Genomic DNA, 57,671 nt, shown 5'->3' with positions numbered 1-57,671 from the left:
GCGACTTCGGCGGGAGTGCCGGCGCGGCCCATGGGAATGCCTTCGACCCACTCGGCCATCAATTCGCCCGGACCGTACTCGCCCAGCATCTGGCCCCAGACGCGATCATTGTAGTCCCACATTTCGGTATGGATGATGCCGGGGCAGATGGCGTTGGCGGTGATGCCCTCACGGGCAAGCTCCTTGGCCAGGCTCTGCGTCAGGCCGACGACGCCGAATTTCGAGGCGGCGTAGTGCGGCGTGTAGATGAAGCCTTGCCGGGCCTGCCCGGACGCTGTGTTGACGAGCCGCCCCTTGGTGCCGCTGGCGCGGAAGCGCCGGATCGCCTCCTGGCAGCAGAGAAAGACACCCTTGGTATTGACGTCGAGATTGAGATCCCATTCGCGTTCGGTCAGGTCTTCCACCTTCGCGATGGTAATGACGCCGGCATTCTGGACGGAGACCGAGACCGCACCCAGTTTCGCTTCGGCCTCGCCATAAGCATCTTGCACGGCCTTGGCGTCGGTCACATCCAGTGCAAGGCCGATGACCTCCGCGCCGGTTTCCTGCGCCAGCGCTTGCGCCGCAGCGGCCGTATCATTCTCGATCGCGGCGATGGCGACCTTTGCGCCTTCTTCTGCAAAGCGCTTGGCGATGCCGCGACCGATGCCCTTGTTGCCCCCGGTAACGAAAACCGTCTGGCCTTCAAAACGTCTCATGGTCTTTCCTTTTCATAAGCGCAGCAGGTTGAGGCTTGATCTCAATGGATCAGGCCGTAAGCCGAGCCGCAGTGAATTTATCGGTTACAAAGACATCAATGATGCCCATTTTCAGGGCGCCCGCGATAGCCTGGGTTTTCGATTCGCCGCCGGCCAAGGCCATGACGCGGTCGGCTTTCCGGAGGTCTTCCAGCGAGATGCCGATCACACGCTCGTTGAGCGGGGTTTCCACCGGCTTTCCGTCCTTGTCGTAGAACCGGAAGGATATCTCGCCAACGGCGCCGGCGTCGTGCAGCATGCCCATTTCCTGGCGAGAGAAGACATTGCCGGACCGGGCGAGGAGTTCCGAGGGTTCCACCGCGCCGATGCCGATGATCGCAAGGCTGAGGCGACCGAACAGGTCCATCGTGCCTCGCACGACCGGATCGGCCAGCATGACCAGTTTCGCTTCGCGCGATGAGGTGATCCCCTGCACCAGAAGCAGGCGCGGTTCTCCGCCCGTCAATTTGGCGAGACGCGCCGTCAGTTGTGTGGCGTGCGTCTGGACCGAGGCGTCGCCCATGCCGCCGAGAATCTGGACGATATATTTTGCCTTCGCGTTCTTGAATGGGTGGATATTGTCCGCCATGCGCAGGAGTGTCTGGCTCCAGCTTGAAACGCCAATGATTTCGTCGGGCCGGAGGGTAACTTCCAGGAAATGAGCCGCTGCTTCGCCGATGCGGGCCATGATCGCACCGTCGCGATCTTCGGAGCAATCGATGACGATAGCCTCCGTCAGCCCGTAGCGATCACGCAACGCGGTCTCGAGATCGGCAAAGGTTCCTGGCGGTGGTATCACCGTCGTGCGCACAATGTCTTCCTGCTCCGCCCGCTTCAGCATGCGCGACACGGTCGCCTGCGACATATGCATGGTTTCGGCGATCTCCGACTGCCGCTTGCCCTCGACATGATACATCTGGGCAATGCGGGCAATCAGGCGCAGCTCGTTAATTCGTCCCATTGGCCCCTCCATGTGTGAATTTTTATTCACCATTAAATGAAGGAGTTTGAATGGTCGAGCGGTAGATTGCATCCTGCCAGACCGCAAGCCGCGCGGGGGTGTCCGTCGCGCGCGGCGGCAGAGGGTTTCCAGGGCGCCGCAGGGCGGCAATGGTCGCGATATCCGGCCACACACCCAGCGAAAGACCGGCCAGATAGGCCGCGCCCAGCGCCGACGCTTCCGGGGCGTCGCATTGGATGATCGTGTGGTTTAACGTATTTGCGACGCATTGCATCAGGAACGCGTTCCTGCTTGGGCCCCCATCGGCAAAAAGACGGCCAAGCGGCGTTGGCGATTGCGCCGACATGGCCTTGAACACATCATGGATCTGGAAGGCGATCGAATCCGTCACGGCCCGGGCCATCTGGGCGCGGTTGGTGTTAAACGTGATGCCGGAGAAGAGGGCGCGCGCGTCGGCCTGCCAATGGGGAGCGCCCAAGCCGACGAAGGCCGGCACGAAACCTGGGCCGCCGGGCTCCGCCGTCGCGGCCAGATCGGTCAAGGCCTGAACATCCGGCAGCCCAAGCATATCTGCCATCCACGGCAGCGCTGCAGCCGAAACAAGGATATTGCCCTCAAAGGCATAAGTCGGCTGGCCATTGATCGACCATGCGATGGTGGTCGTGATGCCCTTTTGTGGTGCGATGAAGCGGGGCAGTGTCGTCATGACCGATGAACCGGTTCCGAAAGTCACTTTGCCGTCGCCCGGATTGAAGGCGCCATGTCCGAAGAGCGCCGCATGGCTGTCTCCGATGGCCGAGGCGATCGGCAGCCCGTCTTTGAGCGCCGGTACATTCCTGGTCTTTCCGAAGTGGGATGCGCTCTCGCGCACTTCGGGCAGGGCGGATTTCGGCACACCGAACAGGTCGCAAAGCTCGTCGCTCCAGACCTGACGGTTCAAATCATAAAGCTGGCTGCGGGCAGCATTGGCAGCATCGCAGGCATGCACCGCGCCATCTGTGAGGCAGTGAATCAGCCAGGCGTCAATCGTGCCCAGGCGGACATCGCGCCCTGCGGGAACGCGGTCCAGAAGCCATTTCATCTTAGGCCCTGGAAACATCGGATCGATCGGCAGACCGGTGAGCGCCTGGACCCGCGTTGCATGGCCGGCAGAGATCAGCTGCGCGCAGGCCGGCGCACTGCGGCGGCACTGCCAGCTGACAACGGGGCCGAGCGGCTGGCCTGTGATGGCATCCCAGATCGTGACGGATTCGCGCTGATTGGAAATCGCAATGCCTAGAATGTCGACCTCGGGTCCTGCTTTCAAGCAGGCGGAAATCGCCTCCAGCACCGATTCCCATATGCGAAGCGGGCTTTGTTCCACCCAGCCCGGCTGCGGCAGCTCGATGCCGACGGGACATGATCCACGCGACACAATCTCGCCTGTCGTCGAGACGAGCACCGCTTTGGAATTCGTGGTGCCCTGATCAATAGCGAGAATGGCGGTTCTCATGACAGCTCCGACAGGTGGGAATTAAGGGGGGGCGCGGCTAAGGGGGGTGCCGCGCCCGGCACGTCATCTAACCCGCGCCATCAGGCGCGGGAAGACTTCCGTGCTATCAGGGTGATGGCCGCATCGGCGATTGCCGTGGGCGACATGCCGAATTCGTCCAGCAGGAATTCGGCCGATCCGGTGGGAGCGAAGATGCCCGGCACGCCCAGGATTTTCATCGGCACAGGCGCTTCCGCCACCACGACTTCGGCTATCGCTGAGCCAAGCCCGCCGAAAATGGAATGTTCTTCCGCGCTCAGGATGGCGCCGGTTTCTTGCGCTGCGGCGACAATTGCTTCCACATCGATCGGGCGGACCGTCGCCATGTTGAGCACGCGGGCTTCGATGCCTTTCGCAGCCAGAAGCTCAGCCGCCTTCATCAGGCGGTGCGTCAACGTGCCGTTGGCGATCAGCGTAATCGCATCGCCGTCACGCAGCAGATTGGCTTTGCCCAGCTCGAATTTGTGTCCCGCCGGCAGCAGGTCCGGTACGCCCACGCGCGACAAGCGCAGGAACACCGGTCCCTCGTAGGCTGCAGCCCATTCGACGGCTGCGGCGGTCTCGATCGAATCGCACGGCGCGATCACGGGCAAATTCGGCAGTACGCGCATCCAGGCAAAATCTTCGATGGAATGGTGCGTAGGCCCAAGTTCGCCGTAGGCCATGCCGGACGAAATGCCAACCAGCTTCACATTGGCATTGGAATAGGCGATATCGGCCTTGATCTGCTCCAGCGACCGCCCCGTCAGGAAGCAGGCCGCGCCGCAAACGAAGGGCAGGAGCCCCCCATTGGCCAGCCCCGCGCCGACGCCAACCATGTTTTGCTCGGCAATGCCCACATTGACGAGGCGTTCTGGCCATTTTGCCTTGAAGCCGTCCAGCTTGGAGGAGCCGACCGAGTCATTGCAGACCGCTACAATCCTGGGGTTGTCCGCACCAAGGCGCTCCAGCACGGAGACGAATGCATCGCGGCAGTCGTGAAGCTTGGGTGTGTGTGTCACGGCATTCATTACAGGGCCTCCGAAAGCTCAGCCAGGGCGATTTTGTATTGTTCGGCATTCGGCACCTTGTGGTGCCAATCGACCGTGTCCTGCATAAACGAGATGCCGTGCCCCTTGTTGGTATGGGCGACGATGCAATGCGGACGCTCGCCGCGCCGCTCAAGCGCTGGGACGATCTGCGCCATTTCATTGCCGTTGATCTCCGTCACATCCCAGCCAAACGCTTCGAGCTTGGCAGGGAAGGGCGCCAGATTGTTGGTGTCCTTCAGCGCGGCGCCTTGCTGAAAACGGTTGTGATCGATGATCAGCGTCAGATTGTCGAGGCCGAACTGGGCTGCAGATGAGATTGCCTCCCAGTTGGACCCTTCCTGCATCTCGCCATCGCCGGTCAGGACATACGTGTGGTAACCGGCGCCGGTCAGCTTGGCCGCCTTCGCCGTTCCCACAGCAAAAGGCAGGCCGTGGCCCAGCGGACCGGTGTTGGTCTCAACGCCTGGAACCTTGTTGCAATTGGGGTGCCCGTTCAGCCGCGAATGCGGCTTCAGAAATGTGGAAATCTCTTCCTCCGGCAGGAAGCCGCGCTTGGCCAATGTCACGTAGAAAGCAAGTGCGACATGGCCCTTCGAGAGGATGAACCTGTCGCGGTCGGGATGTTTCGGCTGATCGGGCCAGACGCGGAGCACCCGAAAATACAGCGCTGTCAGAATATCGATGGCGGACATCTCGCCCCCGATGTGGCCGGCGCCGGCTTCGAAAACCGCCTGCAGGTCGCGCAGACGAATCTGGCGGGCGATGTTGTCGAGATCATTCGGTTGCATGAATTCCTCTCAGTGAATAAATATACAGTGATCTATATATTTGCACCATGCTGCATCAAGTCAAGCGGGAATCGACAATCTTGCTGAAAAATCCATCGACAAAGAATGTTGACAGCCAAGGGAATGGTCATATACGAATTTAAAGCCGATCTTGAATATTTATGCTGATTGATAGCGAGGCGGCATCGGGTGTCGGGAAAAGGAGGAAGCCATGGCTACGACAATTCAGGAAGAAAAAGGGTTCGCGGGCGGGGTTTTCGGATCGATGCGAGGGGCTACGGGCCCGTTGATCGGCCTCATTCTGTTGTGCCTGTTCCTCACCTTTGCCACCGACAAATTCTTTTCGGTCCGCAATTTCCTGAACATCATGGATCAGATCACCGTTTTGGGTGTGATGGCTGTCGGTATGACCATGGTCATCTTGATCGGCGGTATCGATCTTGCCGTGGGCTCGGTCATGGCGCTGTCCATGATGGTGCTGGGCTATCTGCATGTCACGGCCGGTGTGCCGATGATGTTCGCCATACCCCTGGCCTTGCTTGCGGCTTCCCTGAACGGCTTGATTGCGGGTCTCATTATCACTCGTTTCAACGTGCCCGCATTCATCGCGACACTGGCCATGATGTCGATCTCACGCGGTCTGGCCAATATGATTACCGACGGCCAGCAGATCATTGGCTTTCCAGCTTGGTTCAACACCATGGCGATTGTGCGGTTTGGCGGCTTCCTGACGCCGACGGTCGCCGTGATGCTGGTCGTATTCGCTCTCGGGTTGCTCTATCAGCGCTATCGTAAGGGCGGGCGCATTCTTTACGCCATCGGGGGTAATCCTGAAGTGGCGCGACTGGCGGGCATCAACGTTCAACGGGCGACGGTTCTCGTCTATGTCGTATGCAGCTTTCTTGCCGGACTGGCCGGGATGGTTCTGGCGGCGCGTCTGGACTCCGTCCAGCCTTCGTCAGGCGTTTCTTATGAACTCGACGCCATTGCGGCAGTCGTGATCGGGGGCACCTCGCTTTCCGGCGGCACGGGCGGCATTGGCGGCACCATTATCGGCGTGCTGATCATTGGGGTTTTGCGCAACGGGCTCAACCTGCTCAGCGTCTCTCCGTTCATGCAGCAGGTGATCATCGGCGCGGTCATTGTCCTGGCTGTCACGGCCGAAACCTACCGCAAGCGGAGATAATTATTCCATCCGGAGGCTACGCGCCCGGGTGCTGAAAACGGTCGGCAATGGTGCTGACCGGCAAGGGAGAGGGAGCCTGCCTGGCAGGAACCCCAGATGGTAACTCGGAGGAGAAACTATGAAACTGTCCAAATTGCTGTTGGTGGCGACCGCCGCGACGTTTCTGATGTCGCCGCTCGGCGCTTCTGCGGCGGAAGTGAAGAAGATCGGTCTCGCCGTTCCAAACCTTCAGGCTGACTTCTTTAACCAGATCAAGCTCGGCGTTGAGAAATACGCCAAGGAAAAGGGTCTCGAAGTCATCGTCGTCGATGCGAAAGGTGACACCGCGACGCAGGTCAGCCAGGTTCAGGACCTGATGACCCAGGGCATCGACGCCTTCATCTACATCCCCGCAGGCGCCGCCGCCGCGGCTGTTCCGACACGGCTTGCCCGCGCTGCCGGCATTCCGGTGATCAACGTCGATCGCGTTCCGGAAGGTGCGCCGGGCGATACCTTCATCGCCGGAGAGAGCGTCAACTCCGCCTATGAAGTGTGCAAGCACATCATCGAAAAGGCCGGCGGCAAGGGCAAGATGGCGATCATCCATGGCCAGAAGGGCACGACGCCCGAAGTTGATCGCTTCGCCGGCTGCAAGCGCGCCATCGATGAGGCCAAGGGCGTCGAACTGGTCGACCAGCAGTGGAGCGCCATGTGGTCGGCGGACGAAGGCTTCTCGATCGCGCAGAACATGCTGCAGGCAAATCCGGATATCACCATCATCTTCGGCCAGGCCGATGGTCTGGCGATGGGTGCAGCCAAGGCCGTCGATGTCGCCAATCTTTCGGACAAGGTGATCATCGGCGGTTATGACGGCGACGTCTCGGCCCTCGAATATCTCGCCAGGTGCAAAGGACCGTTCATCGCCACCGCGACGCAGAGCACCCAGAAAATGGGCGTTCTCGCCGTTGAGTCCGCGCTTGCTGTCGCCGCCGGCCAGAAGGTCGAAGCGCGCCAGACCCCGAATGCCGTTCTGACGACCTGCGAAAATGCTCCGGAGTTCGTCAAGAACCACCCGTAACCGGTCCTGAACTTGAAAGGCAGCAGCGTCATGACGAACCGCTCCTCCATCCTGTCGCTCCGTGGCATTCAGAAGTCCTACGGTCCGATCAAGGTGTTGCATGGTGTCGATCTCGACATCTACCCCGGTGAGGTCGTGGCGCTGCTCGGTGAAAACGGTGCCGGAAAGTCGACCTTGTCGAACATCATTTCCGGCACGGTGAAGCCTTCCGCCGGTGAGATGATCTGGCTTGGGGCGGCTTACGCCCCTGCCAATCCGCGTGCCGCGATGGATCTTGGCGTCGGCATGATCCATCAGGAACTGAAACTGCTGCCGAAACTGTCGATTGCGGAAAATGTCTTTCTCGGACGCTATCCTATGCGCGCCGGGCGGATCGACAGGAAGACGATGGAGGAGCGCGCACGTGCAGGCTTGCAGCGACTTGGCCTCGATGTTTCTCCCGACCGTCTTGTTGAAGGGCTGTCCACCGGAAAGCAGCAACTGATTGAAATCGCCAAGGCACTCACCCTCAATGCCCGTTTGCTGATTCTCGATGAGCCGACAGCCGCACTTGGCGGCGAGGAGACCCAACTCCTCTTCCAGCAGATCGAGCGTCTGAAGGCAGACGGGGTGGGCATCATATACATTTCCCACCGCCTTGAAGAAATCCGGCAGATTAGCGACCGCATTGTCGTGATGCGCGACGGCGCCAAGGTGAAGGAATTCGACAGTGGTAATGTGCCGGTCCGCAGCATCGTCGAGGCTATGGTCGGGCGCTCACTGGACCGGATGTTTCCTGCACTGCCCACGCCTTCGGAGGAGGTGACGCTCGAGGTTCGCAAGCTGGCGTCCCCGACCAACGCCTTTCGCGATATCAATTTTTCGGTCCGGAAGGGTGAGATTTTCGGTATCGCCGGCCTTATGGGGGCAGGCCGCACCGAGCTTGTCCGGGCCATCACCGGCGCCGACCCCATTTCCGGCGGCGAGGTTCTTCTGAACGGAAAAGCCATCACACCGGGTTCGCCTATCGAGGCGATCCGAAATGGCATTGTTCTCGTGCCTGAAGACCGCAAGCTTCAGGGCGTCGTGCTCGATCATTCGATCGCGGAGAACATCGGTTACGCCAATCTCGATGAAATTGCCCGCAATGGCTGGATTTCATCCAGCCGCCTGCATCGGTTCGCCGATGACTACATAAAGCGGTTTGGCGTCAAGGGCCGTGGCCGGCAGAAGGCCGGCGAGCTCTCCGGCGGTAACCAGCAAAAAGTCGTGCTGGCCAAGTGGCTGGCCCGAAAGCCGCAGGTCGTGGTGCTGGATGAACCAACGCGCGGCATCGATGTGGGCGCCCGCTCGTCGATTTACGATCTTATCGTGGATCTGGCCCGCGGAGGGGTCGCGGTGATCGTGGTCAGTTCGGATCTCGAGGAAGTTCTCGGCGTGTCCAGCCGCATCATGGTCATGGCACAGGGTAAACAGGCTGGTATTCTCGACCGCAAAGACGCAAACGACGTCTCGGTCATGGAACTGGCGACAATCTGAACGGGAACAAGTTCGTTATGTCTGACATCACTCTCAATACGCCCAAAATGTTTGATCTTTCCGGGAACGTCGCATTGGTGACCGGGGCCGGCAGTGGTATCGGCCAGCACATCGCCATGGGACTGGCACAATGCGGCGCGGACGTGGCGCTCCTTGATCGCCGTACCGATGACGGTCTGGCAAAAACCGCCGATTTCATTGCAAGCACGGGACGCCGCAGCATTCAGATTGCCGCAGATGTGACCAGCGCCACCGCCCTCAATGACGCTGTCGCCCGCACGCAGGCAGAGCTTGGCCCCCTGACCTTGGCGGTCAATGCTGCCGGTATCGCCAATGCCAGCCCGGCGGAGGATATGGAAGAAAGCCAGTTCCAGACGATGATTGACATCAACCTCAAGGGCGTCTTCCTCTCCTGTCAGGCCGAATCCCGCGCCATGCTCAAGAACGGGCGCGGATCGATCATCAACATTGCTTCCATGTCCGGCGTCATCGTCAATCGCGGTCTGCGCCAATGCCATTACAACGCCTCCAAGGCAGGTGTCATCCACATGTCGAAGTCGATGGCGATGGAATGGGTCGGTCGCGGCATTCGCGTCAACACGATCAGCCCTGGCTATACCGCGACACCGATGAATATGCGCCCTGAAATGGTGCACCAGACCAAGCAGTTCGAGGAGCAAACGCCGATGCAACGCATGGCTCGCGTCGACGAGATGGTCGGGCCCGCCATATTCCTCCTTTCGGACGCGGCAAGCTATGTGACCGGCATAGACCTTCTGGTCGATGGCGGTTTTTGTTGCTGGTAGAGACCGACGGGCTTGGGCCCACTTTTTTGTCATGCGCTGGCCTCTTGTGTTTCACTGCAAGAATCTCTTAATTAGGTTTGTTCTCAGGGCGGGGTGTAATTCCCCACCGGCGGTATCTGGCGTGATCCAGGAGCCCGCGAGCGCTTCCATAGATTGTGATGGAAGGTCAGCAGATCCGGTGAAATGCCGGAGCCGACGGTTAAAGTCCGGATGGAAGAGGACAATGTTTGTGAAACTGCTCGTGTGCGAGCAGTCCGGACTTGTACGCCCAAGGGATAAATAGCGGCCGCATTTGCCGCAGTTTGCGCCGAAATTGGCTACCCTTGAAAGGCATTGCAATGGAACTCTCGAAAATTGAAGATGCAGTCTCCGCACTGGCGGGTGGCGGTATGATTTTGGTCGTCGATGACGAGGATCGCGAAAATGAGGGCGACGTTATCGTTGCATCGGAAATGATAACGCCAGAAGCGATTGCCTTCATGATGAAGCATGCCAGGGGACTTATCTGCGTGGCGATGGAAGGGAATCGCCTCGATCAACTCGATATCCCGCTGATGTTGCCGCAGAATACCGAATTTCACAAAACGGCGTTCACCGTGTCTGTTGATTATCTTCCGGGAACCACGACTGGAATCTCGGCATCGGACAGAGCCGCGACAGTCCGGGCATTGTTGGACCCTCGCGCACGTCCAGAAGATTTCGCGCGGCCAGGGCACATCTTTCCCTTGCGTGCCCACCCTGACGGCGTTCGCGGTCGCCGGGGGCACACGGAGGCAGCGGTGGACCTCACACGTCTAGCCGGAAAATCAGCATCAGGGGTTATTTGTGAAGTTGCCAATGATGACGGTTCTATGGCACGGCTTCCGGAACTCATGGTTTTTGCCGAACTGCACCATCTTCCACTGATAACAATCAAAGACCTTAACCACTATCTCGAAGAGCGACAGGTGGTCAGCGCGGTGCAGGCTGCTTAGTGTCCGTCAAAAGAGTTGAGTGATTTTCAGGGCCGCCCGTCAAGGCGGTGTAATTTCGGCCGTCATGATCAGGCAGCCTGTTCCAAGTCTTTGTTTTAGCCACGATCTTCCTAAAAGCCAGCAGCTTTTAGGGATCATGCTCCCGCGCCCGGTTCGTCCGCAGGGGTTCGTCCCGTCAAAACGGGAAGTGTCGCACGGACATTTCATTGCAATTGACTGATAATCCTAAGAAAATCAGGCGTCGCTTCAGGCTGTCCAGCTACGCTCCAGAACGCCGATCCAGTTTTCATGCGCTATCTTGGCGACTTCCTGCTGATTGAAGCCATGAGCGCGCAGGGCCTCGATCAGCTTCGGCAGGCCCGCAGCATCTCCGAGTGCCTGTGGGATAGTGGTTCCGTCGAAATCGGACCCGAACGCCACATGGTCGACGCCGACCCGCTCCGCAACATAGACGATATGGCGAACAAGCAAATCGAGGCCGGTGTCGGGGTTCCGCACCCCGTCGTCGCGCAGGAACAGAACGCCGAAATTGATGCCAACGAGCCCACCCGTATCGCGGATCGCGTCGAGCTGCCGATCTATGAGGTTGCGGCTATGGGGGCACAGCGCGTGGACGTTGGAATGGGATGCGACGAGCGGCGCCTTCGATAATTTGGCGATATCCCAGAAGCCTTGCTCGTTCATGTGCGAAAGATCGACCATGACGCCCAGCTCATTGCAAGCGCGGATCAGATCCTTGCCCGCTTCGCTGAGCCCTCCGCCAATATCCGGCGTTGAAGGAAAACGGAAAGGCACGCCATAGGCGAAGACGTTCGGACGGCTCCAGACCGGTCCAAGTGTCCGTAATCCGGCTTGATGCAGGATATAGAGCGCATCCAGATCAGCGGAGATCGCCTCTGCGCCTTCGATATGGAAAACAGCTGCGAAACGCCCATTCTCGATCGAGCTACGGATATCGTCTGCTGTGCGGCATATTTTGACCGCGCCATCGGATTGCGCCTCAATGTCGAAGAGAATGCGCGCCATCGCTAGCGTTTCGTTGAGCGCATCCTGCTGACCCGGCGTCGGAAAATCGCCGTTTGCGTCTTTCTCCCTTGATGGCGAAGGCACGAAGATGGCGCAAAGGCCACCTGCAAGACCACCTTTGCGCGCCCGTGGAAGATCAATATGCCCGGAAGCTTCACCCTCAATAAAGGACTTGACCGGTGCGCCCGCACCCTGCCGAAGCCGCAGAAGAATGTCATTATGGCCGTCGAACACGGGAACCAGAGAGGCATCGGTCATAGCAAAATCCTTGTAGAGACTTGGCGTGAGGCTATCTCATCCACCGGTAGGCATGGACGGATCGGGACGCAAATGCAAACCGCGCATAACCCAAGCGAAAATTGGAATTGGGCGTATGCCGGGCTCGCTGTTAAAACCAGCTCGAAAATACAATTGCGATAAAACGCGACCGGCTTCGCATCTTGCGGACCCGGACATATCGCCGGCAGAGCGAAAGGGGAATATACATGGTATCCAGACGTCAGTTTCTCATTGGCGGGGCAACGCTGCCCTTCCTGTCCTATCTCGATCTCGCGACGACGGCATTCGCCGGCACGCCGAAGGATATCCTCGTCGTTGGCCAGCAGCTTGATAATATGACGAGCCTCGATCCGCATGAGAGCTTCGAGGCCGTGGGCAGCGAAGTCTGCAACAATATGTATCAGCGCCTGGTTCATCCAAGCCTCGCCAATCCGGATCAGGTGGAAGGCGGGGTCGCGGTGTCATGGGAGGCCGATGCTGGCGGCAAGATTTTCACCTTCAAGATCAATCCGGATGCAAAATTCGCCAGCGGCGCGCCGGTCACCGCGCAAGACGCTGCCTTCTCGTTGCAGCGCGCGATCCGGATGAACAAGGGACCGGCTTTCATCATCGGGCAGTTTGGTCTCACACCGGAAAATGTCGAGAAGGCTGTCTTGGCCACCGACCCCTCCACCCTGACCATTACGCTGGACAAGGTGACTTCGCTTCCCTTCCTGCTCTACTGCCTGTCCGCCAGCGTGGCCAGCATCGTGGAAAAGAAAATTGTTCTGGAAAACGCTTCGGGCGACGATCTCGGCAATGGATGGCTGCAGAAGAACAGCGCCGGTTCGGGCGAATGGGTTCTGGTATCCTGGAAGCCGAGCGAAAGTATCATCCTGAACGTCAATCCGAATGGCGCCTACAAGGGCAATGTGAAGCGTATTCTGTTGCGTCACATGGCTGATCCATCCTCGCAGCTTCTCATGCTTCAGAAGGGCGATATTGATATTGCCCGCAATCTCACGACCGAGCAGCTCCGCGTGCTGGACGGTGACGAAAATTACAATCTGGTGCGCAAGGGCGTCGGCGGTCTCATGCTGGTGTCGCTGAACCAGAGCGTCGAAGTCCTGGCGAAGCCAAAAGTCTGGGAAGCCATCAAATGGGCCATCGATTATGAGGGTATCCAGAAGAACATCGTTCCGTTGAATTACAAGGTTCATCAGACGCTCGTTCCCGAAGGCTTCCCCGCGGCCCTGAACGAGAATCCGTTCAAGAGGGACCCTGCCAAAGCCAAGGCTCTGCTTGCGGAAGCCGGTGTGCCTGAGGGCTTCACCATCAAGATGGACCACTATTCGGCTCAGCCGAGCCCTGATATAGCGCAGGCTATCCAGGCCAACCTTGCCGAGATCGGCATAAAGGTCGAGCTGCTTGCCGCGGAAAACCGCCAGGTTCTCACCAAGATGCGCGCACGCCAGCACCAGATGGCGTTGACCGTCTGGGGCTCCGATTATTTTGATCCGAACACCAATGTCGATGTTTTCTGTAACAACGCTGACAATTCAGACGATGCCAAAACGAAGCCGTTTGCATGGCGCTCGCATTTCCAGAACGAGGAGTTCGCCCGCCAGTCAGTTGCTGCCCGTGACGAGCAGGATCCGGCGAAGCGCGTGAAGCTGTATGAGGATTTGCAGCGCGAATTCATGAACAACAGCCCGTTCGCCATCATGATGCAGAAGTTCGAAACTGCGGCCTGCCGTAAGGATGTGACGGGTATGCGGATTGGCGTTCTGTCGGACTCCCATTCCTATGCCGGGATCGCCAAGGCGTGAACGCTAAACTCAAGAATCTGACCGGCGTACTGAGCAGCGTGGTGATCACGCTGCTCGGGCTTATGGTCATCACCTTCATGATCGGTCGTGTCATGCCGGTCGATCCGGTCATTGCTGCCGTGGGTGACAATGCGCCTGAAGCCGTCATCCAGCGCGTGCGCGCTGAGATGGGGCTGGATCAGCCGCTTGTCATGCAATTCCTGCATTATATCTGGCAGGTGTTGCACGGCGATTTCGGCAATTCGATCCTGACCCGCAATCCGGTGACGCAAGACATCGCGCGCTATTTTCCTGCGACGCTCGAACTGGCGACGGCGGCGTTGATCATCGCCGCAGTCATCGGCATTCCGCTCGGCGTTTGGGCGGCTGTCCGGCAAGGCACGGCGACCGATCAGACGATCCGCGTCATCTGCCTTGCGGGCCATTCCGTTCCCATCTTCATGCTGTCGCTGGTCTCGCTTCTGGTCTTCTATGCAACACTCGGCATTGCGCCGGGGCCGGGGCGTCAGGACATTATTTATGAAGGCATGATCCCGCATGTGACCGGGCTTCTCACCATCGACTCTCTCATCGAGGGCGACTGGGGCGCTTTCCGGGACGCGGTCTATCATATGATCCAGCCGGTGCTGATCCTCGCTTATTTCAGCATGGCCTATATCACCCGCATGACACGCGCCTTCATGCTCGATGCGCTGAAAGGCGAGTTCGTGATTACCGCCCGAGCCAAGGGCCTGTCGATTACCTCCGTCATCTGGAAGCACGCTTTTCCGACCGTCGCCGTTCAACTCGTCACGGTGCTGGCGCTTACTTATGCCGGTCTGCTCGAAGGTGCGGTGGTGACGGAAACGGTCTTCAGCTGGCCGGGCCTTGGCCAATATCTGACGGTGTCACTGATGAATGCCGACATGAACCCGGTCGTAGGCGCGACGCTGCTCATCGGCGTCATCTATGTCGGGCTCAACCTGCTCGCCGATATTCTCTATAAAATCCTGGATCCGCGTGTGCGATGATTTCTGCTCGCTTTCATAACTGGGCGCTCGACGAAGCTCCCGCATCGCGCAGGCAGGCTGCGTGGGGCAACCGTTACCGCATCTGGTTGAGCCTCAAGGGCAATCCGCTCGGCATGATCGGCCTGTCGATCATCCTCATGTTTATCCTGCTCTCCCTGCTTGCCCCCTGGCTGTCGACGCATGATCCGGCCGCACAGGATCTGGCAAACCGGCTCGCGCGCCCAAGCGCGGCCCACTGGCTTGGCACGGACGAACTTGGCCGCGACATCTATTCGCGGGTGCTTTATGGCGGTCGCGTTACGCTCGGCATGGTCATTGCGGTTGTCGTGCTTGTCGCGCCAATCGGGCTGGCAATCGGCTGCATTGCCGGCTATTTCGGTGGTATCGTCGATACGGCTCTGATGCGCGTCACCGACATTTTCCTCGCTTTCCCGCGCCTCGTGCTCGCGCTCGCCTTCGTCGCCGCGCTGAAACCGGGCGTCGAAAGCGCCGTTCTTGCCATCGCGCTGACCGCGTGGCCGCCCTATGCAAGATTGGCGCGCGCCGAAACACTGACCGTTCGCGGCAGCGACTTCATTGCCGCTTACCGGTTGACCGGCGGGTCCGCCTGGAGAATCATCGCGCGGCATATCACCCCGCTCTGTGTGCCGAGCCTGATTGTCCGCGTCACGCTCGATATGAGCGCAATCATCATCACGGCCGCCAGTCTCGGCTTTCTCGGTATGGGCGCCCAGCCGCCTTCGCCGGAGTGGGGCGCGATGATCGCCACCGCCAAGCGGTTCATCTTCGAGCAATGGTGGGTCGCCACAATTCCCGGCATTGCGATCTTCCTGGTGTCGCTGGCCTTCAACTTCCTTGGCGACGCCTTGCGCGACGTCCTCGATCCTAGGGAAAGCTGATGCTGGTCGAAATTGACAATCTGCGCGTCGGCTTCAAGACGCGTACCGGCTTTGCCCCGGCCGTCCGGGGCGTATCCTTACAGCTTGGTACGGAAAAACTCGGCATCGTCGGAGAGAGCGGCTCCGGCAAAAGCCTGACTGCCCGCGCATTGATGAAACTTCTGCCCCGGCAGGCTAAAATCGAGGCAGATACGCTTGCCTTCGATGGGATCGATGTTCTTTCGGCGACCGAAAAGCAAATGCGCCAGATCCGCGGAAAGCGGGCAGGTTTTATCCTTCAGGATCCAAAATATTCGCTCAATCCGGTGAAGACGATTGGCGCCCAGGTAGCCGAATCCTGGAGGACCCATAAGGGCGGTAGCCGCCGCGAGGCCAACGCCGTTGCTGTCAGTCTGCTGGAGCAGGTGAAAATTCGAAATCCCAAAGCGGTTGCCGCATCCTATCCGCACGAGGTTTCAGGTGGCATGGGCCAGCGCGTCATGATTGCCATGATGCTCGCTCCCGATCCGGACCTGTTGATCGCCGACGAGCCCACGAGCGCTCTCGATGCCACAGTCCAGGCAGAAATTCTGCGGCTGATCGAGGAACTAGTGACCGAACGCGGCATGGGTCTCCTGCTCATCAGCCATGATCTGCCGCTGGTCTCGCATTTTTGTGACCGCGTCGCTGTGATGTATGCGGGCAGGGTGGTGGAAGAACTCAAAGCTTCGGAACTGTTGTCGGCAAAGCACCCTTACACACGCGGTCTGCTGAACTGCATGCCATCCCTTAGCCGCCCAAGAGATCGGCTGCCCGTTCTCAACCGTGACCCGGAGTGGCTGAAATGACGATCGAGATCGACAATCTGCGCATCCGGTTCGGTGACTGCGAGGTCGTCAAAGGTGTTTCCTTTCGGGTTGCGGAAGGTGGCAGTTTTGGCATCGTCGGGGAAAGCGGTTCGGGCAAATCGACGGTGCTGCGCGCTATGGCCGGACTCAATCAAATGTGGGACGGCCGGATCATTTTTTCCGGAGAAGCGGCGGCGCTGAAACGGCCGCCAAGCTTCTTCCGCAAGGTGCAAATGGTTTTCCAGGATCCCTATGGCTCGCTGCACCCGCGCCAGATGATTGACCGCATTCTCAGCGAGTTGCCGCTCGTGCATCGGATGGATCGCATCGATGAACGCATCGCCAAGGCGCTCTCCGACGTGGCGTTGCCGCAAAGCGCACGTTTCCGCTATCCGCATCAGCTTTCGGGCGGCCAGCGCCAGCGCGTCGCAATCGCCCGCGCGCTGATCGCCGAGCCCGAGATTCTGCTGCTTGATGAGCCTACAAGCGCCCTCGACGTATCGGTTCAGGCGGAAATCCTGAACCTTCTTGCCGATCTTCGGACCGAGCGGAAGCTGACCTATGTGATGGTCAGCCATAATCTCGGTGTTATCGCCCATCTGTGCACCGGTATCGGGGTGATGATCGACGGCAAGATGGTGGAACAGGTGAGCGTCGAAGACCTCAGGCGCGGAAACGTCACGCACCCGCATACGCAGGAACTGCGCCGGCTCAGCATCGAATTCGAGGAGCCGGAACCGGCTTAAAGGCTACCATTCAAAAGGTCACGCATGTCCAAGATGCCGAACTGGGCGGCAGCGCAGTCGTCCTCAACCAGCTTCACTCAAAACTGGGAATCCGGTCAGCCGGGAGGCGCTGTGATCGGCTTCGATGCAGGTGGTATCCGGTTTGCCGAGGCAGGCGGCGTGGAAAGCCTTGCGACGCTTGCGCCTTTTACTGCGGGCAGCGTCGTGCGATACGCGTCGGTCACCAAGCATGCATTCTGCGCCATGGTGCTTGCCCATCCAGATCTGGTGCGTCTTGAGGATCCGCTTGGAGCCCATCTGCAGGAGTTGCGGGAGCCGCTCGCCGGCGTCACCGTGGGACGCGCGCTCGACATGAGCGGTGGCCTGCCCGACACGCGCGAATGCCTGTCGCTTCTCGGCCTCTCCGTCTATACTGAAACGAAGGCAGGTCCGCTCCTCGAATTTCTCGCCCGGCAGACGCGGCTGAATTATGAACCAGGTTCGGAAGTCTCCTATTCCAACACCGGCTACCGCCTTGTCGAGGCCGCATTCGAGCGCAACGGCGTGTTCTTCCGCGCTTTCGTGCGGCAACTTGGCGATCAGGCGAGCGCGATCTTCGATGCCCCGGAGGACTGGAACGACGCCGTCGCCGGCCTCGTGCCGGGATATTGGCATGACGGCAAGAAATGGCAGCTTTCGGCTGCGGGGCTGCATATTTCAGCATCGGGCAGCATGACGGGCAGCGCGGAAAGCCTCGCGAACTGGCTGATGGCTCTTCTCAATGGCCAAGGTTTCTTCTCTAACCTTCTCGATTTGCTGTCGGCGCAAAGGCGGCTTGGCGATGAACGTCCGAGCGGCTATGGGCTTGGCTTGCGCCGGACGATCCTCGGCGACCGTGTCCTGACCGGCCACGGAGGGTCTCATCCGGGCTACAAGACCTACTTCCTGCTCGATCCGGAAACGAAGAGCGGCTTCGTGGTCGTCTCGAACCGGGAGGATACCAATGGGTTCAAGATCGCTCTAGAAGCTATGGCGGCGCTCACCGGATTGCCGCTACCACGCCCGTCAACGGCACTGAAAGACGGCGTCTATGTTGCGGAGACCGGTCCATGGTGGATCTCGGTTTCCGGCAGCACGGTCACCTATCTTGATGCCGACGAAACGGTCTATGAAGAAGAAGGAGGTTGGGTTTCCTCACGCTCCGCCTCGTCACCCATGCGCCTCAGGATGGACGGCGAGGTAATCATCGGGGAAATCGGTCATGCCCCGCGCCGGTTGGTGCCGGCGGTTGATGAACACGTTGCCGCATCTCTTTCAGGCATTTGGAAATCGCCCGAAGGCGCATGCTTAGAGGTCGAGGGTGACAAGGTTGTCATGGGTGTCGGACCGGTGCGTCATCATATGCCGCTTCGTGGGCTTGGTGGCGGTCGCTATCTCTTCATCCTGAAGGACGGTCCCTGGACCAAGCGTGTATGCCTGCACCGCCTTGGCGAAAATCATCTCGAACTTGTGCTCAGCCGGGCGAGAATGATGGAATATCGCCGCACAGGCTGATTGCATTCCCGATGCGTTCGGGCCAAGGAAGAGAAGCTCGGAGCGTGTGACCTCAAACATGTTCAGGGCACATCGTTCCGATGGGATACAGCTGGAAATAGCCCGTTTATTGTCGCGAAACCTTGATGAGAGATTGATCTGGCTTTCAGCGTCTCTCCTGAAACTGGACGGTTTTTGCCGATAAGCGCTCCAAGCCGTATCTGTCATGTGGCCTGATGGCCAGTTTCTTTCTGGAGCATCAATTGGAAGTCAAATGGCTTGAGGATTTCCTGGCACTGGCGCGAACGCTGAATTTCTCCAAGGCAGCCGAAGAACGCCATGTCACGCAGTCTGCATTCAGCCGGCGCATCCGGCAGATGGAAAGCTGGATCGGGACGAGCGTTATCGACCGCGCCACCTATCCCTCGCGATTAACCGTTGCCGGCGAACGTTTCGTGCCTGTGGCCGAGCAAACCTTGCAAGCCCTCTATCAGGCGCGCCGCAATCTCCAGCACGAGGATGGGACGGACGCACGCACGGTCACGCTGGCGGCCCTGCACACCCTTTCCTTCACGTTCTTTCCCGATTGGCTCAATGAGGTTAACGCGCGCATCGGTCCTATCGTATCGCATCTGAGGCCGGATTCCGGCAGCATGGAAGAAAATCTCAATTCTCTCGTCGATGGCGAATCGGATTTCCTGTTGACCTATCAGCATGCACATGTGCCGATGCTTCTCGATCCGCAGTTCGAGCATCATACGCTCGGCTACGAAACCATCCTTCCCGTGAGCGCGCCGGACGCCGATGGCGCGCCCTTGCATCAAATCGAGCCTGGTTTTGCCCATGTGAGCTACCAAAAAAACTCCTTTTTCGGGCATTTGATCACTGGCGCCTTCGCAGATCGCTTGCCCCAGGAAAACCGTGTGCATGTGGGCAGCATGTCGGTAGGCCTGAAAGGCATGGTGAGTTCCGGCTGGGGCCTTGCCTGGATTCCGGAGAGTCTCGTCAGGGACGAACTGGCGGACGGAAGACTGGTGCGCGTCGCTAGGCTAGACTGGGACATTGAAGTCGAAATCCGGCTCTATCGCTCCCGGGAAAACCGCCGGCCGATCGTCGGTCGAATCTGGTCTCTGCTCGGCGAGAGCTGATGCCAGTGCAAGTCAGATTGCGGTCTGGCGGGCATTGTCCATATAGAGTTTGCGAAGCCGCTTGAACATCGGACCCGGCACACCGTCGCCAACGGGCACCCCATCGATATTGGTGATCGGTACAATGAAATTGGAAGCGCTCGTCAGGCATGCTTCACGCGCGGCCTTGGCCTCGTCCACAGAGAAAGGCCGCTCCTCGATCGTCAGTCCCTCGTCATTGGCAAGTTGCAGAATGGCGAGGCGGGTACAGCCCGGCAATGTGGCGGAGCTGTTCGCACGCGTTATGATCCGGTCGTCACGCGTGATGATGTAGGCCGTCGAAGATGCTCCCTCGGTTACCATGCCGTCCTCGACCAGCCACGCTTCATCGAACCCTTCCGCCTTGGCCGCGCGTTTTGCGAGCACCTGTGGCAACAGACAGACTGACTTGATGTCGCGCCGCTCCCAGCGCTGATCGGGCATCGTCTTGACCCGCACACCCTTTTCCACTGCTGCGACGTGTTCCAACGTCCTGGCCTGCGTGAACAGGAGCAAAGTCGGCTCCAAATTATCCGAATAAAGGAAATTCCGGTCTTCGGCGCCGCGCGTATATTGAAGGTATACGACGCCTTCCACGAGGCCGTTTTTCTGGACAAGTGTCTTTTCGATAGCGACGATTTCGTCCGTCGTGATCGGCAGGTGTCCGTCGATTTCACGCACGCTTCGTTCAAGTCTCGTCATGTGTAAAGGGCTGTCAATAAGTTTGCCTTCAAGAACAGCCGTCACCTCATAGATACCGTCACCGAACAGGAAGCCACGGTCGAAAATCGACAGACGCGCCTCGTTCTCTGGCAAGAAAGCACCGTTGAGATAGACAGTGCGGATTGTCCTGGCAGGCATGGAAACTCCGTATGGATATGAAAATGCGAAAAGCGGTCAGCGCCTGCGAATGGCCTGAAGGGGGAGGGCTTCGACAGTCGACGGTTCGCCGATGCTGGCGTTAAAGCCTTGGGTTGTCGTTGCCATGGACAGCGAATTCAGGATCGCTTCTTCCGTGGCCTCGATTGCAGCCTCAAAAAGCGGCGAGACGAGCTCGTTGGGCAGCGCCGGAATATGGCTTAGATCATTGCGCCGATCCGGGGTCCTCCGCACCGTTTCTGCCGTGGAAAAGGCCAGCGCATAGTCGCCGGAACCATTGCTCAATGCGGCTCCAGTCCGGGCAAGCCCACCGAAAGCGCGCTGCGCGAGCCTTTCCAGATTTCGCGGGCAAAGCGGAGCGTTGGTCGCGAGGATGATGATAATGGAGCCGTCTTTATCATGCTCGGCCATTGCATCGTATGCGTGGCCCGCGATCATCAGCTGTCCGCCATAATTGGATTGGACAAGCACACCCAGCGTGTAGGTCGCGCCACCAATCGAGACTATGCGCGAACTCGTGCCGATTCCGCCCTTGAAACCGAAGGCAACCGTGCCTGTTCCGGCGCCGACAGCACCCTCTTCGACCGGCCCTTCTTGAGCCGCGTCGATTGCCGAGAGACATTCATCGACGCTCGGCCAGGCGGCACGAATGTCATTGAGGCGTGAATCATTGGTTTCGCCGACCACCGCATTCAGTGAGACCACGCGCTCATTGCCGGGCTGGGCCAGCGTATGGCGGATGATCGCCTCGATGCCGCGTCCGACCGCGAGCGTATTGGTCAGAATAATCGGTGTCTCGATCTCGCCAAGTTCAGCGATTTGGGTCGCACCAGCAAATTTTCCAAACCCATTGAACACGGAAAGACCGGCGGGAACCTTGTCTTGGAAGAGATTGCCGCCATGCGGCACGATCACTGTTGCGCCCGTACGTGTCCGTTCACCCTCTCGACACGTGACGTGCCCAACACGAACGCCTGCCACATCCGTAATGGCATTCATGGGGCCCGGTTCGAAATAACCTGGCTCAAGGCCGAGCGCGCGCACTCTTGCGCGGTCATTTTGCGTCATCGAATAGTATCCCTTTGACTTGCGGGCATGTTACTTCGGCCAGCCGTTCAAAGGCACAACAAAAACGGAATAGTTTCAGACCGAGTTTGCAAGGCTGGCGAACCCAAAGCCGACCTCGGTCGAGGAGAGGACCGTCGGCAAACTCGTATATGACTAGATATTTGCCGACTCGTAAGAAAACGATAATTGCTGTAGATCAAAGGTGATCGCGTGGAATAGTCTGGTTCCACTCGCGGGTTGTGACTGCTTCACCATTTTCCTTGGCTGTCAAAACGCCGGAGATGTAGAAGTTTTCAGCATCGGAGCGCATCTTCGTCGTGCTTTCGATATCGATCATCCAGCCTTCGCGTCCCATTTGATAGGCTTGCGTCAGGAGATAGGATGCCGAAAGCGGATCATTGTCATTGATGCGCAGTTCACGCTTGAGGCTGTGGCTCAACTGTGTGCCGATATCGTCAAAGCGCAAAATGCCTTCGCCAAACAGACCGCCTATGCCTTCCGTGACATAGAGCGTTTCGCCAGTAACGTGATCCTGTTCGGTCCAGCGGCGCACGCTGCCCGGATCAAGCTGGGTAAGCGGCGTTGCCGGACCATGGGCAGGCTTCTGGAAGGCCACCTTTGCATCATCGGCGGAGCCTGGACGAACGGGCAGATCGAGAACCGACGAAGCGGTGTCGAGCGTCAGGGTCACGCGCTTGGGCGAAGGCCAAACCATCGGCCAGTAGCAGGATGCAACTGACAGGCGGATGCGATGACCTTTTTTGAAGCTGTAACCACTATCGTTGAGCTTGATCGCGATTTCATAGGTCTTCCCTGGCACAAGCATTTCCGGCTTGTCATGGCCGTTGATGTGGTTGAGGTTGAAAACCTGATAGCTGACGCGGGTGACGCGGCCATCCGGCAGGATGTCACTCAGACGCAGCGAGACCTGTGCAACAGGCTGATCGACAGTGAATTTCAGACGCGCGACCGGCGCGCCCAGAATGTCGAGATCGTCGGCCAGAACTGCGGTGTCGAAGTTAAGTGAACCGCCATCGTCAAGACGTTGATCTGTTGGGTGTTCGCCGTGGCAACCCGTCGCCATCCATTCGCCACCAGCCTTGCCGTGGCTGTTTGGCGAGGAGATCGACAGCACGCCCCTGGCTGCATCGGCTTTGCCGAGCGTGAAGTCACTGCCAAGCACGAAAGGCTTGAGAGCGATTTCGGTCGATGGCCAGTTCTTTTCGCCAACCCAGCGGCCATTGGTAAAGTCGCGCGTGCCGGTCGGCTCGATGGTGTCGCAGACATAGGCGCGAAGCTTCGGCTCATCCATGATCCCGGTATCGATGCCCTTCAGCCAATGATCCCACCAGCGCACTGCCTCCTGAAGGAAACCGATCGCTGGGCCCGGAACGCCATCCTGTGGATAGACATGACCCCAGGGGCCGATAATGCCGCGTGCAGGAACCTGAAGGTTTTCAAGCAGACGCGGAACCGCATTGGTGTAGCTGTCGGCCCATGCGCCAATGGCCAGAACCGGGCACTGAATCGCAGACCAGTCTTCGCGCACCGAACCGTGCTTCCAATATTCGTCGTAATGCTGATGTTCCAGCCAGAGGGCAGGGAAGAATGGCAGGCGTTCCAGGCGTTCAATCCATGAACCGCGCCAGCCGGCGCCGACGATCGCGGGATCGAGCGGACGTGACTGGAAGGCGAGCATGATCGTGCCCCACCACAGATTGTCATTGAGCAGCAGCCCACCCATGTAATGAATGTCGTCACGGAAGCGGTCGTCGGTCGAATAGGCGGTGATGATCGCTTTCAATGCAGGCGGACGGCAGGCTGCGACCTGAAGGCTGTTGAAGCCGCCCCAGCTCTTGCCCATCATGCCGACATTGCCGCTGCACCATGGCTGGGCGGCAATCCAGGCGATGACTTCCAGCGCATCGTCCTGTTCCTGTTGGATGTATTCATCCGCCATATGGCCGTCGGATTCACCCGTGCCGCGCATGTCAACACGGATGGCGGCATAACCATTCTGCGCGAAGTAACCATGCATTGGCTCGTCGCGGCCACGGGTGCCATCGCGTTTGCGGTATGGGATATATTCGAGCACCGCAGGAACGGGGGTTTCCTCAGCATTTTCAGGCAGCCACAGGCGCGCACCAAGGCGGGCGCCATCCTCGAGTGTGATCCACAAATGCTCGGTGACGTTTACGGTCATGATCAGTTCCAATTTCAATAAAGAAGAGCCGGTGCGGCATTGGCGCCGCAGCGGTAGTTTTAACTGACGGTACGCGCTTTCAGGATGTCGTCCAGCCAGCCGCGGCGCAGCTCCGGAACGGATGTGATGAGTTGCTCCGTATAAGGCTGATAAGGCGGTTCGAAGATTTCCTTGGTGGCGCCGGTTTCGACCACATTGCCCCTCTGCATCACCATGGTGCGGTCGGCGAGCCGGCGCACCACGCCAAGGTCATGGGTGATGAAGAGATATGACACCTGCAATTCGTCCTGCAATTTGTGCAAGAGCTTGAGAATATCCTCAGCCACCAGGGGATCGAGCGCCGAGGTGACCTCATCGCAGATGATAAGATCAGGCTTCGCGGCCAGCGCGCGCGCGATACACACACGCTGCTTTTGACCGCCAGAAAGCTCACCCGGCAGGCGGCCAGCAAAGTCTGCTGGCAGACCGATCAGTTCAAGCAGGCGCTTCACTTCGCTCTCGCGCTGATCCTCATTCATACCGAAATAGAACTTCATCGGACGACCGATGATTTCGCCAACGGTCTGGCGTGGGTTCAGCGCCACGTCAGGAAGCTGGTAGACGAGTTGAATACGTCGCAGTTCCTCGCGGCTTCGCTTTTTGTAGCTTGCTTCCAGCCGTTGTCCGGCCAGATTGATGATGCCGCTCGAATGGGGCGGCAGGCCGGCAATAATACGCGCAAGCGTCGATTTACCGGAGCCGGATTCCCCCACCACCGCAAGTGTCTCGCCGCGACGGATGTAACATCCCACATCGGTCAGAACGAGCTTCCTGCCATAATAAGCAGTCACGTTCTTCACTTCGAGGAGGATTTCACCGGTCTTGGGCTCGGCCTGTTCGTCCGAAATACTGGCTTTACGCTCGGAAACCAGCCGGCGGGTATAGTCCTGCTTCGGCGCTTCGAGAATTTTTTCCGCAGAGCCAAGCTCGACCATCTTGCCATGACGCAGAACCATGATGCGGTCGGCGATCTGGGCAACGACGGCAAGGTCGTGCGTGATATAGAGAGCGGCTGTGTTGTAACGCTGGATGAGGCTGCGAAGCAGTGCGAGCACTTCTATCTGGGTCGTCACGTCAAGCGCCGTCGTTGGCTCGTCCAGCACCAGAATGTCCGGGCGGCACGACATGGCCATGGCGACCATGGCGCGCTGTAACTGACCGCCAGAAACCTGATGCGGATAGCGATCGCCAAAGGTATCAGCATCTGGAAGTTGCAATGTGTGCAGCAGTTCCAGCATCCAGATCCTGGCTTCCGCCTTGGTCATGAGGCCGTGATAGAGCGGGCCTTCCATGATCTGATCGCCAATGCGATGCGCCGGATTAAACGCCGCCGCCGCACTTTGCGCCACATAGGCGATGCGGGCGCCGCGCGCCTTTTCCCGGGTTTCGCGGGTGCCTTCCATCAGGGAAATATCGTCAACGACGATGGCGCCTTCAACGATCTTGCAGCCGCCACGGCCATAGCCCATGGCGGCCAGGCCGATGGTGGACTTTCCAGCGCCCGACTCGCCGATGAGGCCAAGTACTTCGCCGCGCTTCAGCCTCACATCAATCGTGTCGACGAGCGTCGCGCCGTTTGGCGCTTTGACGACAAGGCCAGAGATTGAAAGAACGATATCCTTGCTCATCGATCCGCTCCCTGCGTGGCCGTGCGTCCGGCCAGAAGCCAGTCCACGACGAGGTTGACGCCAACCGTGAGGATGGCGATCGCAGCCGCAGGGAACAGCGGCGCGTAAAGGCCGTAAAGAATAGCCTGCTGGTTATCTTTCACCATCCCGCCCCAGTCTGCAAAAGGAGGCTGGATGCCGAGGCCGAGGAATGACAGGCCGGCGACGAAGAGGAAGGTGAAGCAGAAACGCAGGCCAAATTCCGCGATCAGCGGCGACAGCGTGTTAGGCAGGATTTCACGCCAGATCAGCCAGCCAAGACCTTCGCCGCGAAGACGCGCGGTTTCGGCATATTCCAGCACATTGACGCCCTGCGCCACGATACGCGCCAAACGGAAGACGCGTGTGGAATCAAGCAATGCGATGGTGATTATCAGAACCGGCAGCGAGGAACCAAGCGCTTGCAGGATGACGAGTGCGGAAATGAGCACCGGAATGCACATGACGGTATCGACAATACGCGACAGGACCGTATCGACCCAGCCGCCGAAAATGGCGGCAAGGAAGCCGAGCGGCACGCCAACGCTGAACGAAAGCAGCGATGCCGCAAGCGAAACGCCGATGGACATCTGCGCGCCGAAGAGAAGGCGCGAGAGCATATCACGGCCATTTTGATCAAGACCGAACCAGAACTGTGCGGATGGCAGATCAAACGGAGCGCCGACGATTTCTTCCTGACCATAGGGCGCGATCAACGGGCCGAACAGAAACATCAGCAGAAAGATCGTAACGATGGCGAGACCGACCCACGCCGTCAGGGGGATGGATTTTTTCATTGTCTTCATCGGGGGTGCCTCAGGCGCGGATTGAGCGTGATGGCAGCGACATCAGCGATGATATTGAGAATGACATAGGCCGCGCCGAAAAGGAGGGCCGCAGCTTGTACGAGCGGAAGGTCACGCTTGGAAACGGCGTCAACCATGAAACGGCCAAGGCCGTTATAGTTGAAGACGGCTTCGACAAGCACCACGCCGGTGATGAGGTAAGCGATATTGAACGCCACCACATTGACGATTGGCGCAGCCGCGTTTGGCAGTGCGTGCCTGGTCACGACGCGCTTGGTGCGCAGACCCTTGAGATATGCCGTTTCCACATAGGCCTGATCCATGACCGACAGAACGGCGGTGCGCGTCATGCGCATCACCTGCGCAACCGTGACGAGAACCAACGTCAGCGCGGGCAGGGCCATCGCCTGCAGCCAATCAAGGAAGGACATGCCTTCATAGGTGTCGGCAAGGCTCGGCAGCAGGTTGAAGCGGATTGACAGAAACAGGATCAGCAACAGGCCGAGGAAATATTCAGGCAGCGAAACGAAAGCGAGCGCCACGACGTTCACAACCCGGTCAAACAGGCCGCCGCGCTTCACGGCCGTGACGAGACCAAGAATGATGGCGATTGGAACGCTGATGACGGCAGCCAGCGCAGCCAGCGCCATCGTGTTCCAGAAACGTGGCCACACGAGATCGGCAACCGGCTGCTGATTGGCAAGCGAGGCGCCAAGGTCGCCGGTCACGAAACCGGCAAGCCACGAGAAATAACGCACCAGAAGCGGTTGATCGAGACCAAGGCTCGCGCGCAAGGTGGCAAGCGCTTCAGGCGTTGCATTCTGGCCGAGGATTGCGGAGGCAACGTCACCTGGCAGGATCTGCGTGCCGGCGAAAATCAACGCCGACACGAGGAGAAGCGTGAGGGCCCCGAGCCCTACACGCTTAAGGATAAGAACGAGCATTATGCATCCAGCCAGACTTTTTCGGCGAGACGCGCACCCATGAGGTTGAACATGGGATGGGTGGTGACGCCCTTCACTTTCTTGGACGTGGCATCGAGATAATCACCGAACATCGGGATCAGCGCCCCGCCATCATTGCTGATCAGCGCCTGCAGTTCAGCATAGACTTCCTTCCGCTTCGCCTGATCCAGCATTCCGCGGGCTTCGAGCAGCTTGGCGTCGAAATCAGCATTTTTCCAATGGGTGTCGTTCTGCGAGGCGGTCGATGCATAGGCAACCGACAGCGCCAGATCGGCAGTCGGACGGCCACCGCGATACGACATGCAGAACGGAGCCTTCATCCAGACATTGTCCCAGTAGCCGTCAGCCGGCTCACGCTTGATGTTGAGATCGATACCGGACTTTGCAGCAGCGGTGCGGAAGATAGCAGCCGCATCGACAGCGCCGGTGAAGGCTGCGTCAGAAGCGGCGAGCTGGATTGAAAGCGTATCGAGACCTGCCTGCTTGAGGTAGAATTTCGCCTTTTCAGGATCATAAGCGCGCTGCGGCAGTTCTGCATTGAAGAACGGGTCCGAGCTTGGGATCGGGTTGTCGTTGCCCAGGCGTCCATAGCCACGCAGGGCAGTCTTGAGCAGTTGCTCACGGTCGATTGCGTATTTGACGGCCAGACGGACATTGTTGTCGGTGAATGGCGCTTGCGTGCAATCCATCAGGAACGAGAAGTGCTGGCCACTCGCCGACTGGACGATGTTGAGGTTCGGATTGCGCTTCAAGAGATCGACGGTCTTGAAGTCGAGCTGGTTGATGGCGTGAACCTGACCGGACATCATCGCGTTGGTGCGGGCAGAAACGTCATTGATGACGATGACTTCAACCGCATCGACCCAGGCCGTGTCTGGCTTCCAGTAGCTTTCATTGCGGGTGAAGCGGGCGCGAACGCCCGGCTGGAAACGCTCAAATACGAAAGGCCCGGTGCCAACAGGCTTGTTGAAATCGGTCCAGTCCTTTGGAACCACGAGGAAGTGGTAGTCGGAAAGGATGTAAGGCAGATCGGCATTGCCGCTCTTCAGCGTGATCTTGACCTTGTCATTGCCGTCCTTGGTCACATCGGCAAATTCTGCAGCGAGCGCACGCGCAGCCGACGCGGTTTCACCGCGATGCAGGTTGATCGAGTAGATGATGTCGTCAGCGTCCAGCGTCTTGCCGTTGTGGAAAGTTACGCCCTGACGGACCTTGAAGTTCCACTCCTTGGCGTCGGCGGACGGTTCCCAGCTTTCGAATAGCTCAGGGATAGCCTTGTTGCTGGCGTCGATTTCCACGAGGCCGTTCATCAGCATGTAAGCCTGATTAACCGGCACCCAATCCTTAAGAAGGCGTGGGTCGAAATTGTCGGTGGTGCTGCCGCCGCCGATCCCGAGCTTGAGAACCCCGCCTTTCTTTGGCGCGCTGTCTCCCGCAGCGGCTGCCGGCGAGGTGATCAGGCCGCTCGTGCCGGTAACGGCAACAAGGCCAAGGCCTGCGGCGCCCGCCACGAACGTACGGCGTGTGAGGTTGAAATCGTTTTTACGGTCAGTCATGCGTTACCCCTATTGAAGTCTTATCTTGCATTTAACGCATAGCTAAATCGATTTTGTCGGTTGGACCAGCCCTCGCACTCCCCTTTTCAAGGGTCCAGAGGCATTCCTGATATGACTTTTATGCATGCCCCCATGCGAAATGGATATCTTGGTTTTTGCGCGAACAGGAATAAAGGACCACTCCACAGTGATCTGCGGAGACGTATTCTTTCCTAAAAAGAAATGGCTTCTGCGATTGAATTCTTGCTGATCGTGGAGATCAAAATGGGCTTGCCGGATATTGTTGGCTTGTTGGGCGCGGTGTTTTATCTTTCTGCTTATGCCCTGATCCAGCTGCGCATTTACACGGTGGACGATTCCATCATCACTGTGCTCAATATCCTTGGCGGGGTAGCGTTGATCTATTCACTTTCGTGGAACTTCAATCTGGGTTCGATCATCACGCAAATCGCGTGGCTTGCCTTTACAATCATTGGTTATGTGCGTTTCCGCGTGATGGGTCGCCGCCGCGCCGCGACGGCGCCTGCCGAATAAGCCTCATTGCTTCTATGTGATCACGTCTGCGCCATTGCTGGTGATCAGCCAGTCGGACACTTCGCGCACAATTTTGCGTTGATGGCGGTCGGCTGGCCGCATCAGATAGAAATAGGCGTCAGATCGCATCATATGGTCGTGTACGGGCACAAGTGTTCCGGCGGCGAGCTGTTCTTTGATGAGCCAGGTCCAGCCCAGCGTAATGCCTATCCCCTGGATGGCAGCGGAGACACACAAGCCGTAGTCCCCAAGACGCCACTCCAAAGCGCCCGGAGGAGGGGAGAGGCGGGCATCCTGCCACCATTCCGGCCAGCCTTGCCATTCCCGCATTGTGTCTTCTATCGAGAGGAAAACCGGCCTTTCTTGCTCCATGATATTTGGGGTGCCGGGGGCCGAAACCGGAACAACCTCTTCACGTGCGAGCACTGTCAGGTTTACCCCAATAGGGCGCTCCTTGCGGTAGAAAAGTGCGAGGTCAAATTCGTCCAGGCGTAAATGCGCGACATCGTCGGTAACGCGCAGCCGAATTTCGATGCCGGGAATTTCCGCTTTGAGCATCCCGACGCGCGACAGAAGCCATTGATCGGCAATTCCCCGCGAGCAGGCGATGGTGATCTGCCTCGGGCCCGTCCATGCGCGCAGACCGTCAGTTACTGCAGTCAAATCGCCGAGCAAACGGCTCACGTCGGACGCGTAGCTTTCGCCCATCGTGGTCAGATGAACACCGGCGGGCAGGCGGTTGAAAAGCTTCGAGCCGATAAAGGCTTCCAGTTTGCCAATCTGTCGGCTCACTGCGCTCTGGGTCAGGCCAAGCTCCAGACCAGCGCGCGAAAAACTGCCAAGCCGCGCGGCGCTATCGAACACAACGAGCGCATTGAGCGGCGGCATCGATTGGCGTCCACCTGCCATAAAAATCTCCAAAAGAATGGGCTGTGGTTAATGCGATCTATCCCGATCTGCAAGATGGACCAATGTTTGCAAATACATCAATTTCTGATTTTCTTACATTTTGGAAAGAAACATGACGCTGCCGTTGCAGTGGAACTGTTCAAAATCCAAGGTCGTGCGGGTAGAACTCGACGAATGCAGAGCCAGAGCCAATATTAGGCAAACCCTAAGGACGGCGTTGGAGGGATGCGGTGCTCCTATGGCGTTTCAGCCGTCCAGCGGCTATCGTCGGGCGTCTGGGTGATTTCAATTCTTCCGCAGGCCAGAACTGGTGTCGAAGAGATGGATCGCCTCCGGGTTTGGCCGGACGTGAATCCTCTCACCCACATCGATCCGCATGTGGCGGGGAAATTCCACGGTCAACATGCGTGCCTCGCCTATTTCCACATAACCATAAGTTTGGCTACCCAGCCGTTCGGCAACAGCAAGTTCGCCGCTGAACCATGCATCCTCCTTCGGACAGATGGCAAGGTCTTCCGGCCGGATGCCAAGGATGGCTTCCCCGGCGGAAATAGGTCGCCCGGATTTGCCTGTCAAAGGTATGGTGCGCTCCCTCATGCGTATCGCATTGCTGCTACCATCCGTTACGAGCGTGACGGGTATGGTATTCATTGTCGGGCTGCCAATGAAGCAGGCGACAAAAAGGCTTTCCGGTTGATGATAAAGCTCAAGCGGTTGTCCGATCTGCTCGATCGTGCCTGCATTCAGGACGACGATACGGTCTGCCAGCGTCATCGCTTCCACTTGGTCATGCGTGACATAAATGGTTGTCGCCTTCATACGATGATGCAGTTTGGCGATTTCCAGGCGCATTTCGACGCGCAATGCCGCATCAAGATTGGAAAGGGGTTCGTCGAATAGGAAGGCGCAGGGTTCGCGCACAATCGCCCGCCCCATGGCGACGCGCTGGCGCTGCCCGCCGGAAAGCTGGGCAGGTTTCCGATCCAGAAACGGCTGGATTTTGAGCATCTCCGCAGCGTACGAAACGCGGCGGTCGATTATGCCCTCCGCCGTACCTCGCATCTTCAGACCGAAGGCCATGTTCTCCCGCACGCTCATGTGCGGATAAAGCGCATAGTCCTGGAAGACCATGGCAATGTCGCGGTCGGATGGCGGCAACGCGTTGGCCACCTTTCCACCAATTTCGAGAACTCCACCGGAAATCTCCTCAAGACCTGCAATCATGCGCAAAAGGGTGGACTTGCCACAGCCGGAAGGTCCGACAAGGACCAGAAACTCGCCGCTTGCAATGCTTATATTCACGTCGTGGACGACTTGTAGCGAGCTGTAAGTTTTCCGGATCTGCTTCAAGTGGATTGCCGTCACGATTTCTTCCTCCCAAAGGCCGGCTGGTCTCTTGACGTTTAGTATCGTTATCAATATCGATAATGATAATAGTGACAATTGGCAACTCCGCGAACGGATTGATGACCTATTTTCCTACCTCGCTCAATGCGCGCAGTTCGCCGAAGCCGGCAAAGTCTACTGCCGCTTTCAATGCCCTCAAGCGCGATATCATGCTGGGTGTGCTTCCGCCCGGAACGGCTCTGACAGAACTGGATCTAGCGACACATTTTTCCTGTAGCCAGGGCACGGTGCGTGAGGCGCTTCTCCAACTGCAAGAAGAGGGGCTGGTGCGCCGGCAGGGTCATCGAGGCACACAGGTTTCCGAATGCACGGAAGCCGAGGCTGTGGAAATGTTCCGGGTGCGTCAGCAGATCGAATGCAACGGCATCGTTCGGGTCTTGCAAGCGCCCAGCCGTACACTCGTTTCGGACTTGAGGGCGCTCTTGTCTGAAATGCTTCACGCAGCGACGGCTGACGACGAGCTTGAGCTTGCCTCTCTGGACAGGGATTTCCATCGTCGCATCTTCCAGGATGCGCAGCTTCCGGCGCTGGATCCGATCCTTCATCGCTGTTTGGTACATAATCACCGTTTCAAGATTTCCCGCAGCACTGCGTCGCGCGACCTTGTGGCGACCGCTCACCGCCATGGCTCGATCATCGAGGTGATTGAAAGCATGGACGTTGGGAAGGCAAGCGCGGCGTTGCGCCACCATATCGCGACGATTGTCGATTTCGGTCCCGACATCTTCTCGGATGTTGGCCAATGAGCGGGATACTCAACATCGACATGCTCTCACCGGAAATGGCGACGCTCCTCGCTCGCGTCGCAGCTGAATCCGGGCCGCAGCCTGATCCGACTATGCTTCCACCAGCCGAGGGCCGCGCGCTTGCGGCAAAAACCAACCGCCGCTGGAATGTTGATTTGCCTGCGATGGCCAAGATTGCAGAGATCTATGTCCATCCGGATTGCGAGCTTGGTTCCGCGCGGGTGCGCGTCAAGGTGCTCTTGCCGCGCGGAGCGGAGAAGGGCGCGGTTCTCTTCGTCCATGGCGGCGGCTTCGCCTTTTGCAGCCCGGAGACGCATGAGCGGTGCGCGCGCGTCCTTGCGCTCGAATGCGGCATGCCGGTGTTGGTGCCGGACTATCGTCTGGCGCCGGAACACCCCTATCCGGCGGGTCTGTTGGACGTTATTGCAGTAATCCGCGCAGCTTTGGTCGGCTTGCCCTCGTTCGGTGCGACGACCGGTCCGCTTATCCTCGCCGGGGATTCCGCTGGCGCAAACCTGGTGCTCGCAGCGATGCTTCATGAACAGCTCGTGGGGCATCCGTCGATAACCGGCGCGCTTCTTTTCTATGGAACCTACGCCAACAACTTTCATACGAAATCCTACCGCGAATTCGAGGATGGGCCGGGACTAACGACCGCCAAGATGCGGCGCTACTGGCAGTGGTATGCTGGTGATCGTGACCTTTCCACCGACATCCTGGCTTGTCCTCTTCAAGCAGCGGATGAGGCCCTCGCAGCCCTGCCGCCGCTTCATCTGATGGCGGCGGGTGTCGATCCGCTGCTTTCCGATAGCGTGATGTTGCACGAGCGCCTGAAAAAGCTCGGGCGAAACGAGGCGCTATCAATTGTGCCGGGCGTCACGCATGGCTTCTTGCAAAATACACTCGATCTTGTCGCGGCGCGGGAGGCGCTTGCGGCAGCCGGATCTGGCGCAAGAAGGATGGCTGGCGCAACCTGATTGCGTTTTCAAGGGAGGAGATGGCATGAAAATCTGGAGGAAACTAGCGGTCGGGTTCGCGTTGGCGACTGCGCTCCTGACAAATTCCGCCTCGGCGGAAACCGTTCGCTTTTGGTATCACTTCGATAACCCGGAAAACCCGATGGGCGATCTGGTCGCGCGGTTCGAAGCGGCCAATCCGGGAATCAAGATCGACGCGGAAAATGTTCCGTGGAATAGCTATTACGACAATCTCTACACTGCGCTGGTCGGCGGGAATGCCCCGGATGCGGCGATGGTAAAGCTCTTCGCCCAACCGCGCCTTGTGGAAATGGGCGCACTCGAACCTCTGGGCGAGCGTATCGACGCTTGGCCGGGCAAGGCCGATCTTCTCGACAACCTTCTTGAACTCAACAAAGGGCCGGACGGCAAGCAATATTACCTGCCGATCCAATATGTCGTGCTTTATCTCTATTATCGTGCCGACCTCTTCGGTGAGGCCGGCCTCAAGCCACCGGCAACCTGCGACGAGTTCCGCAACGCGGCGATCAAGCTGACCAAGGCGCCGGCGACCTATGGCTTCGGCTTGCGCGGTGGCAAGGGCGGCTGGGACCAATGGGGGGCCTTCGTGCTGTCGCAAGGCGCGAAGCTGGAGCCGGGCGGCCTGACGGCGCCTCAGGCGATTGCCGCCAATCAATGGCTTGTCGACCTCTTCCGCAAGGACAAGGTCATCCCGCCCTCTGCACCAAATGACGGCTTCCAGGAAATCACTGCCGCCTTCAAGAAGGGCATTACGGCCATGACGATCCATCATATCGGTTCGTCGAGCGACATGGTGAAGACACTGGGCGACAAGGTTTCAGCGGTGCCGGTACCCGAGTGCGGCGGTGGCCGCTGGACGTCCTACGGTGATGAGTCGCTCGCGATCTTCTCCTCTTCGCAGGTAAAGGCCGCGGCGTGGAAGTGGATCTCCTTCCTGGCCGAGGGGCAGAACAACGTCGAATTCAACAAGGCGACCGGGCAGATGACCGCGACCAAAAGCGGTTCTGCCGATTGGAAGCTGCATGAGCGCCGCTTCGTCGATGCAACCGTGCAGTCGCTGCCCTTCGCGCATGCCCTGCCACAGAACGCGGCGATCTCGGAATTCGTCAATACGGCATGGCAGACGGCAATGCAGCAGGCGCTCACAGGCCAGATTACCTCCGAGCAAATGATGCAACAGTTAGAGGCGCTCTTCGCCCAGCAGTAGAAGCGGGGAACTGGGCAAACGCTGCGCCCGCCCCGAGTCCCATCCGCCCAGCCCGAACAACGGGGCGGATGGGACCTTTCAATACCCATGGGCGAGGAAATAGCCGGATGACCGCGACCACAGCCTCTACATCAGCCGCGATAACCATCCCGACGCCTTGGAACGGCCGGTTGATGCCCTACATGCTGCTGGCACCCGCCGTGCTCGTCACGCTCGTCATCGTCTTCCTTCCGATGGTGCAAGCGGTATTCACCAGTTTTTACGACCTTATTCTCTGGAAGCCGAATGCGAGCCGTTTCGTTGGCTTTGGCAATTATATGAAGCTCTTTGCCGATCCGGTCTTCTGGACGGCGCTCGGCAACACAGCCATCTGGATCGGCCTCACTGTGCCGCTTCAGATGGCGCTTGGCCTCGTGACGGCGCTCCTGCTTGACCGGGAATTTCCCTGGCGAGGTCTTGCACGGGCGCTCATCATCATCCCCTGGGCGTTGCCGAGCGTCGTGATAGCGCTGATGTGGCGCTGGATTTACGATCCCAATACAGGCGTGCTGAACGATATTCTCATCTATCTCACAATTGCGCAGTCTGCCGTGCCCTGGCTCGCCGATCCGCAACTCGCCCTCTACGCGATTATCGCCACGCTGACCTGGCAGGGATTTCCCTTCTTCGCCGTGATGATCCTCGCTGGCCTTCAGGGAATTCCCAAGAGCCATTATGAAGCCGCTTCCATCGACGGCGCCTCCGCCTGGCGTCAGTTCGTGCACATCACCTTGCCCGGTATCGCGCCGGTACTGGCAACGGCAGGTCTCCTGCGCGTGATCTGGGTGGCAAATTCGATGGACGTTATTTTCATCATGACCGGCGGGGGGCCGGGCTACGCAACGCACACGCTCCCGCTTTATGCCTTCGTCAAGGCCCGGCAGAATCTCGATTTCGGTTACGGAACGGCTATCGCCGTCACATTCACCATTCTCCTGGGCGCGATCGTTGCGGTCTATCTTGCCCGGACCATGCGGGAGGTGGAACGATGAACAGGCCGTCCACGCTCCGTCGCATCCTAACCACCGATCTACCGGTTCTGGTAATCGTCCTTTTCGCCATGGGGCCGTTCGCGTGGATGGTGCTGACCTCACTGACGCCAACCGAAACGCTAAATGCTACAGGCGTTTCCGTCTCACCCGCTGGCTGGAGCCTCAACAACTATATACGCCTCCTCCGGCAGACGTCGTTTCTCGGCAATATGCTCGACAGCCTCATCATCGCTGGAGGCACAGTAGTTCTGGGGCTCGCCGTCGCGGTTACGGCAGCCTACGCCTTTTCCCGCTTTCGCTTTGTCGGCCGTAAGGCGCTGATGCTGCAGTTCCTGCTCATCAATATGTTTCCGGTTGTACTGCTCATCCTGCCGCTTTTCGTGCTGATGCGGAAGGCTGGCATCCTCGACACCCATTTCGGCCTCATCCTTGCGAATGCGACAGTTGCCATCCCTTTCGCCGTCTGGATGCTGACGAGCTATGTCGGCGCAGTCCCGAAAAGCCTGGACGAGGCGGCGATGATCGATGGCTGTTCGCGGCTGACGGCGCTGCGGCGGGTCGTGTTGCCACTCACCATGCCGGGCATCATCTCCACCGGCATCTATATCTTCATCACCGCCTGGAATGAATATCTCTACGCGCTGACGCTGGGCGGCAAAAACGTACGACCGGTGACGGTCGCGATCCAGACGCTGATCGGCGAATATCAGATCGAATGGGGCCTGCTCGCCGCCGGCGCCGTGGTGGGTGCGATGCCGGCGACCATACTTTTCCTTCTCGTGCAACGCCGCCTCATCGGCGGGCTGACCCAAGGCGCGGTGAAGGGTTGAATGCCAAGAAAAGAGGACAAACAATGAACCCCGTCGGGTTGATTTCCATGCAATATGCGCGGCCGTTCACGACCGAGCACTTTCCGCTCTTCGCCGAAATGCGGAAGCTGGGCTATGATTTCGTCGAATTGCTCGTGCCCGAACCGGGGGAACTCGACCTGAAGGAAACGCGCCATGCGCTCGATGTGGCAGGGCTCGATGTCGTGCTTGCCGCCCGTGTCAATCTCCAGCGCAACCTTTCATCGGACGATGCCGCTGCGCATCGTGCAGGTATCGACTATCTCAAATATGCGGCCGATTGCGCCGCTGCGCTCGGCGCCTCCATCGTTGGCGGTCCCCTGACGGGTAATCCGCTGGTCTTCGCTGGCCGGCCACCACAGCCTGTGACGGAGGAGGAGCGTCGCGCCCGTAAGGCCCGCTGTGTTGCCGGACTGAAAGAGGCAGGCGACTACGCCGCTGCGCTCGGCATCGTGCTGGCCGTCGAACCGCTCAATCGTTTTGAGAGCGACGTTCTGTGCACCACGCAGCAAGCAAACGAATTGCTCGATGCGGTCGATCACCCCGCCGTCCAGCTCATGCTCGACACGTTTCACATGCATATGGAAGAGGCGTCCATCGCCGAGGCAATCCGACTAGGCGGCAACCGTGTCGTGCATTTCCAAGCCAATGAGAACCACCGCGGGTTCCCCGGCACAGGTGCCACCAACTGGGTGGAAGTATTCCGCGCGCTCCACGAGATCGGTTATCGCGGGCCTGTGTCGCTGGAACCTTTCCGCCGCAACGACGACCGATTCGGGGTGCCCTTCGCCCAGTGGCGGCCACCGCACGAGGACGAGAGCAAACGCCTCGCTGCAAGCGTAGAATTCATCAAGTCACACATCCTGCTTACGGAGTACCGTCGATGACACTCAAGATCGGTTGGATCGGTTGCGGCGTGCACGCCACCCAAATGCTGCTCCCGCAGCTCGTTCGCCATGACGTTCAGATCGTCGCGCTCTGCGACATCGACGGCAATCGGCTCGCATCTGCCGGCCGGCAGTTCGGTGTCGCAAACCTGACCAGCGATGCGGACGAACTCATCAAACGTTCGGATATGGACGCGGTCGGTATGGCCGTCGGGCCGGACCAGCATTTGGCATTCGGCAAACAAGCACTGGAGCGGGGCCTGCCGGTGTTCATGGAAAAGCCGCCGTCAGGCAGCGCTGCGGGCGCACGCGAATTGCTTGCTGCATCGGAAAAATCCGGCAAGCCGCTGCTTGTCGGCTTCATGAAGCGCTATTCCGCCGGCAACAAGATCGCGGCGAATATTCTGCGCTCCGGCCGTTTCGGCCCGGTCTACGGCCTCACCGGCTATTACATGACGGCGCCGGGCTATTTCACCGGCAATGTGGATTATACAGGCTTCTTTTTGCACCATTGCGTGCACTATATGGACCTCGTTTCCTTCTTCGTCTCGCCGGTCCGGAAATTGACGGCCCGCAAGGTCGAGAAGGAGCGCGGCAAAGTACTCTTCCACGTACATTTTGATTTTGAATGCGGTGCCATCGGCACCATCGCCATGGGAACGGCACAATCGCGTGGCGCACCGGTGGAGCGTATCGAAATCATGGGAGACCACCAGCGCATTGAGATCGATAATATCATCGAGGTGCGCTGGAATCGTAATCCGCCCTTCAAGGTTGGCGATCCAGATGCGACGCTCGCAGATGCCGCCGACACGCTGACATGGAAGCCAAACTTCACGGTCGCAGCAAACGAAGACCCGAAAGGCTACCATTCCCTGCTCGCCGACGTCATCCCAGCGCTTGCCGGCAAGGAAACGCTGGCACCGACCATCAGCGACGGCGCGATCGCCATGGAACGGCTGGAAACCCTTCGACGCGAACTCGCACTTTGATCATGGAATAGCCGGAGTGCCGGGAGCGAATCTCTTTATACCATTTTCCGATATAGATGGTACGCGCTCGCCAACCCCATCTGCGACGAATTTTACGGCACCCTGCAGGCATTGATATTCGCGATTGCAGGTTTTGCTCTTACTCCAGCCCCAGCTTTTTCCTCAGTTCGGCATTCTCCTTGCGCAGGCGTTCCGCCAGCAGGCTCTTCAGGCGTTAGTTTTCTTCTTCGAGCGCCATCAAATCCTTCAGGTCGTTGTTCTCTGAAACAGGTGCTGCAACAGGAGCCGCAGTCTGCAAATACGGACAGATCAACATCGGCCCAGATCGAACGAGTTTGCTTTTGGAGGCGGCGCTTTTTCTTCACTTCCCCGCTGAAATCGGCACACGCTCCTGGAAGGTCGGCCCCTCTTACATAGCTCGCTTCATCACCTGATAGGAACGCAGTAGCTGAGCAAAGGGGCTGTTTGACTCCTCGCCTTCTTCTTTTGCCATCGCGGCATCGGCCAGAAAATCTGTCTGTCGAGAAAAGACTTGACTCCAGTCGGCGCAGAATGGTCTGCTGGTCTGACCACGAGGAGACAACGCAGTGGATCTTGCACCCATCCATAAGTCGACGAATGCCCACAAGGCCGCCGACCAGATCATTCAGCTCATTTTGCGTGGCGTCTGGAAGCCCGGCGACCAGCTTCCGTCTGAGCGCGATATGGTAGAGCAGTTCAAGGTGGGCCGCTCCACGGTTCGCGAGGCCCTGCAGATTCTCTCCACGCTGAATATCGTGCAGATCATGCCGGGGCAGGGCAGTTTCATCAAGAATGTCGGCGCCGACGATCTGTTCCGTCCCGACCTCATAAGCCTGCTCATCAACGATGCCGCGATCCTGGACCTGATCGAAGCGCGCGAAATGATCGAGCCGCAGACGCTGCGCCTCACCTGCCTGCGCATCACGGACGACCAGATTGATGCGATCGAAGGCCTGCTCGGCCGCCATGAGGAGACATTGAAGGCGGGCGGCGATGTGGCGCCGCTGGCCATGGCCTTTCACATCATGCTGGCTGAGGCTTCCGGCAATGCCGTATCGCTGGCCTTCATCCGCTCCATCCTTGAGCTCCTGCAGGCACATCGCTGGCGGGACAATCCCGAAGAGTTCAAGCAGCGTGAGCTGCGCGAGCATCGCGAATTGCTGTGCCTCGTGCGCGCGCGCAACAGCGACGCGGCTGCCGCCTATCTCGTCCGCCATATCGTCGATTCCGCCGTGATCGACGCATCTGACCGCAAGGGCGTCGGCGCCCTTCGCGCCACCTTGGGGACCTCCCCCGAAACATCAGTTGAACCTCAGAAAAGGGAACCAATATGACTGACCAAATCGGGAATGGACCCCGCCGCCTGCCGCGCCTGCGCGCATTCGCGGCGTCGCTGCTGATGCTCGGGACTATGCAAGCCACCCCGGCTCTCGCAAAGGACGATGCCGTCGGCATCACTTTCATCATCTACACCGCTGCCGGCGACCCCTTCTGGGACCCGGTCATCACCGGTGCGAAGGAGGCTGCCACCGACCGCGGCGTGAACCTCGATATCCAATATGGCGACAGCGACCCGGTGAAGCAGAACAACCTCATCGAGACGGCGATCGCCAACGGTGTCGATGGCATCGCCATCGTCAACTACCTGCCGGACGCCTTCACCGCCAATATCGCCAAGGCCCGTGCCGCCGGCATAGGCGTCGTCACGTTCGACACCAACGATCCCCGCCCGGGCGCGACCGAAAGCCAGGCCTATGTGGGCCAGGATTTCTTCACAGCCGGCCAGCGCATCGCCAAGCGCATGATCGAGGCCGGTAAGCTCAAGGCCGGCGACCATGTGGTGGCCCCCGTTGAAGAGCCGGATGCATTCTACGGCACGGAGCGCTTTCGCGGCATCAAATCGGTTCTCGACGAAGCCGGGATCACCTCGGAACGGCTCGACGCGACGCCCACCATGGCCACGGCCTTGACCCGCATCTCGCAGTACCTACTCGGGAACCAGAACACAAAGGCGGTCATCGGCCTCGGCAGCGTTGTGACCGAAGTCGCGCCGCAGGCGGTGAAGGAGGCGGGCGTCGACATTGTCGTCGGAGGCTTCGATCTCAGCCCCGGCATCATCGACGCGATCCTCAACGGCAGCATGGTCGCAACCATCGATTCCGGTGCCTTCTACGAGGGCTACATGCCAGTGGCAATGCTCTACTACCAGGCCAAGTATGGCCTTCCGCCGTCGAGCATTCCGATCGGCGGAACCGTGATCGACGCGAGCAATGCCGCGGTCGTCAAGGAATTCGCGGGCACCTACCGGTGAATATCGCAAGCGCCGGCGGAGCCTCCGCCAGCGCTTTCCTGCGCATGAGCATTTTCGTGTTCCTCTCGCCGATTTGGTGCCGTCCATGACCGATATTTCCACCGCTCCGCCACCAGAAAACGCGCCGCACCGCAGCTTCAGGCGCTTGATGCGCGAGCCCATCGCGAACATCACCCTGCTGTTCGTCTTCCTGCAGATCGTCTGCATCCTGTTCGCGCTCGCCTACCCGAACGAGTTTCGCTATCTGAGCGCAACGAATGTCGGGCTTCTGATGAAGGCCATCCCCACGCTCGGCATCATTGCGCTCGGCGTCGGCATCCTCATGATCACGGGCGAGTTCGATCTGTCGGTGGGATCGGTCTACACACTTTCAGGCTACACCACGGCCATCGTCTACACGGCAGGCTATCCCGTTGTCTTTGCCGTCGGGTGCGCATTGCTGGTGGGCATCCTCGTCGGCGTCATCAACGGCCTGATCACCGTGCGCGCTGCAATCCCGTCCTTCATCACGACGATGGGCAGCATGCTGGTCGTGCGCGGCGTCGTGCGGTGGATGTCTGAACTGGGCTCCGTTTCCTTCCGCCCGCCGGCGGAGATCTCTGCCATCTTCACCGGCTCGGTGGCCGGCGTGGAAGCGCCGTTCCTCTGGTTCATCGGCTTGGCCATTCTCGCATGGGTGCTGCTGCATCGTTCGAAGGTCGGCAACCACATGTTTCTCGTCGGCGGCAACGAGCGCACGGCGACGGCGGTGGGCATCGCCTCCAAGCGGATCAAGGTGATCGCATTCGCGCTGTCGGGTTTCGCCGCCGCGCTTGCCGGCATCATCAGCATCGCGCGCGTGGGCACGGCCACGCCTGCCCAGGGCACCGGCCTGGAACTACGGGCCATCGCGATCTGCGTCATCGGCGGCCTTGCGCTCAATGGAGGCCGGGGGACGGTTCTCGGCATCTTCATCGGCGCCTGCCTTCTCTACATGGTGGAGGACGTGCTGCTGCTGTTGCGGGCGCCGGGCTTCTATCTCGATGTGTTCGTCGGCGCGATTCTTGTGGGCGCCGTCGTGGTCAACACCTGGATGACACGCCGGAGCAGCAAATGAACGCGAGCGCTGAACAGGGAATGGCTACGCCGCTGCTGGAACTCAGAGGCATCAGCAAGCAATACGGTCACGTGGACGCGCTCACAGACGCGAGCTTCACCATCGGCCGCAACGAGGTGGTCGGCCTCCTCGGAGACAACGGCGCGGGCAAGTCGACGCTGGTGAAGATCATGTCCGGCGTCGAGTTTCCGACGAGCGGCAAGATCTTTCGTGACGGCAGGGAGGTTTCCATCCACTCGCGCAAGGATTCGGAGCGTCTCGGTATCGAGACGATCTACCAGGATTCCGCCCTCGTGGGGTCCGCGTCGATCATGCGGAACTTCTTTGCCGGCCGCGAGCTCACCCGGGCGCTGGGTATTCTCGATACCGCGCGCATGAACGAGATCGTCATGGACCAGTTGATGAATGTCGTGCGCATCTCCGGCATCAACTCGCCCGATATCCCGGTGGAGGCGCTCTCGGGCGGCCAGCGGCAGGCGGTTGCCATCGCTCGGGCCGTCTATTTCAAGACGGCAATGCTACTGCTCGACGAGCCGACCAGCGCGCTTTCCGTGCGCGAGACGGACAAGCTGCTTGCCCACCTCACCGAATTGAAGGCGGAAGGCGTCTCCGCCGTCTTTATCACCCACAATCTCTACCACGCTTACGAAAGCTGCGATCGCTTCACGATCCTCTCGCGCGGCAGAGTAATCCGCAATCTGGTCAAGTCGGAGACGAGTGTGAGCGAGCTCAACGACATCATCGTGAAGTACTAGGATGACCATGAACCTGCGTTGCATTCACGAATCCCGGTCGGTGCTGGGAGAGGGAGCGTTCTGGTCGGCAAAGGACGACCTGCTGTACTGGATCGACCAGATGCGCCCGGAGCTGCATCGGTTCGACCCGCGCACCGGGAGGGACGAAAAGCTGGATGTGGGGCCACTGCCGGAACAGCTCGGCGCGCTTGTCGCGCGAAGCAGCGGCGGTTTCGTGCTTGCCGGCAGTGACGGCATCTCGTTCGTGGATTTCGAGAACGGCACCCGCACGCCATTCGTCAATCCGATCGCCGACATGCCGCGCGCGAGTTTCAACGACGCCAAGAGCGACCGGCAGGGCCGCCTTTGGGCAGGAACGACCGACCGGTTGGAAACTGACAGGCTCGGCCGGCTCTATCGCATCGAAGCAAACGGTCAGACGCAGCCGATCAATGACGGTTATGTCTGCTCGAACGGCCCGTCCTTCAGTCCCGATGGCCGCATCCTGTATCACACCCGCAGCCAGGACCGCGCAATCTGGGCCTATGACATCGACTTGGCTACGGGCGCGGCCTCGAACGGCCGGGTTTTTGCGACGATCGAGGAAAAGCACGGAATTCCCGATGGCTCCACGGTCGACGCGGAAGGTTTTCTCTGGTCCACCCATTGGGGTGGATGGCGCATTACGCGCTACAGGCCGGACGGCACTGAGGAGCGCGTGATCGAGATGCCGGTGAAAAGCCCGACGAGCTGCGCCTTCGGCGGTCCGGACCTGCGCACTCTTTATATCACCTCCGCTTCCATCGAGATGATCGAAGGCACGTGGGTCTATATGGACGAGGCGGGCTTCGAGAAGACGCCGTTTGCCGGAGCGCTGTTCGCCATCGATGTGGATGTTCCGGGTCTCATCGAAACACCGTTCGCCGGTTAGATCGCTTTCAGCGTTTCGCGGAAGCGCGGAGATGATCTAAGCTTTTGATTTCACGCAACTCCGGACGGAAAATCGGTTCCGCTTTCCTGGGATTGCTTTGGGAGGCTTGTGGCCTATGTCCGAAGGAAAACAGCAGCAGGGCAGGGTGGCGATCGTCACCGGCGGCGCGCGCGGGATCGGCTTCGCCATCGCGCGCAAGCTTTCGGATGACGGCGCGGCGGTCGTCATCATCGACCGCGATGCCGATGCGCTCGGCTCCGCGCGCATGCGGATCGGAGCAGATCGTCCGCTGCTGACGGCGATGGCGGATGTTTCTTCCGCTGCCGATATGGAGCGCGTCGCCGCCGAGGCGCTTGCGGCGTTCGGAAGCATCGATGTGCTATGCCCCAACGCCGCCATCTTCGACAGCGCGCCGCTCGACACGATGGAGGAGGCGCTCTGGGACCGGCTGATGTCGGTGAACCTCAAGGGCGTGTTCCTGGCTGTGAAGGCGTGCCTGCCGGCGATGAAGCGCCAGCGCTACGGTCGCATCGTCGCCTCCTCCTCCATCACCGGAAACCGCACGGCGATCGCCGGCATGGCGCATTACGCCTCTACCAAGGCTGGCATCAACGGGTTCGTTCGCGCCGCCGCGCTCGAACTGGCCTCCTTCGGGATCTCGGTGAACGCAGTCGAGCCGGGCCATGTGATGACCGAGGGTGCTGGTCCGATGTACGATGCCGAGTTCAAGGCGGCGGTGGAAGCGTATATTCCGCTGGGCCGTTTTGCATCACCTGCGGATATCGCCGAGGCCGTGACCTTCCTTGCGTCCGAGCGGGCAGGGTATATCACGGGTCAGACGCTGACGGTGGATGGCGGTCTTACGCTGCGCGAGTACCCCGCAGGATATCCGAAAAGCACGGCATAGCGGCGCGCGCCTTGCCACGCGCAACGAAACCCAACATGGACATGACGATGCAGGCCACACCTCAAAATGTGCCATCCCAAGGTGTCGGAACCCTGGAAAAGAGCGCTGCTCGGCGCCCGGAAAGCGGTGTACTACCGCTACCCATGCTGACGCTCGATCAGGATGTCTACCGGACAAACCGCGACACGATCATCCGGTACGGCGAGCGCCATGGCGCGCTGCTCGCGCCGCATGTGAAGACGGCGATGATTCCCGAACTGGCAGTCGATCTCATCGCGGCCGGCGGCTGGGGCGTGACGGTGGCGGATGTCCGCCAGGCGGCGGTGATGATTGGCGCCGGCATCCGGCGCATCATACTTGCCAACGAGGTCGGCATTCATGGGGCGCGCCGTTTCGCGCGGCTGGCGGCCGACCATCCGGAGGTCGAACTCTTGGTGTTCGCCGATTCGGTGGAGGCCGTGGAGGCCTTGGCTAACGCGTGGCAGGCCGCACGTCCGGCGCGCCCGCTGGTGGTACTCATGGAAGTAGGCGCGGGCCGTGCGGGCGCCCGCGATATCGACGCATTTTCACGGGTTCTCGATGCGGCCGTCCTGGCGGAGAAGGAGGGTGGGATCTTTGCCGCCGGCGTGGCGGCCTATGAAGGTGCGGCGGCGATCGGAGGGGCGGACGAGGCAATCCGGCGCGTCGACGCCCTGATGATTTTGCAAGGCGAGGCGCTCGCCCGCCTGCGCCAGGCCGTCGGCCCGCAGCGCCGCCTGATCGCAAGCGCCGGCGGCTCGATGTATTTCGACCGCGTCGTGGCGTTGCTTGGCGATGCGGTTAAAGCCGACGGCAATGCCGATCTCGTCATCCGGCCGGGAGCCATCCTCTTCGGCGATCACGGGCTCTACGAGCGCGCTTTCAGGGCCATGGATGCACGTCGCGGCTTCAAGATGGACGCTTTCCTGGCGGCCAACGCCTTCCGCCCGGTGCTGCGGGTCTGGGCCGAGGTGCTGTCGTGCCCCGAGGCAGGATTGGCCATTTGCGGCATCGGCATGCGCGACGTCTCGCACGATGCCGGCCTGCCGCGGGTACTGCGGATATTCCGCGGCGGCGTCGAACTGGAGACGGATGTGACCGAGACGGCCGTGACGCGTCTCAACGATCAGCATGCGTTTGTTGCGCTCGGGAACGCCAATCTGAAGGTGGGCGACGTCGTCGAGTTAGGCATTTCACATCCCTGCACATGCCTGCACCTTTGGCGCATGGTGCATGTGCTCGACAAGGGCGCCATCACCGGCGAAATGCTGACACGTTTCGGATAGGCTGTTTCTTTGGAGCGGAATGCACTTACAGCCGTTCCCCCGAAGACTTGGCTGATTGGCAAGAAGCATTCCATCAAGTTGGCAGATTTTCTATGCAGGCCCCGGCGTGCGGGCGCGGGGTGAACTTGCTCTCGACATCGCCCGGGCGCGCTTGAAAGCCATCGGCGTCGAGGCTTCGCAATTGCGCTTCGATCTCATCGGACTCGATGCGCTACATGGTCATGAGTTTTCGCGGACGGTCCCGCAACTTCCCCATGCGTTCCCGAGATGGCAGAGAATAACCGCTTCTCGTTGATTAGCGACCGTCAGTTTAGAAGCACGAATGCCGAATGTGAAGGGTTATTGACAAATCGATACGTATCAGTAGGCTATTGCTACGTATCAATGAGGTAAATGTTGCCGTGTCGGGTAAAAGAGCCACCCAAAGGGAAGTCGCGGAGCGGGCGGGCGTCGCCCAAGCGACCGTGTCTCTCGTGCTGAATGGGGGGCGTGACAAAGTGGCGCCGGAAACCGCCGAACGGATCGAGGCGGCGATTGCCGATCTCGGCTATCAGCCCAACCATTTTGCTCAGGCGTTGCGCACGCAACGCACCCGCGTAATTGCCTGCGTTGTGCCGGATCTCGCCAATCCCTTTTATCCTTCGCTTGTCGTTGCAGTGCAAAAGGTGGCGCGTGCAGCCGGATACGAAGTTATCACCATCGACACTGAGGGCAGGGCTGCCAATGAGAAGCAGGTCGTCATGGCGGCGCGGCAAGGGCGTTTCGACGGTGTCGTTGGCGTGTTCTTCAATCTGGGTGCGAAAGATTTGGAGCCGCTTGGCAAGGCGGGTGTACCCGTTGTTCGCATCGAAGCCAGCCGGAAGAGCGGAGGACCGCTGCCGATCGACGACCTGTTCATAGACAATTTAACGGCGGCGTTGAAACTGACACGGCATCTGATCAATCTCGGCCATCGTCGTATCGCGATGATCGCAGCGCCCGGCGGTCCGCAACGGTTTCGCCTTCAGGGCTATCTTGATGCAATGGCATCAATCGGCGCCGATCCGATGGCGTTCGATGCGGTGACCTTCACGCTCGAGGCCGGGCGCGACGTGGTCGACCGGCTTCTTGTTGCAGCCCAACGCCCAACCGCGATCATCGCCGCTAACGATCTCATGGCGATCGGGGTCATGCAGGGGCTGGTCGCGCGTGGGCTCCGCATACCCGAAGATATTTCAGTCGCCGGTTTCGACGACATTCTGGCGTCGGCCCTGGTCACGCCGGCCCTGACCACTGTAGCGCAGTTTCAGGACAGACTTGGTGCGCGGGCGGCTAAGATTCTGCTTGAACGCCTGGCCAATGGCCGATCCGATCCCGGTCGGGCCGAGGAAATGTCCTTTGAGCTCGTCATCCGGGCTTCCGTCGCTCCACCGGCAGAACAGCCGGACCAATGACCAATAAAGGGAGGAACTTCAATGAACACGATGAAACTGCTTGCAGCCGCCGTCATTCTCGCCGGCACGGCCCAGATCGCCGCCGCCCAGGAACGCGTCACCTGGTGGTACGAACAGGCCACGCCGGACCAGCAGAAGCTGATCCAGGACAATATCGTCGGGCCATTCAACGCGTCACAGTCGAGCTACAATCTGGTAATTGACTATCGCGGCAGCGAACTCGACAAGCAGTTGCGCGTCGCCCTGCTATCCGGCAACGGCCCGGATGTGGTCTATACGGCGGGCCCGAGCTACGTGGCGCCGATGGCGCAATCCGGGCAACTCCTCCCGCTCGACGATTATGCCGCCAAATTCGCCTGGACCGATCGAATTCTGCCCGTCTTTCTGGAGATGGGGCGCTATGACGGTAAGCTCTATGCTTTGCCAAAAACCTACGAGACGCTCGGTCTGTTCTACAACAAGTCGTTGTTCGACAAGCACGGCTGGAAAGCCCCGAAGACCCTTGCAGAGCTTGAAACACTCGCCGACCAGATGCTCAAGGAAAACATCACGCCATTCGCCGCCGGCAATGCTGACTGGCGTGGCGCCAATGAATGGTTTGTGACGCTGGCGCTCAATGCGGTCGCTGGGCCCGACAATCTCAACAAGGCGCTGCGCGGCGAGATTCCCTGGACATCCGAACCTTTCGTCAAGGCAATCAATACGCTCGATCAATGGTGGCAGAAGGGTTATTTCGGCAAGAATTACTTCTCGCTCACAAGCAGCGAACAGACGGCCGACATGCTGGCCTCGGGCCGTGCGGCGATGATGCCGAGCGGCACCTGGCAGTTCCACAATGTCGATACCTATTTCGGCAAAAGCGGCGCGACAGCCGGGTTTGTCGGCTTCCCGAGCGCAAGCGGCGATCCGGTCTTTCCGCTCGGCATCGGCTCGACGTTCTCAATCGCCTCCAAGGCCCGGCAACCGGACGGCGCAGCTTCGGTCATCGACTTCATTTTCACCCCCGCAGTTTACGGATCGATGAACTCGGCCTGGCAGGGTGAGTGGAACATCCCGCTGAAGGATCTCAGCCAGGTGAAGATGGCGGGCAGCGTCGCTCCGCTCTTCACCGATGCCATGAAGACTCTCGCCTCATCCGTTGCCGACGGCAACTACGGTTACACCACATGGACTTTTCTCCCGCCGGCGACCGATAGCTACCTGATAAACGGCATCGAGGAGGTCTGGCTGAAGCGCACCACCACCGCCGACTATCTCGCCAAGCTGGACGCGACGTTCCAGAAGGAGAAGCAGTCGGGCAAGGCACCAGCCGTGCCGGCGCGCTGATTGCGCGATCCTGCTAGGCGCGCCGTCCTCGCTCTTCCCACCCATGCAGCGGGAGCAACGGGCTTCGCCAACCTGCAAAGGTATCACTATGCATCGCCTCTTTGTCTTGCCGACACTTCTCATCAACGTCGTTATCATCGCCATACCGGCCATGCTGACCATCGTACTTGCTTTTTTTCAGTGGGACGGGATCAGCGATCCGGTCTTTGTCGGGCTCGACAATTTTCGTGAGTTGTGGACCGATCGGGTCTTCTGGACCGCGCTCACCAACAACATTATCTGGACCGCGATCTTCTTGACGGTGCCGATCGCAATGGGTCTGCTCGCCGCGACGATGATGCTGATCGCCCGCCGGGGATCGAATTTCTTCCAGGTGGTTTATTTCCTGCCGGTGATCATCGCGACAGCGATCACCGGTCGGGTCTGGCAGGGCATGATCTATTCGCCGGTCACGGGCATTACCGGACTGCTGCAGCGCATGGGGCTCGACGTGGCCAATCCTTTGACCGAGACCTCGAGCGCGCTCTATGGCATCGCGGTCGTCGATCTCTGGCACTGGTGGGGATTCCTCTGCGTGATCTTCTTCGCCGCGCTTCGCCAGGTTCCGGCGGAGCAGATCGAGGCAGCGCGCGTTGAGGGTGCGACCTTCTTCCAGACTGTCCGCTACGTGCTGTTGCCGGGCATCCGTCCCACGATCACGCTGATGATGATCATGACTGTGATCTGGTCGTTCCTGGTGTTCGACTTCGTCTACATCCTGACGCAGGGCGGGCCGGCTTTTTCCTCGGAAGTGCTGTCGACTTTCGCCTACCGTTCGGCGTTCTACGACCTCGCCGTCGGCAAGGCAGCCGCGATCTCCGTGGTTATCAGTCTGTTCGGGCTTGCGGCGACGATCTTTTACATCCGCTCACAGGCGAAGGAATTCGACCAATGAGAATGACCGAAAGCCGCCTGACCCTGACGCTCGTCTACAGCACGCTCGCCGTGCTGCTGGTGATTGCGCTGTTCCCGATCGTGATGCTCGTGCTCAATTCCGTGAAACCTTCCGCCGAAATTGTGCAGAACCCGCTCGCCTTGCCCTCGCAATTGCGCTGGGACAACTTCACACGCGCTTGGAGCGATGCCAATTTCGGTCGCACCCTGCTCAATTCAGCGATGCTGACCGGTCTGACGATCGTGCTGGTCTGCACGACGGGCTCGCTGACGGCCTATGTTCTGGCCCGGCGCAAGATCAAGACCTGGAAGATCCTGACCTTCTACCTGCTCGCCAGCACAACGGCGCCGATCCAACTCTTCCTCTTTCCGCTCTATTTCGGCTTTGCGCGCTTTGGCCTGATCAACAATCCGATCGCGGTGTCGTTCATCTACACCGCGATCTATTCTCCCTTCGCGATCATGCTGTTGAGGACTTATTTCCTGGCGGTTCCGCGCGAACTTGAAGAGGCAGCGCTGATCGACGGGGCGACCCCCTGGCAGGTTTTTCGCCGCGTCTTCCTGCCGATCGTTTCGCCCGGAATCCTGACGGTGGCGCTGATCATCGGCCTTTATTCCTGGAATGAATTTCTGATCGCCACGACATTCCTCCAAGGGCAGGAGCGGCTGACCGCGGTCGTCTCCTTCTTCCTATTGTCCGGCCAGTACTCGTCCGACTGGGGTGAGATCATGGCCGCCGCCCTCATCATCATTCTACCGATCGTAATCCTCTTCATCCTGCTGCAGCGCCGTTTTATCGAAGGCATGGCCGGCGGCTCGGTGAAGGGCTGACAAGGAGTCTCCCATGTCCATTCCCTCAGACTACCAAACCCGCGTTTATGCCGGCGTGCTCGGCAAGCTGATCGGCGTCTATCTCGGACGACCGTTTGAAAACTGGCGCTACCGGGACATTCTCGAAAAGCTCGGCCCGATCACCTATTACGTCAACGAGCAACTCGGCGACCCGCTGGTGGTCACCGACGACGACGTAGCTGGCACGTTCGCCTTCCCACGCGCTCTCGACGATTACGGCATTTCGCCTGAACTTTCGGCGGAGGATATCGGTCGCGCCTGGCTCAACTACATCATCGAGGAGCGCTCGATCCTCTGGTGGGGCGGCGCCGGAAATTCCACCGAGCACACTGCCTGGCTCAATCTGGCGCGGGGCATTCCCGCACCTGCCTCCGGCTCGATCGAAACAAACGGCGCAACCGTTGCTGAACAGATCGGCGCGCAGATATTCATCGACGGCTGGGCGCTCATCTCTCCGGGAAATCCGGCCCAGGCGGCCAAGCTTGCGCGTGCCGCAGGTTCCGTAAGCCATGATGGCGAGGCGGTCCACGCCGCCGTGCTCTGGGCGGCGATGGAGGCGGAGGCCTTTGTCAGCCGCGACGTCGACCATCTTCTCGACACCGGTCTCTCCTTCATCCCGAAGGACAGCCTGATTGCCAGACTGATCGCCGATATCCGGCAATGGACCTCGGGCAACGAGGACTGGCAGGCGACACGCCAGAAGATCGAGGACAATTACGGTTACGACAAATATCCGGGCAACTGCCATGTCGTGCCCAATCATGCGCTGATGATCATGGCGCTGCTGCATGCGCCGCACGATTTCCAGCGTGGCCAGATGATCGTCAACACCTCCGGCTGGGATACGGATTGCAATGCCGGCAATCTCGGTTGCCTGCATGGCATCATGCTCGGACTCGACGGTCTGGAGGCCGGTCCGGACTGGCGCGGGCCGGTCGCAGACCGCCTTTACATCTCGACGGCCGACGGCGGCCGGTCGATTACCGATGCGGTAGAAATTTCGCTGTGGCTTGCCAATCTCGGCCGCAAGCTTGCAGACGAGGAGCCGCTTGCCGCGCCGAAAGGTGGGGCACAGTTCCATTTCTCGCTGCCTGGCTCTGTCCAAGGCTTTCGCCCGCAGAAAAGCCTGACAAGCCTGCCGGACCTCAAGGTGCATGGCACCGGGGAGGCGCTGGCGATCGACTTTTCAGCGCTCGCCCCCGGTCGTGAGGCCGCCGCGACGACACCGGTCTTCACGCCCCAGGAGGTCAAGGGCATGCGTACCTATGATCTGATGGCAAGCCCGCGCATCCACGCGGGTCAGACGCTTAGAGCCAGGATCAGGGCGGAGGCCGGCAATCGCGGCACGGTCGAGGCGAGGCTGCGCATCCGCCATTATGACGGCAGCGACGAACTCGTTGATGTCGACATGCCGACCCCGGTTCTCCTGGGAACAGGGCCGTCAGCCGAGCTCACTTGGATCGTGCCGGAGACCGGTAGCCAGCCGATCGCCGAAGTCGGCGTGGTCTTAACCACGCCGGAAGGCCGCAGCGATGGCCGGGTGCTGCTGGAAGCCCTTTCCTGGGACGGCTGCCCCAATGTGACATTCCGTCGGCCTTCGGGAACGGGTGATTTCTGGCGCAAGGCGTGGGTCAGCAACGTTCACTTCTTCTCAAAGCATTTTCCGCAGGACTTCCGTATCAGCCAGAACCGCGGCGAGGGACTGATCCTGCAGGGGACGCGTGACTGGACGGATTATGTGGTCGAAGCCGACCTGATGCTGCATCTTGGCGATCACGGAGGCCTCGTCCTGCGGGCAGAAGGTCAACGCCGCTATTATGCGGCGTGGCTGACACGCAAAGGCGAACTGCAGATTGTTCGGCGCAAGGACGAGCACCGAGCTGTTCTTGCATCGGCGCGGCTCGATATCGGCCTCGAGACCGCCTTCACGCTTACCGCGTCGGTGAAAGGCGACCGCATCGTTGCGACAGTCGGCGACATCGTCGTCGAGGCCTCGGACGCGACGTTTTCCAGCGGAGCTGCGGGCCTCATCATTCATGAGGGTGCGCTGTCGGCGACCCGTATCCGGGTTCGCCCGGCCTAAGGGAGAAAGTCATCATGGCAAGCGTTTCGATCAACAAGATTGTCAAGCGATATGACCGCGTCGAGGTGATCCACGGCATCGACGCGATGATCGGCGACGGTGAATTCGTGGTGCTGATCGGTCCTTCCGGCTGCGGCAAGTCGACCCTTTTGCGAATGATCGCTGGTCTGGAAGACATTTCGGGCGGAACGATTTCAATCGGCGGCAAGATTGTCAACGATCTGCCGCCGAAAAGCCGGGATATCTCGATGGTATTCCAGAATTACGCGCTTTATCCACACATGACGGTCGAGGAGAATATGGCCTTCTCGCTTACGCTGGCCGGTGCCGGCAAGGAGGAGAAGACACGCAAGGTCAGGGAGGCCGCTGAAATCCTCGGCCTCACGCCTCTACTGGACCGCAAGCCCAAGGCGCTTTCGGGTGGGCAGCGCCAGCGTGTCGCCATGGGCCGCTCAATCGTGCGCAACCCGCAGGTCTTCCTGTTCGATGAGCCGCTGTCAAATCTCGACGCCAAGCTGCGTGTGCAAATGCGCAGCGAGATCAAGAGCCTGCACCGCCGACTCGGAACGACCATGATCTATGTTACCCACGACCAGATCGAGGCCATGACCATGGCCGACCGGATCGTCGTCATGCAGGCCGGACGGATCGAGCAGATCGGCACGCCGCTCGAACTCTACGACCGTCCGGCCAATGCCTTCGTCGCCCAGTTCATCGGTTCTCCCGCCATGAACCTGTTTCCGGCCTTCGCCAAGGCAGGCGGACTCTTCCTCGACGATGGACGCCCGACCGGTCTTGCCGCGCCGGCAAACCTCGGCGAAGACCACAAGGTCTTGATCGGCAAGCGGCCGGAAGAGATCCGCCTTGCGTCCGAGGGTCCGTTGATGGCGGTGGTCGGCAATATCGAGCCGACGGGATCCGAAACCTTCGTGGAGATGCAATTGGACACGGGGCCGGTTTCCCTTGTTCTGCGCGACCGGCCGGATTTCGACGTAGGTGCCGAACGCGCCCTGTGTCTCGATCAGGGCGCGGTGCACGTCTTTGACAGGAAGAAGGGAGTGCGGCTTGGCTAGTCCCGCATAGGTCAAAAGGGGCTGCACTCGGGCACGCACGGCGGAGGTGCAGCTTATGCAATCACCACTGAAGGCCTCGTCATGGGCCTGATCCATCCAATGTTAGGCCAACTTCGAACTCCGCCTGCGTTTTGGCGCGAATCTCCTCAAGCGTGACATCCTCAGCCATTTCCACCAGGACCATCTTTGGCGCACCGGTACGGGCGACGCGAAAAACGGCGAGGTCAGTGATTACCATGTCCGTGACGCGCTGACCGGTCAGAGGCAAGGTGCACTCCTTCAGGAGCTTCGGCTCGCCCTTAGCCTCATGCTCCATGACGACCACCACCTTCTTGACGCCTGCAACAAGATCCATGGCGCCTCCCATGCCCTTTACCATCTTGCCCGGGATCATCCAGTTGGCAAGGTCGCCAGATTGCGAGATCTGCATGGCGCCGAGGATCGACAGATCGATATGACCACCGCGGATCATGGCAAAACTGTCGGCAGACGAAAAAAAGCTCGTCTTAGGCAACTGCGTTATCGTCTGCTTGCCTGCGTTGATAAGGTCGGCGTCCTCTTCGCCTTCAAACGGGAACGGACCCATGCCGAGCATGCCGTTCTCGCTCTGGAGCGTCACCTCGATGTCGTCCGGAATGAAGTTGGCTACCAGCGTGGGGATGCCGATGCCAAGATTGACGTAGAAGCCATCCTGCAGTTCACGAGCGGCACGTGCCGCCATTTGTTCACGCGTCCAAGCCATGTTACGCGATCTCCTGTGACAGCGCACGTACAGTGCGTTGTTCGATACGCTTTTCCGGACAGGCGACATGAACGACCTTTTGGACGTAAATCCCAGGCGTATGGACCGCATCGGGATCGATCTCTCCGACATCGACCAGATTTTCAACCTCCGCAACAGTTATGCTGGCAGCTGTCGCCATGATCGGATTGAAATTCCGCGCCGTCTTCCGGTACACAAGGTTGCCTTCCGTATCGCCCTTCCAGGCATGAATGACTGCAAGATCGGCAAACAAGCCGGTCTCCATTACATAATCGTTTTCACCGAACCGGCGGAGTTCTTTTCCTTCAGCCACGAGTGTGCCGACGCCAGTCCTCGTAAAAAAGGCCGGGATGCCTGCTCCGCCGGCCCGGATTCGTTCAGCCAAGGTGCCCTGTGGGTTGAATTCCAGTTCCAGATCGCCGGACAGATATTGCTGCGCGAAGAGCTTATTCTCGCCGACATAAGACGAGAACATCTTGCTGATCTGCCTGCTTTCAAGAAGCAGGCCGAGTCCACACCCGTCGACGCCGGCATTGTTCGATATAACGGTGAGATCCGTCACGCCAGAAACCCGGATCGCCTCGATCAGCGCCGATGGAATGCCACAAAGGCCAAAGCCACCCGACATGATAGTCATGCCATCAACGAGAATATCGGCCAGCGCCTCGGAGGCGCCTGATACTATTTTCCTCAATTTTTCCTCCGTGCTTATTAAAGTGAGCCGGTAGTGTCATTGACCGTAGGGTCGCTCTCGCGGTCCGCAGGGAAGTGAGCAGCGTGGGCCGTCATACGCCCCTGACAGGCGTTCCCCGTGAACGCGTTATGGCGCTGCTTTGGCAACTGCCTTAGCTACGAAGATGGTCGAGCCTTGACCTTTGTCCCAATCGTTCGTGAAAATCAGCAGTTCGTCTGTGCCGGGGCGAATGACCATGGAGGTCGAGCGCAGATTGTGCCCGTCATCGCGGCCGGGCAGCAGGTACTGGCCGATCGGGAAGCCGAGCGGATTGAATACCATGATCCGCCCCTGACCATACATCGCCACATAGACGTTGCCGTCGGCATCGACGCGGATGGAGTCCGGGCCGCCGCCGACAAAATTGTAGACGACCGATGATCCGAACGGTGCGATGGTGGTGGCGTCTGCGAGCGAAATCCGGTGCAACTGGCCGCCGGCTAACTCCGTCACCCACAGCGTCTTGCCGTCTGGGCTGAGACCGATACCGTTGGCGATCCGGAGATCGGGCACGACCGGAACCGGCTTGCCTCCACCGGGACCGAGGTAATAGACGCCGCCGGAGGGCGTGCTGGAACCACCCTTGAAGTCGGTGAAATAAAATCCGCCATCCTTGTTGAAGACAAGGTCGTCAGGCAGAAAACCGTCATCTCTCGACACGATGGTCTGGACGTCGCTACCGTCGGGTGCCGTGGTGACCACTGATCCACGCGACTTGAAGTCCCCGAGTTCGGCCATGTAGATGCGGCCATTGCGGCCAACCGCAAGTCCGGCGGGGCGCAGTTGCGGGTTCGGCACGAAACTCGAAAGCTGCCTGTCCGGGGTCAGGCGAAACACCGTTCCGCCGAAGACTTCGCAGAACAGGAGATCACCCTTCGCATCGAATGTCGGGCATTCGAGCTGCAGGCCTTTTTCGGAAACCTTAAAGTATTCCCTGGCCTCGACAGACGGCAAGTCGGCTTCCGCCATCGGCAGAGGTACGGCGCTTCGAAGCGCCCGCGGGATGTCCAAGGCTGGAAGCGTTGCGGTATCGTCGGCCGCGTGAGCAGCAACACCGATCAGGATCAGTGCCGCGCCCAGAGCTGACATGTGCGCCAGTCGGTTCATATTCTCTCCTCCCATTTTGCCACAAGGCCGAGCGGCTGGATCAGCCGATCAGCTTCAGGATCGCCGGAACACTGAGGATCGCAGCGTAATAGCCCATGAATTGCACGCCGGTGTTCATTCCGAGCACGCGGTAAAGCAGGCCGCCGACGAGGCCGACGGTGACAATGACCAGCAGGGCCAGCAGTCCGCCCTCCCAGAGGCCGATCACCAGGATGAGGCCGACGAAGGTGGCGATGATGGCTTCATGGCTAATGTACTTTGCCACGAACGCTGCGGCGCTGCGCGCGTGGTTCATTGCGAAGGGGTAGGCGATGGCGGCGGCAATGACGACGGAGATCAGGCCCCAGATCAGGAACTCGGAGACCGACATCATTGTGTGCAGGTTGTTGACGACGCCGGTTCCGGTATCGACCGTGAAACGCGGTGGTGCGTTGAACAGCGGTGCGGCCGGCCCGGCGGCGACTGGGCTGAGTGGCAGACCGAAAGCGATCAGCGGGATCAGCGCTTCGGCAATGTAGGTCGATTCCGTCACGCCATTACGAACGGCGAGCACGGAGGTCAGGCGATGATAGGCGTGCTTGATGCGCGCGCCGACGATTTCGCCGGCGATCACGGTTACGGCGACCGGGCTGAACACGAATGTCGCGCTGGTCACGGCGGCGGCTGTCGCCGTCGTCACCACCTGGCTCTTGTCGAGCACGCGGAATGGGTTAGGGAAATAGCCGCCCCAGCCCTTCACGTCTGGCGCAAGCGTGGTCTGGCGCAACTGGTTGCGGTTCATACGTTTCTGCTCGAGCGGCGAAATTGCGGAAAACAGCTCCGCCACCAGCGGCCCGACGGCGATACCGAGAAAATAGCTGACGCCGAGCTTGACGTTATGCGCTGCGGTGAAGCCCTGCAAAGCAATAATCAGCAGCGTGAACGGGACCAGTGCGACGACCGAAGCCCAGCGGCCGGCCGAGAAATAGGCAATGATGAGTGCCGCCCCGATGAAGAGCCATGGGGCCGATGCGGTGATATAGCTGCCGAAAGGCGCCAGGATGACGGCGAACAGAACTGCAAGCGGTATCGCAATGAAGGCCGATATGACGGAGCCCGCCAGCATCTTGCGGAGCGCCACATGTGGTGCGCCGAGATTGCGAAGTGCGGTGGCCTGCTGCAGAAGCGGTAGCGCCATGGTGTCGCCCGGAATGCCGAGGAGCGCCGTCGGCACCGCATGGGTCATGTGCTTGGAAATCGCCGAGCACATCCAGAAGGTGAAGACCGCGACCGGCGGCGCCCCCAGAAGAACGACGAGAAGGGTGACTGGGGCGATGGTGGTGGTTTCGTCCGTCCCTGAAATCAGGCCGATGGCGGAAAACAGGATGGCTCCGAGAAGGCCGAGAGATACGGCCATGACTATTTCATACATCATACCGTCCATGTCACTCCCCCTGCCTGTCAACGCCGCGACGATCTTGGTAATTCTTGAAGAGATCGTA

General features: G+C 59.6%; 53 protein-coding genes, 1 pseudogene and 1 riboswitch (2 of these 55 running past the window's edge). Of the genes and pseudogenes, 33 read left to right on the top strand and 21 right to left on the bottom strand.

Going from position 1 to position 57,671, the window contains the following annotated elements; translation table 11 throughout:
* The 5 genes from IEX53_RS11750 to IEX53_RS11730 all read right to left on the bottom strand — a co-directional run.
* On the bottom strand, positions 1-698 hold the 5' portion of the coding sequence (locus IEX53_RS11750; RefSeq protein ID WP_188824355.1) for an SDR family oxidoreductase. 88 nt of this gene lie to the left of the window's left edge; only the first 698 of its 786 coding nucleotides appear in the window; the start codon lies at positions 696-698; its stop codon lies off the left edge, out of view.
* A gap of 49 nt (positions 699-747) precedes the next feature.
* A complete protein-coding gene (locus IEX53_RS11745; protein WP_188824354.1) occupies positions 748-1,698 on the bottom strand; it encodes a sugar-binding transcriptional regulator in 951 nt (316 codons plus the stop codon).
* 22 nt (positions 1,699-1,720) lie between these two features.
* Positions 1,721-3,190 carry an FGGY family carbohydrate kinase gene (locus IEX53_RS11740; protein ID WP_188824353.1) on the bottom strand — a complete coding sequence of 490 codons (1,470 nt, stop codon included), beginning with the start codon at positions 3,188-3,190 and terminating at the stop codon, positions 1,721-1,723.
* Positions 3,191-3,270: 80 nt separating this feature from the next.
* On the bottom strand, positions 3,271-4,239 hold the full coding sequence (locus IEX53_RS11735; RefSeq protein WP_188824352.1) for a transketolase family protein: 969 nt from the start codon (positions 4,237-4,239) through the stop codon (positions 3,271-3,273).
* Complete coding sequence (locus tag IEX53_RS11730) at positions 4,239-5,048, bottom strand: transketolase (protein WP_188824351.1); 810 nt, start codon at positions 5,046-5,048, stop codon at positions 4,239-4,241. Before IEX53_RS11730 ends, IEX53_RS11735 begins: the two co-directional genes overlap by 1 nt.
* Before the next feature lie 211 nt (positions 5,049-5,259).
* On the opposite strand from IEX53_RS11730, the gene IEX53_RS11725 reads away from it, so the two are divergent.
* The 5 genes from IEX53_RS11725 to ribB all read left to right on the top strand — a co-directional run bounded on the left by IEX53_RS11725 (position 5,260) and on the right by ribB (position 10,589).
* Entirely contained in the window at positions 5,260-6,234 is a 975-nt protein-coding gene (locus IEX53_RS11725; RefSeq protein ID WP_188824350.1) for an ABC transporter permease, read from the top strand.
* 118 nt (positions 6,235-6,352) lie between these two features.
* Entirely contained in the window at positions 6,353-7,291 is a 939-nt protein-coding gene (locus tag IEX53_RS11720) for a substrate-binding domain-containing protein (protein WP_188824349.1), read from the top strand.
* A 30-nt stretch (positions 7,292-7,321) separates the two neighbouring features.
* On the top strand, positions 7,322-8,809 hold the full coding sequence (locus IEX53_RS11715) for a sugar ABC transporter ATP-binding protein (RefSeq protein WP_188824348.1): 1,488 nt from the start codon (positions 7,322-7,324) through the stop codon (positions 8,807-8,809).
* 17 nt (positions 8,810-8,826) lie between these two features.
* Positions 8,827-9,615, top strand: a complete 789-nt coding sequence (locus IEX53_RS11710; RefSeq protein ID WP_188824347.1) for an SDR family oxidoreductase — start codon at positions 8,827-8,829, stop codon at positions 9,613-9,615.
* Positions 9,616-9,690: 75 nt separating this feature from the next.
* A riboswitch (FMN riboswitch) is annotated at positions 9,691-9,841 on the top strand.
* A gap of 112 nt (positions 9,842-9,953) precedes the next feature.
* Positions 9,954-10,589 carry a 3,4-dihydroxy-2-butanone-4-phosphate synthase gene (gene ribB, locus IEX53_RS11705; protein WP_188824346.1) on the top strand — a complete coding sequence of 212 codons (636 nt, stop codon included), beginning with the start codon at positions 9,954-9,956 and terminating at the stop codon, positions 10,587-10,589.
* Positions 10,590-10,835: 246 nt separating this feature from the next.
* On the opposite strand, the gene IEX53_RS11700 is transcribed toward ribB, so the two are convergent.
* Positions 10,836-11,873 (bottom strand): dipeptidase, encoded by a 1,038-nt coding sequence (locus IEX53_RS11700; RefSeq protein ID WP_188824345.1) that lies wholly within the window; start codon positions 11,871-11,873, stop codon positions 10,836-10,838.
* A 227-nt stretch (positions 11,874-12,100) separates the two neighbouring features.
* Between IEX53_RS11700 and IEX53_RS11695 the strand changes: the two genes are divergently transcribed.
* The 7 genes from IEX53_RS11695 (at position 12,101) to IEX53_RS11665 (ending at position 19,844) form a co-directional block, all read left to right on the top strand.
* The gene (locus tag IEX53_RS11695; RefSeq protein WP_188824344.1) at positions 12,101-13,702 is read left to right on the top strand and encodes an ABC transporter substrate-binding protein; all 1,602 of its coding nucleotides are present in this window, start codon (positions 12,101-12,103) and stop codon (positions 13,700-13,702) included.
* Positions 13,699-14,712: an ABC transporter permease gene (locus tag IEX53_RS11690; protein WP_188824343.1), complete on the top strand. Its 1,014-nt coding sequence runs from the start codon at positions 13,699-13,701 to the stop codon at positions 14,710-14,712. Before IEX53_RS11695 ends, IEX53_RS11690 begins: the two co-directional genes overlap by 4 nt.
* Positions 14,709-15,611 carry an ABC transporter permease gene (locus tag IEX53_RS11685; protein WP_188824342.1) on the top strand — a complete coding sequence of 301 codons (903 nt, stop codon included), beginning with the start codon at positions 14,709-14,711 and terminating at the stop codon, positions 15,609-15,611. Before IEX53_RS11690 ends, IEX53_RS11685 begins: the two co-directional genes overlap by 4 nt.
* Entirely contained in the window at positions 15,611-16,438 is an 828-nt protein-coding gene (locus tag IEX53_RS11680) for an ABC transporter ATP-binding protein (protein WP_188824341.1), read from the top strand. The genes IEX53_RS11685 and IEX53_RS11680 overlap by 1 nt, the downstream gene beginning before the upstream one ends.
* Complete coding sequence (locus tag IEX53_RS11675) at positions 16,435-17,184, top strand: ABC transporter ATP-binding protein (RefSeq protein ID WP_188824340.1); 750 nt, start codon at positions 16,435-16,437, stop codon at positions 17,182-17,184. Before IEX53_RS11680 ends, IEX53_RS11675 begins: the two co-directional genes overlap by 4 nt.
* A gap of 24 nt (positions 17,185-17,208) precedes the next feature.
* A complete protein-coding gene (locus tag IEX53_RS11670) occupies positions 17,209-18,717 on the top strand; it encodes a serine hydrolase domain-containing protein (protein ID WP_188824339.1) in 1,509 nt (502 codons plus the stop codon).
* 242 nt (positions 18,718-18,959) lie between these two features.
* Complete coding sequence (locus IEX53_RS11665; RefSeq protein ID WP_188824448.1) at positions 18,960-19,844, top strand: LysR substrate-binding domain-containing protein; 885 nt, start codon at positions 18,960-18,962, stop codon at positions 19,842-19,844.
* 12 nt (positions 19,845-19,856) lie between these two features.
* Here IEX53_RS11665 and IEX53_RS11660 read toward each other — a convergent pair whose 3' ends face one another.
* The 7 genes from IEX53_RS11660 to IEX53_RS11630 form a co-directional block, all read right to left on the bottom strand.
* Positions 19,857-20,723 carry a D-amino-acid transaminase gene (locus IEX53_RS11660; protein ID WP_188824338.1) on the bottom strand — a complete coding sequence of 289 codons (867 nt, stop codon included), beginning with the start codon at positions 20,721-20,723 and terminating at the stop codon, positions 19,857-19,859.
* A 36-nt stretch (positions 20,724-20,759) separates the two neighbouring features.
* A complete protein-coding gene (locus IEX53_RS11655) occupies positions 20,760-21,809 on the bottom strand; it encodes a P1 family peptidase (RefSeq protein ID WP_188824337.1) in 1,050 nt (349 codons plus the stop codon).
* A gap of 196 nt (positions 21,810-22,005) precedes the next feature.
* Positions 22,006-24,012 (bottom strand): CocE/NonD family hydrolase, encoded by a 2,007-nt coding sequence (locus IEX53_RS11650; protein ID WP_188824336.1) that lies wholly within the window; start codon positions 24,010-24,012, stop codon positions 22,006-22,008.
* A 59-nt stretch (positions 24,013-24,071) separates the two neighbouring features.
* Positions 24,072-25,679 carry an ABC transporter ATP-binding protein gene (locus tag IEX53_RS11645; protein ID WP_188824335.1) on the bottom strand — a complete coding sequence of 536 codons (1,608 nt, stop codon included), beginning with the start codon at positions 25,677-25,679 and terminating at the stop codon, positions 24,072-24,074.
* On the bottom strand, positions 25,676-26,503 hold the full coding sequence (locus IEX53_RS11640) for an ABC transporter permease (protein WP_188824334.1): 828 nt from the start codon (positions 26,501-26,503) through the stop codon (positions 25,676-25,678). Before IEX53_RS11640 ends, IEX53_RS11645 begins: the two co-directional genes overlap by 4 nt.
* A complete protein-coding gene (locus IEX53_RS11635; protein ID WP_188824333.1) occupies positions 26,500-27,447 on the bottom strand; it encodes an ABC transporter permease in 948 nt (315 codons plus the stop codon). The genes IEX53_RS11640 and IEX53_RS11635 overlap by 4 nt, the downstream gene beginning before the upstream one ends.
* Entirely contained in the window at positions 27,447-29,024 is a 1,578-nt protein-coding gene (locus IEX53_RS11630; protein ID WP_188824332.1) for an ABC transporter substrate-binding protein, read from the bottom strand. Before IEX53_RS11630 ends, IEX53_RS11635 begins: the two co-directional genes overlap by 1 nt.
* A gap of 222 nt (positions 29,025-29,246) precedes the next feature.
* Between IEX53_RS11630 and IEX53_RS11625 the strand changes: the two genes are divergently transcribed.
* Positions 29,247-29,558, top strand: a complete 312-nt coding sequence (locus IEX53_RS11625) for a CBU_0592 family membrane protein (RefSeq protein ID WP_236016155.1) — start codon at positions 29,247-29,249, stop codon at positions 29,556-29,558.
* A 12-nt stretch (positions 29,559-29,570) separates the two neighbouring features.
* On the opposite strand, the gene IEX53_RS11620 is transcribed toward IEX53_RS11625, so the two are convergent.
* Together IEX53_RS11620 and IEX53_RS11615 are read right to left on the bottom strand one after the other, a co-directional pair.
* Positions 29,571-30,467: a LysR substrate-binding domain-containing protein gene (locus IEX53_RS11620; RefSeq protein ID WP_188824331.1), complete on the bottom strand. Its 897-nt coding sequence runs from the start codon at positions 30,465-30,467 to the stop codon at positions 29,571-29,573.
* 285 nt (positions 30,468-30,752) lie between these two features.
* Entirely contained in the window at positions 30,753-31,832 is a 1,080-nt protein-coding gene (locus IEX53_RS11615) for an ABC transporter ATP-binding protein (protein ID WP_188824330.1), read from the bottom strand.
* Positions 31,833-31,933: 101 nt separating this feature from the next.
* Between IEX53_RS11615 and IEX53_RS11610 the strand changes: the two genes are divergently transcribed.
* The 7 genes from IEX53_RS11610 to IEX53_RS11580 all read left to right on the top strand — a co-directional run bounded on the left by IEX53_RS11610 (position 31,934) and on the right by IEX53_RS11580 (position 38,583).
* Positions 31,934-32,620, top strand: coding sequence for a GntR family transcriptional regulator (locus tag IEX53_RS11610; protein WP_188824446.1), 687 nt, complete (start codon positions 31,934-31,936; stop codon positions 32,618-32,620).
* Entirely contained in the window at positions 32,617-33,597 is a 981-nt protein-coding gene (locus IEX53_RS11605; protein WP_188824329.1) for an alpha/beta hydrolase, read from the top strand. Before IEX53_RS11610 ends, IEX53_RS11605 begins: the two co-directional genes overlap by 4 nt.
* 25 nt (positions 33,598-33,622) lie before the next feature.
* A complete protein-coding gene (locus tag IEX53_RS11600; protein ID WP_188824328.1) occupies positions 33,623-34,825 on the top strand; it encodes an ABC transporter substrate-binding protein in 1,203 nt (400 codons plus the stop codon).
* A gap of 107 nt (positions 34,826-34,932) precedes the next feature.
* Complete coding sequence (locus IEX53_RS11595; RefSeq protein WP_188824327.1) at positions 34,933-35,856, top strand: carbohydrate ABC transporter permease; 924 nt, start codon at positions 34,933-34,935, stop codon at positions 35,854-35,856.
* Positions 35,853-36,686, top strand: coding sequence for a carbohydrate ABC transporter permease (locus IEX53_RS11590; protein ID WP_188824326.1), 834 nt, complete (start codon positions 35,853-35,855; stop codon positions 36,684-36,686). The genes IEX53_RS11595 and IEX53_RS11590 overlap by 4 nt, the downstream gene beginning before the upstream one ends.
* A gap of 23 nt (positions 36,687-36,709) precedes the next feature.
* The gene (locus IEX53_RS11585) at positions 36,710-37,591 is read left to right on the top strand and encodes a sugar phosphate isomerase/epimerase family protein (protein ID WP_188824325.1); all 882 of its coding nucleotides are present in this window, start codon (positions 36,710-36,712) and stop codon (positions 37,589-37,591) included.
* Entirely contained in the window at positions 37,588-38,583 is a 996-nt protein-coding gene (locus IEX53_RS11580) for a Gfo/Idh/MocA family protein (RefSeq protein ID WP_188824324.1), read from the top strand. The genes IEX53_RS11585 and IEX53_RS11580 overlap by 4 nt, the downstream gene beginning before the upstream one ends.
* A gap of 139 nt (positions 38,584-38,722) precedes the next feature.
* Here the strand turns inward: IEX53_RS11580 and IEX53_RS23900 are convergent.
* Positions 38,723-38,836: pseudogene (locus tag IEX53_RS23900) on the bottom strand (transposase); the annotation flags it as partial.
* Between the two features lie 334 nt (positions 38,837-39,170).
* Here IEX53_RS23900 and IEX53_RS11575 point away from each other — a divergent pair.
* The 13 genes from IEX53_RS11575 to IEX53_RS11515 all read left to right on the top strand — a co-directional run bounded on the left by IEX53_RS11575 (position 39,171) and on the right by IEX53_RS11515 (position 53,587).
* Positions 39,171-39,938: a FadR/GntR family transcriptional regulator gene (locus IEX53_RS11575; protein WP_188824323.1), complete on the top strand. Its 768-nt coding sequence runs from the start codon at positions 39,171-39,173 to the stop codon at positions 39,936-39,938.
* Entirely contained in the window at positions 39,935-40,915 is a 981-nt protein-coding gene (locus IEX53_RS11570) for a substrate-binding domain-containing protein (protein ID WP_188824322.1), read from the top strand. The genes IEX53_RS11575 and IEX53_RS11570 overlap by 4 nt, the downstream gene beginning before the upstream one ends.
* Before the next feature lie 85 nt (positions 40,916-41,000).
* Positions 41,001-42,011: an ABC transporter permease gene (locus IEX53_RS11565; protein ID WP_236016154.1), complete on the top strand. Its 1,011-nt coding sequence runs from the start codon at positions 41,001-41,003 to the stop codon at positions 42,009-42,011.
* Between the two features lie 20 nt (positions 42,012-42,031).
* Positions 42,032-42,766, top strand: a complete 735-nt coding sequence (locus IEX53_RS11560) for an ATP-binding cassette domain-containing protein (RefSeq protein ID WP_188824444.1) — start codon at positions 42,032-42,034, stop codon at positions 42,764-42,766.
* 7 nt (positions 42,767-42,773) lie between these two features.
* Positions 42,774-43,676 carry an SMP-30/gluconolactonase/LRE family protein gene (locus IEX53_RS11555; RefSeq protein ID WP_188824321.1) on the top strand — a complete coding sequence of 301 codons (903 nt, stop codon included), beginning with the start codon at positions 42,774-42,776 and terminating at the stop codon, positions 43,674-43,676.
* A gap of 115 nt (positions 43,677-43,791) precedes the next feature.
* Positions 43,792-44,583 carry an SDR family NAD(P)-dependent oxidoreductase gene (locus IEX53_RS11550; RefSeq protein WP_188824320.1) on the top strand — a complete coding sequence of 264 codons (792 nt, stop codon included), beginning with the start codon at positions 43,792-43,794 and terminating at the stop codon, positions 44,581-44,583.
* Between the two features lie 47 nt (positions 44,584-44,630).
* The gene (locus IEX53_RS11545) at positions 44,631-45,887 is read left to right on the top strand and encodes a type III PLP-dependent enzyme domain-containing protein (RefSeq protein ID WP_188824319.1); all 1,257 of its coding nucleotides are present in this window, start codon (positions 44,631-44,633) and stop codon (positions 45,885-45,887) included.
* 401 nt (positions 45,888-46,288) lie between these two features.
* Positions 46,289-47,320, top strand: a complete 1,032-nt coding sequence (locus tag IEX53_RS11540; protein ID WP_188824318.1) for a LacI family DNA-binding transcriptional regulator — start codon at positions 46,289-46,291, stop codon at positions 47,318-47,320.
* 21 nt (positions 47,321-47,341) lie between these two features.
* Positions 47,342-48,646 (top strand): ABC transporter substrate-binding protein, encoded by a 1,305-nt coding sequence (locus IEX53_RS11535; protein ID WP_188824317.1) that lies wholly within the window; start codon positions 47,342-47,344, stop codon positions 48,644-48,646.
* Positions 48,647-48,734: 88 nt separating this feature from the next.
* Entirely contained in the window at positions 48,735-49,580 is an 846-nt protein-coding gene (locus tag IEX53_RS11530; RefSeq protein WP_188824316.1) for a carbohydrate ABC transporter permease, read from the top strand.
* Positions 49,577-50,410 (top strand): carbohydrate ABC transporter permease, encoded by an 834-nt coding sequence (locus IEX53_RS11525; RefSeq protein ID WP_188824315.1) that lies wholly within the window; start codon positions 49,577-49,579, stop codon positions 50,408-50,410. Before IEX53_RS11530 ends, IEX53_RS11525 begins: the two co-directional genes overlap by 4 nt.
* Positions 50,411-50,423: 13 nt before the next feature.
* The gene (locus IEX53_RS11520) at positions 50,424-52,514 is read left to right on the top strand and encodes an ADP-ribosylglycohydrolase family protein (RefSeq protein ID WP_188824314.1); all 2,091 of its coding nucleotides are present in this window, start codon (positions 50,424-50,426) and stop codon (positions 52,512-52,514) included.
* A 14-nt stretch (positions 52,515-52,528) separates the two neighbouring features.
* Positions 52,529-53,587, top strand: a complete 1,059-nt coding sequence (locus tag IEX53_RS11515; protein ID WP_188824313.1) for an ABC transporter ATP-binding protein — start codon at positions 52,529-52,531, stop codon at positions 53,585-53,587.
* Between the two features lie 79 nt (positions 53,588-53,666).
* On the opposite strand, the gene IEX53_RS11510 is transcribed toward IEX53_RS11515, so the two are convergent.
* The 5 genes from IEX53_RS11510 to IEX53_RS11490 form a co-directional block, all read right to left on the bottom strand.
* Entirely contained in the window at positions 53,667-54,329 is a 663-nt protein-coding gene (locus IEX53_RS11510) for a 3-oxoacid CoA-transferase subunit B (protein ID WP_188824312.1), read from the bottom strand.
* A 1-nt stretch (position 54,330) separates the two neighbouring features.
* Positions 54,331-54,987, bottom strand: coding sequence for a CoA transferase subunit A (locus IEX53_RS11505; RefSeq protein WP_373288635.1), 657 nt, complete (start codon positions 54,985-54,987; stop codon positions 54,331-54,333).
* A gap of 183 nt (positions 54,988-55,170) precedes the next feature.
* On the bottom strand, positions 55,171-56,190 hold the full coding sequence (locus IEX53_RS11500; protein WP_210311642.1) for an SMP-30/gluconolactonase/LRE family protein: 1,020 nt from the start codon (positions 56,188-56,190) through the stop codon (positions 55,171-55,173).
* A gap of 40 nt (positions 56,191-56,230) precedes the next feature.
* Positions 56,231-57,613, bottom strand: coding sequence for a tripartite tricarboxylate transporter permease (locus IEX53_RS11495; RefSeq protein ID WP_188824310.1), 1,383 nt, complete (start codon positions 57,611-57,613; stop codon positions 56,231-56,233).
* 1 nt (position 57,614) lies between these two features.
* A protein-coding gene (locus IEX53_RS11490) for a hypothetical protein (RefSeq protein ID WP_188824309.1) crosses the window boundary here: on the bottom strand, positions 57,615-57,671 show its 3' portion. 402 nt of this gene lie beyond the right edge of the window; the window shows 57 of its 459 coding nt (coding positions 403-459); the start codon falls outside the window, past its right edge; it ends in the stop codon at positions 57,615-57,617.

The organism is Paramesorhizobium endophyticum, from assembly GCF_014640615.1.
In the GTDB taxonomy this organism is placed as follows: domain Bacteria; phylum Pseudomonadota; class Alphaproteobacteria; order Rhizobiales; family Rhizobiaceae; genus Paramesorhizobium; species Paramesorhizobium endophyticum.
Note: the sequence above shows the minus strand (reverse complement) of the source record. Positions and strands in the feature narration are given on the sequence as shown.

Bases quoted from the DNA above. Each gene is read 5' to 3' on its own strand.
- IEX53_RS11525 (WP_188824315.1), top strand. From the start codon at position 49,577: ATGAGAATGACCGAAAGCCGCCTGACCCTGACGCTCGTCTACAGCACG.
- IEX53_RS11725 (WP_188824350.1), top strand. From the start codon at position 5,260: ATGGCTACGACAATTCAGGAAGAAAAAGGGTTCGCGGGCGGGGTTTTC.
- IEX53_RS11580 (WP_188824324.1), top strand. From the start codon at position 37,588: ATGACACTCAAGATCGGTTGGATCGGTTGCGGCGTGCACGCCACCCAA.
- IEX53_RS11685 (WP_188824342.1), top strand. From the start codon at position 14,709: ATGATTTCTGCTCGCTTTCATAACTGGGCGCTCGACGAAGCTCCCGCA.
- IEX53_RS11645 (WP_188824335.1), bottom strand. From the start codon at position 25,679: ATGAGCAAGGATATCGTTCTTTCAATCTCTGGCCTTGTCGTCAAAGCG.
- IEX53_RS11520 (WP_188824314.1), top strand. From the start codon at position 50,424: ATGTCCATTCCCTCAGACTACCAAACCCGCGTTTATGCCGGCGTGCTC.
- IEX53_RS11535 (WP_188824317.1), top strand. From the start codon at position 47,342: ATGAACACGATGAAACTGCTTGCAGCCGCCGTCATTCTCGCCGGCACG.
- IEX53_RS11670 (WP_188824339.1), top strand. From the start codon at position 17,209: ATGTCCAAGATGCCGAACTGGGCGGCAGCGCAGTCGTCCTCAACCAGC.
- IEX53_RS11510 (WP_188824312.1), bottom strand. From the start codon at position 54,329: ATGGCTTGGACGCGTGAACAAATGGCGGCACGTGCCGCTCGTGAACTG.
- IEX53_RS11650 (WP_188824336.1), bottom strand. From the start codon at position 24,012: ATGACCGTAAACGTCACCGAGCATTTGTGGATCACACTCGAGGATGGC.
- IEX53_RS11745 (WP_188824354.1), bottom strand. From the start codon at position 1,698: ATGGGACGAATTAACGAGCTGCGCCTGATTGCCCGCATTGCCCAGATG.
- IEX53_RS11730 (WP_188824351.1), bottom strand. From the start codon at position 5,048: ATGCAACCGAATGATCTCGACAACATCGCCCGCCAGATTCGTCTGCGC.
- IEX53_RS11495 (WP_188824310.1), bottom strand. From the start codon at position 57,613: ATGGACGGTATGATGTATGAAATAGTCATGGCCGTATCTCTCGGCCTT.
- IEX53_RS11680 (WP_188824341.1), top strand. From the start codon at position 15,611: ATGCTGGTCGAAATTGACAATCTGCGCGTCGGCTTCAAGACGCGTACC.
- IEX53_RS11700 (WP_188824345.1), bottom strand. From the start codon at position 11,873: ATGACCGATGCCTCTCTGGTTCCCGTGTTCGACGGCCATAATGACATT.
- IEX53_RS11735 (WP_188824352.1), bottom strand. From the start codon at position 4,239: ATGAATGCCGTGACACACACACCCAAGCTTCACGACTGCCGCGATGCA.
- IEX53_RS11675 (WP_188824340.1), top strand. From the start codon at position 16,435: ATGACGATCGAGATCGACAATCTGCGCATCCGGTTCGGTGACTGCGAG.
- IEX53_RS11635 (WP_188824333.1), bottom strand. From the start codon at position 27,447: ATGCTCGTTCTTATCCTTAAGCGTGTAGGGCTCGGGGCCCTCACGCTT.
- IEX53_RS11560 (WP_188824444.1), top strand. From the start codon at position 42,032: ATGGCTACGCCGCTGCTGGAACTCAGAGGCATCAGCAAGCAATACGGT.
- IEX53_RS11720 (WP_188824349.1), top strand. From the start codon at position 6,353: ATGAAACTGTCCAAATTGCTGTTGGTGGCGACCGCCGCGACGTTTCTG.
- IEX53_RS11505 (WP_373288635.1), bottom strand. From the start codon at position 54,987: ATGACTATCATGTCGGGTGGCTTTGGCCTTTGTGGCATTCCATCGGCG.
- IEX53_RS11605 (WP_188824329.1), top strand. From the start codon at position 32,617: ATGAGCGGGATACTCAACATCGACATGCTCTCACCGGAAATGGCGACG.
- IEX53_RS11595 (WP_188824327.1), top strand. From the start codon at position 34,933: ATGACCGCGACCACAGCCTCTACATCAGCCGCGATAACCATCCCGACG.
- IEX53_RS11740 (WP_188824353.1), bottom strand. From the start codon at position 3,190: ATGAGAACCGCCATTCTCGCTATTGATCAGGGCACCACGAATTCCAAA.
- IEX53_RS11590 (WP_188824326.1), top strand. From the start codon at position 35,853: ATGAACAGGCCGTCCACGCTCCGTCGCATCCTAACCACCGATCTACCG.
- IEX53_RS11660 (WP_188824338.1), bottom strand. From the start codon at position 20,723: ATGCCTGCCAGGACAATCCGCACTGTCTATCTCAACGGTGCTTTCTTG.
- IEX53_RS11655 (WP_188824337.1), bottom strand. From the start codon at position 21,809: ATGACGCAAAATGACCGCGCAAGAGTGCGCGCGCTCGGCCTTGAGCCA.
- IEX53_RS11545 (WP_188824319.1), top strand. From the start codon at position 44,631: ATGCAGGCCACACCTCAAAATGTGCCATCCCAAGGTGTCGGAACCCTG.
- IEX53_RS11640 (WP_188824334.1), bottom strand. From the start codon at position 26,503: ATGAAGACAATGAAAAAATCCATCCCCCTGACGGCGTGGGTCGGTCTC.
- IEX53_RS11565 (WP_236016154.1), top strand. From the start codon at position 41,001: ATGACCGATATTTCCACCGCTCCGCCACCAGAAAACGCGCCGCACCGC.
- IEX53_RS11515 (WP_188824313.1), top strand. From the start codon at position 52,529: ATGGCAAGCGTTTCGATCAACAAGATTGTCAAGCGATATGACCGCGTC.
- IEX53_RS11530 (WP_188824316.1), top strand. From the start codon at position 48,735: ATGCATCGCCTCTTTGTCTTGCCGACACTTCTCATCAACGTCGTTATC.
- ribB (WP_188824346.1), top strand. From the start codon at position 9,954: ATGGAACTCTCGAAAATTGAAGATGCAGTCTCCGCACTGGCGGGTGGC.
- IEX53_RS11695 (WP_188824344.1), top strand. From the start codon at position 12,101: ATGGTATCCAGACGTCAGTTTCTCATTGGCGGGGCAACGCTGCCCTTC.
- IEX53_RS11600 (WP_188824328.1), top strand. From the start codon at position 33,623: ATGAAAATCTGGAGGAAACTAGCGGTCGGGTTCGCGTTGGCGACTGCG.
- IEX53_RS11500 (WP_210311642.1), bottom strand. From the start codon at position 56,190: ATGAACCGACTGGCGCACATGTCAGCTCTGGGCGCGGCACTGATCCTG.
- IEX53_RS11630 (WP_188824332.1), bottom strand. From the start codon at position 29,024: ATGACTGACCGTAAAAACGATTTCAACCTCACACGCCGTACGTTCGTG.
- IEX53_RS11555 (WP_188824321.1), top strand. From the start codon at position 42,774: ATGAACCTGCGTTGCATTCACGAATCCCGGTCGGTGCTGGGAGAGGGA.
- IEX53_RS11715 (WP_188824348.1), top strand. From the start codon at position 7,322: ATGACGAACCGCTCCTCCATCCTGTCGCTCCGTGGCATTCAGAAGTCC.
- IEX53_RS11550 (WP_188824320.1), top strand. From the start codon at position 43,792: ATGTCCGAAGGAAAACAGCAGCAGGGCAGGGTGGCGATCGTCACCGGC.
- IEX53_RS11610 (WP_188824446.1), top strand. From the start codon at position 31,934: ATGACCTATTTTCCTACCTCGCTCAATGCGCGCAGTTCGCCGAAGCCG.
- IEX53_RS11620 (WP_188824331.1), bottom strand. From the start codon at position 30,467: ATGGCAGGTGGACGCCAATCGATGCCGCCGCTCAATGCGCTCGTTGTG.
- IEX53_RS11570 (WP_188824322.1), top strand. From the start codon at position 39,935: ATGACTGACCAAATCGGGAATGGACCCCGCCGCCTGCCGCGCCTGCGC.
- IEX53_RS11585 (WP_188824325.1), top strand. From the start codon at position 36,710: ATGAACCCCGTCGGGTTGATTTCCATGCAATATGCGCGGCCGTTCACG.
- IEX53_RS11710 (WP_188824347.1), top strand. From the start codon at position 8,827: ATGTCTGACATCACTCTCAATACGCCCAAAATGTTTGATCTTTCCGGG.
- IEX53_RS11625 (WP_236016155.1), top strand. From the start codon at position 29,247: ATGGCTTCTGCGATTGAATTCTTGCTGATCGTGGAGATCAAAATGGGC.